The organism is Kitasatospora sp. NPDC088742 (assembly GCF_055584905.1).
This window is the reverse complement of sequence record NZ_JBVJLD010000009.1, coordinates 59,715-117,385: the sequence shown is the minus strand read 5'-3', so window position 1 is coordinate 117,385 and position 57,671 is coordinate 59,715. Positions and strand designations below refer to the sequence as shown.

The following is a 57,671-nucleotide window of genomic DNA, read 5'->3' as shown; positions in this document are numbered from 1 at the left end:
CAGCTTCGCCTCGGGCGCGGCCTCCGAGCCCTCCCTCCCGCCCTGGCCGCCGGGGGCGCCGCCGCCGGGCAGCGACCCGCCCAGCAGCTGGGTCGGCAGGCCGAGGTCGGCCTTGAGCTTGAAGGTGCCGGAGAGCGCCCGGGCGTCGGAGCCCAGTGCCTTGGCGACCACCTGCTCCGCCGTGAGCTCGGGCAGCTTGGGCCCGGACTCCCCGGCCATCGCGGGCACCAGGCCGATCCCGGCGGCGGTCAGCGCCACCACACCGGCGGGCACCAGCACCCGGGCGGCCTTGCGTCGCGTGGTCCGTTCCATTGACTTCCTACCCCTCGTCAGGCGTCAGAACTACCGTGCTACCCCTCCATTGGAACCCACGAGGCCCCGGAACGGCATCGCTCCACGGGGCCGGATCCTTCTACGCCCAGGGGTGCACGTGACCCTGAGCACGTCTCAGGGTCGGCTGCCGCCGAAGGGACGAACACCGCGTCCGGCTCTGGGTATCGTCGCCCCATGGACGACGCTACCGACCACCGCCCCACCAGCAGCTCGATGCGCCGCGCACTGCGCCGGGCACGGGACGGGGTGGCGCTGGACGTCACCGAGGCGGCCGTGCTGCTCCAAGCCCGCGGCGAGGACCTGCGCGACCTGTGCGGCAGCGCCGCCCGGGTCCGCGACCAGGGGCTGCTGGCGGCCGGCCGGCCCGGGGTGATCACCTACTCGAAGAAGGTCTTCATCCCGCTCACCCGGCTCTGCCGGGACCGCTGCCACTACTGCACCTTCGTCACCGTGCCCGGCAAGCTCCGCAAGGAGGGCCACGGCCTCTACCTCTCGCCCGACGAGGTGCTGGAGATCGCCCGTCAGGGCGCCGCGCTCGGCTGCAAGGAGGCGCTCTTCACCCTCGGGGACCGCCCCGAGGACCGCTGGCCCGAGGCCCGCGAGTGGCTGGACGCGCACGGCTACGACGACACCCTGGCCTACGTGCGGGCGATGGCGATCCGGGTGCTGGAGGAGACCGGCCTGCTGCCGCACCTCAACCCCGGGGTGCTGTCCTGGACCGACTTCCAGCGGCTCAAGCCCGTCGCCCCGTCCATGGGCATGATGCTGGAGACCACCGCCACCCGGCTCTGGTCCGAGCCCGGCGGCCCGCACCACGGCTCGCCGGACAAGGAACCGGCCGTCCGGCTGCGGGTGTTGGAGGACGCCGGCCGCAGCGCGGTGCCGTTCACCACCGGCGTGCTGATCGGCATCGGCGAGACGTACGAGGAGCGGGCCGACGCGCTGTTCGCGATCCGCCGCACCGCCCGGCGCTACCAGGGCCTCCAGGAAGTCATCGTGCAGAACTTCCGGGCCAAGCCCGACACCGCGATGCGGGCCATGCCCGACGCGGAGCTGGAGGAGCTGGCCGCCTGCATCGCGGTGGCCCGGCTGGTGCTCGGCCCCGGCGCCCGGATCCAGGCGCCGCCGAACCTGGTCGACGATGAGTACCCGCTGATCATCGGCGCGGGCATCGACGACTGGGGCGGCGTCTCGCCCCTGACGCCCGATCACGTCAACCCCGAGCGCCCCTGGCCGCACATCGAGGAGCTGGCCGCCCGGACCGGCGCGGAGGGCTTCGCGCTGCGCGAGCGGCTGACGGTGTATCCGGAGTACCTGCTGCGCGGCGAGCCGTGGATCGACCCGCGCGTCCTGCCGCACGTGCGGGCGCTGGCCGACCCGGAGACCGGCCTGGCCCGCGAGGACGCGCTGCCGGTGGGCCTGCCCTGGCAGGAGCCGGACGAGCCGCTCACCGCGCGCGGCCGCACCGAGCTGCACCGGGAGATCGACGAGGCCGGGCGGACCGGGGACCGGCGCGGGGACTTCGAGGAGGTCTACGGCGACTGGGCCGAACTGCGCGAGCAGGCAGCAGGGTTGGCCGCTCCCGAGCGGCTCCCGGGGGACGTCCGGGCGGCGCTGGCGCAGGCCGCCGACGACCCGGAGAAGCTGACGGACGCCCAGGCGCTGGCGCTCTTCCAGGCGGACGGGGCGGCCCTGGACGCGCTCTGCTCGATCGCCGACGCGGTCCGGCGGGACTCGGTGGGCGACGTGGTCACGTACTGCGTCACCCGGAACATCAACTTCACCAACGTCTGCTACACCGGCTGCCGGTTCTGCGCCTTCGCCCAGCGGCGCACCGACGCCGACGCCTACACGCTGTCCCTGGAGCAGGTCGCCGACCGGGCCGAGCAGGCCTGGGCGGTGGGCGCGACGGAGGTCTGCATGCAGGGCGGCATTCACCCGGACCTGCCCGGCACCGCCTACTTCGACATCGCGCGGGCCGTGAAGGCCCGGGTGCCCGGCATCCACGTGCACGCCTTCTCCCCGATGGAGGTGGTCAACGGCGCGACCAGGACGGGGCTCTCGATCCGGGAGTGGCTGACGGCCGCCAAGGAGGCCGGGCTCGACTCCATCCCGGGGACGGCGGCGGAGATCCTCGACGACGAGGTGCGGTGGGTCCTGACGAAGGGGAAGCTGCCCGCCGCGACCTGGGTCGACGTGGTCAGCACCGCGCACGAGGTGGGGCTCCCCTCCTCCTCCACGATGATGTACGGCCACGTGGACAACCCCACGCACTGGCTGGCCCACCTGCGGCTGCTCGCCGAGATCCAGCAACGGACGGGCGGCTTCACGGAGTTCGTCACCCTGCCGTTCGTCCACACCAACGCCCCGGTGTACCTGGCGGGCATCGCCCGGCCCGGGCCGACCGCGCGGGACAACCGGGCGGTGATGGCGATGGCGCGGCTGCTCCTGCACCCGCACATCCGCAACGTGCAGACCAGCTGGGTCAAGCTCGGGGCGGAGGGGGCGGCGGAGATGCTGCGCTCGGGGGCCAACGACCTGGGCGGCACGCTGATGGAGGAGACCATCTCCCGGATGGCCGGGTCCTCGTACGGGAGTTACATGTCGGTCCGGCAGCTGGAGGCGGTCGCCGAGGCAGCGGGGCGGCCGCACCGCCAGCGCACCACCACGTACGGCGAGGTCCCGGCCGAACGCCGCGCCGCGGCGCTGGCCTCGGACGGGCACCTCCCGGCGCTGCTCCCGGTGATTGGCTAAACCGGGGGCGCGAGGAACTGCGCGGGTTGGAAAGGCAGCACGTGCAACTGGCTGATGGTGGGTCAGTTGCAGCTGAGCCGCCTTCCGATTCGCGCAGCTCGTCGCGCCCCTGGGTCGCTGCCCTACCGAAGCGCTCAGCCCACCAGGAGCCTGTGCTGGAGCTCGCGGGTGTCGATGCCGAGGCCGTTCTTGAGGGAGCGGTCGAAGGGCTGTACGTGGCGGTGACCTCGTCGTAGCCGGAGTTCAGGTACTCGGGGGGCGTCCAGCAGGGGCTTGTGGACGGCCTGGTAGGGCGCGGGGAGCCGCGACAGGATGGCGGCGTTGGCGGCGGCGCGGTAGTCGTTGCCGGCCAAGTAGTCCGCTTGTTGACGAGCTGGTGTTCCGGACCGTGGCGCCTCGTGGTGAGGTATTCGAATACAGTGCGAGGGCGCGCTCCGGGGGGCGGTGCGCGGCGTGTCGAGAAGAGGTGCCGTACCCGTGATGGCCTTGTGGTCCCGTGCCCAGCAGCAGGACTTCCGCAGCCGGGTGCGCGGCTGTCTGCTCGGCGGCGCGATCGGAGACGCGCTGGGGTCGGGGATCGAGGGCGATTCGCTGGAGAAGATCCGGGCCGCCCACGGAGCTGACGGGGTGACGGGTTACGTGGCCGCGTACGGCCGCCCGGGCACCGTCACCGACGACACCCAGCTGACCCTGTTCACGGTGGACGGCCTGATCCGGGCGCACGCCCAGCGGGACGGCGGCAGTTGGCACCCGCCGACCGACGTGCACCGGGCCTACCTGCGCTGGGCCGCGACCCAGCACGACTGGGGCCCGGACGAGCGCAGGGCGGACCTCGGCTGGCTGGGGCGCCAGGAGTGGCTGTACGCGCAGCGTTCGCCGGAGCCGGCCGCGCTGTCCGCGCTCTCGGGCCCGGAGGCCGCCGTGCCGGGCAGCCCGGGCGAGCCGCGCAACCCCGACGCCCGGGGGAGCGGGGCGGTGGTCCGGTCGGCGCCGTTCGGGCTGCTGACGGCCTGGGACCCGACCTTGGTGTTCCAGCTGGCGGTGGAGTGCTCGGTGTTGACGCACGGTCACCCGGCGGCCTACCTGTCGGCGGGCGCCTTCGCGGTGATCGTGCACGCGGCCGCCCGGGGCGGGACGCTGGAGGAGGGGGTGCACCAGGCGCTGGCCACGCTCTCCGACCACCCGGGGCACGAGGAGACGACGGCCGCGCTGCGCCGGGCCCTGGACGCCGTCCGGGCCGGGGAGCCGGGGGCGGAGCGGGTGGAGCAGCTGGGGGAGGGCTGGGCCGCCGAGGAGGCGTTGGCGATCGGGGTGTACTGCGCCCTGGTGGCGCACGACGTGAAGTCCGGCCTGCTGCTCGCGGTCAACCACTCGGGGGACAGCGACTCGACCGGGGCGCTCTGCGGCAGCCTGCTGGGCGTGGTGCACGGGGAGACGGCGCTGCCGCCGGAGCTGGTGGCCGAGGTGGAGGGCCGGGGGACGCTGCTCGAGCTGGCCGACGACTTCGTGCTGGAGCTGCTGCACGGCGGCGAACTGCGCGGCCGGGCCTGGACGGAGCGGTACCCGGTCTGACCGGGCACCGCGTCCGCCAGGGGTGCTGCTGGGGGGGCCTCAGATCCGGCCGAAGACGCCGTCCGCGGTGGCGGTGGCGAAGGCCGCCCAGGCCGCGTTCGAGAAGTGCAGCTGCGGGCCCTCGGGGTCCTTGGAGTCACGGACGGCGATGGTGGAGCCGTTCGGCACGGCGATCTCGACGCAGGCCCCGTTGCCACCGCTGTGGGTGCTCTTGCGCCAGGTGAGACTGCCTTGCGTGGACGTGGTGCTCATCTCTTGAACCCCTCTGCATAGGATCTGATCAGTGTGCGGCTCTCCGCCACGCTGAGCGCTGCGGCCCGCAGGTGGTCGTACAGATTGGTATAGCGGCGGACGTCGGCGTCCTTCTCCAGGTAGAGGTCGGCCGTCACTCCTTCGAAGTAGACGACCGTCGAATCCGCCGACTCCGGGAACTCCATCAGGGAGAATGTCCCGGTCATGCCGGGATGGGCGCCGTGGCGGAACGGGATCACCTGAAGGTTGATGTTCGGGCGCTCGCTCAGTTCGATCAGCTGGTGCAGCTGATCGGCCATCACCATCGGGCTGCCGACCTCGCGGGCCAGCACCGCCTCGTCCACCACGACCCAGAGGCTGCCCAGCGGGTTCTCACCGTTTATCCGGCTCTGCCGCTTCATCCGCACCTCGACCCTGCGCTGCACGGCCCCGGCGTCGGTGTCGGGCTGGGTGCCCTCGACGACGGCCGCGGCGTACTCCCGGGTCTGCAACAGCCCAGGCACGAAGGAGGATTCGTAGGCGCGGATGGAACTCGCCTCGGCCTCGAGGCCGATGTAGACCGAGTACGGGATGTCCCCGAACTCGTGCCACCAACCGCGCTGGCGCGACTCCCTGGCCATCTCCATCAGACCCGCCCGGATCCGCTCGTCGTTGACCTCGTAGACGTCGCAGAGGTCCCGGACGTCGCGCTGGCTGATCGACCGGCGGCCGTTCTCCAGCCGGCTGATCTTCGACTGGGAGACCATCAGGCGGCCGGCCACCTCCTCGGCCGTCATGCCCTTCAGCTCGCGCAGGCGCCGCAGTTCGGCGCCCAGTCGGCGGCGCCGGACCGTCGGATTGATGTTGGCGGACACGTCGACCTCCGGCCGTACCTCTGGTGCGCCTGGATGTGGCGCACCTCGGAAGAGTGTGGAAATTGGTACCAACCCCCCTGACGTGGAGCAGCATGTCATCTCGGCCCGCCCTGGCGTGGGGGAATGACCTCTGTCCACAAGTACAGATCATCGTAAAAACACTCAAACGGGATCACGGCCCTTGCGCCGGGCGCCCGCGTTACGGTAGTGGGAAATCGGGCCCGGAGACGCCAACGGGGCGGGGGGGGGGGGGGGGGGGGGGGGGGGGGGGGCGCCGCCCCCGCGGCGCGGGGGGGGGGGGGGGGGGGGGGCGGGGCGCCCGCCCCGGCGCCCCCCCCCCCCCCGCCGCCCCCCCCCCCCCCCCGCCGGCCGCCCCCCCCCCCCCGCCCCGAGAGCTCGTGCGAGGTGCGCCGCACCCGGCCGGCCGCGCGCTGCGATCAGCGCGCCACCGCCCGGCCCGCCAGGCCCCGGCCGGTGCCGCCCGAGGTCGGGCGGGCCGGAACGGGGTGTCCGGTGACCGCGGGGCGCGACGGTGCCGCACCCCGGGCCTGCCCGGGCAGGCCGTTCTGAACGTCCATCACCGCGTGGGCGACCATGCCGCCCAGCGGGTCGTACCGGATCAGGTCGCGCAGCCGGGACCGCGACGACCTGCCCTCGTTGCCCGGGTAGAGGTGCTTTCCCAGGCCGACGGCGTGTGCCAGCGCGGCCAGCGCGGCCGTCCTGGGGTCCGGTGGGACCCCGGTCCGGATCGCGGTGTCCAGCCGCTGCTTGATGGCGGCGTTGGTGCAGTCGTCCGACGCCTGGTACCGCGTCGTCGGCAGCACGCCGCACACCTGGCCCGGCACGGCGGTCACCATGCCGCACCGCTCCAGGTGCGCCAGGTAGGTCTGCCGGAGCCCCAGCCGGGGCCCGCCGATCCAGTGTGCTGCCCGCACCGGACTGCCACGACGGCGCAGCAGTTCCAGTGCGTGGTCCAAGGTCGGATCACCGGTCGGCCGTGCCATCACCACGGCAATCCGGTCCCCGTCAGGGACGATCCTTCCGGCCAAGGACAGCTCGACGAGCTGTGCCCCGGCGAGTCCGAGGTCGAGGGTCTGCGGCTGCGCCGTGGTGCCCGTGGTCGGGTCCAGGGCGAGCAACAGGAGTTCCTCGGGAATAGTTCGACGGCTCTTGCCCATCCAAGCCTCCCCGCGTGGATGAATGAAGAGTGACGCCTCTCACAGCGGCTTGTCGAGTACGCCTCCGAATTGTGACCTGGCGGTGGGGGCGGGAACCGGGCCCACCGGGCCCCGCGTCTGAGGCTGGGAAAGCCCCCCGACGGGCCGGCCCGAGCGAATAACGGCCGGTCGGGCGGGGTGTGACGGTCGTTACGGTCCCGGTAGCGGAGACTGGAGAGCTAACCGGCGGGCGGAAATCTGCTCCGGCCGGTCCGGCGGACGAGGAGGATGGGTTACGTGGGCGAGTCCCCCGACAAGGTGAGGCGCGACGGGGAAACGGTGGAGGAGGCGGCGGCGGACGCGGCGCCGAACGGCTCCACCGTTCAGCTGAGGGTCCGGGATGTGGACAGCCGGACCACCATGCTGAGACTGCCGGTGGACAACGCGACCACGCACCTCCGGGTGCCGGACGAGTCCGCCGAGCCCGCAGAGCCCGCGGAGCCTGCCGAGCCCGCCGAGCCTGCCGAGGAGACCGCTGCGGCGGAGGAGCCGGAGGCCGTCGCCGAGGTCGTGGCGGAGGAGCCCGAGCCCGCCGCCGCGGCGGAGCCGGAGGAGCCTGCGGAAGAGGCGACGGCAGAGGTGACGGAGGCGGAGACGGAGGCCGAGGCGGAGACGCCCGAGGCCGCTGACGTGCCGGAACCCGCCGCGTCCGTCGAGCCCGCCGCGCCCGTCGCGGAGCCCGAGGCGCCCGTCGTGCCGCCCGTGCGGGCCGAGAAGTTCGAGAAGCCCGCCCCGGCCAAGCCGCCGGTCCAGGCCTGGACCGTCCCCGAGCCGAGCGCTCCTCCGGTCGTCGAGCCGGAGCCCGCGCCGATGCCGGAGACCACCTCCGAGGCGATGGAGGTGCTGGCCGCCCTCTCCGCCCGTCCGGTCTCCCCGTTCCGAAGGGCGGTCAAGCGGATCACCATCTGGACGGTCTTCCTGGCCGTGGTGATCGGCGCCGTGGTGGTGGCCCAGCTGCTGCGCCCGCTGCCGGACCCGAAGACCAAGCTCTCGCTGGCGGGTTCGTACACCTTCTCCGGTGACCAGCTGACGGTGCCGTGGCCGGCCAAGGGCCAGGCCGCCGCCGAGGTGGTCGGGGTCGGAACCCTGGGCAGCTCCGGCCCGGAGACCCCGGCGCCGATCGCCAGCGTCACCAAGGTGATGAACGCCCACCTGATCCTCAAGGCCCACCCGTTGAAGAAGGGCGAGCCGGGCCCGGTCATCACGGTGGACAAGCAGGCCGCGGCCGAGTCCGCCAACACCGACGAGTCCCGCGCCCAGCTGACCGAGGGTCAGAAGCTGACCGAGTACGAGGCGCTCGAGCTCCTGATGCTGCCCTCGGCCAACAACGTGGCCCGCCTGCTGGCCCGCTGGGACTCCGGCTCCGAGGCCGCGTTCGTGGAGAAGATGAACGCCGAGGCCAAGGCGCTCGGCATGACCAACACCACCTACGCCGACCCGGCCGGCTACGACAACAACACCAAGAGCACCGCGAAGGACCAGCTCAAGCTGGCCCGCGAGGTGATGGACGACGACGTGTTCCGCCAGGTGGTCGCCACCCCGGACATGACCTTCAACAACCAGCGGATCTACAACACCAACGGGCTGCTCTCCGCCCGCAACGGTGTGATCGGCGTCAAGACCGGCTCCAGCACCCCGGCCGGCTCCTGCCTGATGTGGGCCGCCACCAAGGAGATCGGCGGCACCAAGCGGCTGATCCTCGGCGTCACCCTGGGCCAGCCCGCGACCGCCACCGACAACCTGCTGAAGGCCGCCCAGACGGCCAGTCAGAAGATCATCACCACCGCGCAGAACGGCCTCACCGGACAGACCCTGGCCAAGCAGGGCGAGGTGGTCGGCAAGGTGGACGACGGCCTCGGCGGCACCGTTCCGGTGGTCGTGGCCAAGGACCTGACGGTGGCCGGCTGGTCGGGTGTGAAGGCCGAGCTGACCATGAAGACCGAGGGCCTCGGCCACACCGCCAAGGCCGGCACCCAGGTCGGCACCATCGCGGCCGGCGAGGGCGAGGACCGGGTCGAGGTACCCGTCACGCTCCAGTCGGACCTGGCCCCGCCGTCCATCATGTCGCGGCTGCTGCGGCTGCTCTGACGGACCGTCCGTTCACCGACGAGCCCGGCCGCCCCAGCGGCCGGGCTCGTCCGGTGTTCCGAGCAGGCGCGCCGCCACCGGCTCCTCGGCGACCACCCGGCCGAGCGAGATGGCCAGGGTGACGGCGGTGAACAGCACGATCAGCCAGCTCAGCGAGGTGAAGACCACGCCGTACGGGCCGAACCGGTCCACGCTCTGCGAGACGGCCCGGGGCAGGTACACCTGGGCGGTCAGGCCCAGACCGAGGACGGCCACCCCGCAGAGCAGCGCCCCGGGCAGCAACGGGTACCAGCGCACCCGGTTGCCCAGCAGCAGGTGCTGGGTCCACCACCAGAGCGCGGTGGCCAGCACCAGGTAGAGCGGCAGCCCCAGCCAGGCCCCCACCCCGAAGCCCTTGCGGACCGGCGACTGGAAGACCAGGAAGGCCAGCCAGACCACCAGCCAGGCCAGCCAGCGCCAGGCGGCCAGCCGAACCCCCGACTTGGGCAGCTCCCAGCAGCGTTCGCAGACCCGCTGCATGGCCCGGCTCAGCGCGGTGGCCGAGAGCAGGGTGACCAGCGCGCCGATCACCCCGAAGCTCTGCGTCACGTCGTCGCTGCCGGCCGACAGCAGCTGCCGCACCTGCTGCTGGGCCTCGCCCTGGATGCCCAGCTGGTCCCTGAGCGAGCCGACCACGCTGTCGCGGACCGAGGCGGGGGCGAAGACCGCCACCACGAAGAGCGCGGGCAGGGCACTGAGGAAGGCTTGGGCGGCCAGCCGGGTGGCGTTGTCCAGCAGGTTGACCCGGATCAGCTGGCCGACCGCCCGCCCGACCATCGGCACCCGGTCCGGCACGCCCTTGGCGGTGGCCGTCAGGGCCGTCAGACGGGCCCGGAGACGGGCCGTCCGGCCCGGCTGCCGCGGGGAGGGCCCCTCGGGGTCGGGGGAGGGCCCCTGGCCCATGGTGGGCGGCGAACCGGTCACCCGTACCTCCCACACTGGCTCGGCCGTCCCCCACCGGCCATCCTCACCCGTGATCGCCCGTGCCGCACCCGGGGCCTGACGTGCCGTCATCCGTGGGTGGCGTGCCCGGGGCGGGCCGGGCGCCCGGGGCGGGCCGGTCGGGCCCGGTGGGGTCAGCCGGTGCCGCCGAGGCGCCGGTGCCGGGCGGCGCGGGCCGCCAGCCGTTCGGCGTCCGGACGGGCCGTCAGTTCGGCGAGCTCCGTGCCGAGGGCGTGGGCGACCCGGTCGGCGAAGCCGGGGGTGTCGGCGCCGTGCTCCGGGAGGATGCGGTCCACCAGGCCCGCCGCGACCAGGTCGGCCGCCCCGATGCCCTGGGCGCGGGCCAGCTCCGGCGCGTGCGCGCCGTCCCGGTGCACGATCGCCGAGGCGCCCTCCGGCGGCAGCGGGGCCAGCCAGCCGTTGGCCGCCGCCAGCACGGTGTCGGCCGGCAGCAGGGCCAGCGCCCCGCCGCCGGCGCCCTGGCCGAGCAGCACCGCCAGCACCGGGGTGCGCAGCGCCACCAGGGTCTCCAGGGTCCGGGCGATCTCCAGGGCCAGGCCGTCCAGTTCGGCCTGGACCGAGAGTTCGGCCCCCGAGGTGTCCACCATCGTCACCAGCGGCAGCCCGAGCTGTTCGGCGAGCCGGGCCGTCCGGCGCACGCTGCGCAGGTCGGCGGCGGTGAACGGCCGCTCGGCGCCAGCCCGTTGCCCCACCACCACGGCCGGCTGCCCGCCGAACCGGGCCAGCGCCCGGACCAGCGCGGAGTCCGGCGCGGCCAGCTCCAGCAGGCCGAGGTCGGCGGCCGCGAGCACGGCCTCGGTGCCCGGGCGGTCCGGGGCCCGGCTGCGGAGCACGGCCTCCCAGGCGTCCACCGCCTCCTCCGGCCGCTCCAGGCCGGGCAGCCCGGCGGGGCCGGGCGGATCGGCGAGCACCGCGAGGGCCCGGGCCACCGTCCGCGCCAGCCGTTCCGGCGGGACCACCACGTCGATCAGGCCGCGCGCCACCAGGGTCTCGGCGCGCTGCACCTGCCCCGGGAGCTCCACCCCGCGCAGCTCCTGGTACACCCGGGGCCCGAGGAAGCCCAGCCGGGCCTCCGGCTCGGCCAGCACCAGGTGGCCCAGGGTGCCCCAGGAGGCGAACACCCCGCCCATGGTGGGATTGCGCAGGTACGTCAGGTAGGGCAGCCCGGCGGCCCGGTGGGCCTGCACGGCGGCGGTGATCCGCACCATGCAGAGGAACGCGGCGGTCCCCTCCTGCATCCGGGTGCCGCCGGAGACCGGCAGCGCCAGCAGCGGCAGCCGCTCCGCCGTGGCCCGCTCCACCGCCCGGGTGATCCGTTCGGCGGTGGCCACCCCGATCGAGCCGCCCAGGAAGCCGAAATCCGACACCACCAGCGCCACCCGGCGCCCCGCCAGCAGGGCCCGGCCGGTCGTCACGGCCTCGTCCAGCCCGGTCCGCTCCCGGGCCGTCAGCAGCGCCGCCCGGTACCCGGGATCCCCCTCCGGCAGCCGCACGGGCTCGTCCCAGCACTCGAAGCTCCCGGCATCCGCCAGCAGCCCGATCATCCGCTCCGCCGTCACACTCTTCCTCCCGGTCCACCGCTGCCCCCTACGCCACCATTCCCGGCGGGGGCGGCGGCATCCTGTGGCGGTGATCACGTACGGTGCGCCCCCGGTGGAGGCGGGCCGGCGGACGGCGGCCGTGGTGACCGCAGTGACTGTGGCGACCGCAGCGGCCGACGGTCCGTCAGCCGGCCTGCGGCGCCGGGCCGAAGGAGCCCGTGCCGGCCAGGCGGACCGCCGTGGCAGCCGCCACCCCCAGTAGCGAGCCGGCCACTACGTCGCCCGGGTAGTGGACCCCGGTGTGGACCCGCGAGTACGCCACGGTGGCCGCCAGCAGGGCCAGCGGGACCGCCGCCGACGGGAGCTCGGCGCCGACCGCCACCGCGAAGGCGAAGGCCGAGGCGGAGTGCCCGGAGGGGAAGGAGGCCGAGCTCGGCATCGGGACGTGCCGGGCCTCGGGCACCAGCGCCCCGGCCCGGTCCGGGCGTTCGCGCCGCACCAGGTTCTTGCCCAGCAGGTTCGCGGTGGCCGAGGCCAGCCCGATCGCCGCCACCCCGAGGACCGCCGCCCGCCGCGCCGAACCGCCGCGCAGCGCCAGCAGCCCGGCCACCGCGAACGACAGCTTCGAATGGTCGGCCGCCGCCGACAGCCGCCGCATCACCCCGTCCAGCGCGGGCGTCGGCGTCGCCGCCACCGCGCCGTACACCGAGCGGTCCAGCGCCGCCAGGTCCAGCACCACCGGTGCCGACAGCGGCCACCACCTACCGGTCGTCGGGCTCCGCATCGACCGTCACCTCCCTTGTCTGCCTGCCATCCTCACGCACCATCAGCTCCGTCCCGCGCACCGGCACCCGTTCGGTCCCGCGCCGGGTCTCCTGCCGGGGCCTGCGTCCCGGTCTCAGGACGCCTTGCCCGACGCGAGCTGCCAGACCCGCCGCCAGTTCCGCAGCGGCGCCACCGGCTCCGCGCCCGGCCGGTCGCGCGGCACCCGCACCCGCAGCGCCCCGGGGCGGACCGTGCACCGCACCGGCGTCGGCAGCGTCAGCGCCTCGCCGTCCACCGCCACCGGGATGGTGTCCGTCCCGGCCTCCGCCCGGACCATCACCTCACGGGACGTCAGCACCGTGAGCCCCTGCGCCTGTTCCCCGCGCAGCGCCAGCTCGACGGCCTGGGCCGCTCCCTCCACCTTCAGGCAGAGCACCCCGAGCCGGCCGGTGTCGAGGCGGGGACGGCTGCCCGCGCCGAGCAGGTCGCCGGTCTCGTACGGGTTGTTGCTCACCAGCAGGGCCTGGGGGTCGGTGAGCCGGGTGCCGTCGGCCTCGGCGGTGAGCCGGGCGCCGATCTTGTTGGCCAGCAGGTCGGGCAGCGCGCCGAGGGCGGTGGCGGTCTTGTTGTCCCGGTAGTCCGGGCTCTGCACGATCTCGGCGTAGGCGCCGAAGGAGACCGTGTTGACGAACGGGCGGTCCGCGACCGTGCCCAGATCGACCGTCAGCTCCACGCCGTCGGTCAGGGCGTCCAGACAGGTGGAGGGGTCGTTGCGGTCAAGGCCGAGGTCCATCGCGAAGTGGTTTCGGGTGCCGGCCGAGATGACCAGGAACGGCAGGTCGTGCTCGGCAGCCACCTCCGCCACCAGCGCCTGCGTCCCGTCCCCGCCCGCGACCCCGAGCAGGTCCGCGCCCTCGGCCACCGCCCGGCGGGCCAGCGCCGACACGTCCTGTCCGTCCAGCAGCAGCACCCGGGCCCCGAGCGACTCCGCCCTCCGCACCAGGTCGAACTTCTCGACCTTCCCGCCGCCGGACTTCGGGTTCATGATCAGGACCGGCTTCAGCGCCCTGGGGGCCGACGGCACCTGCCGCGCCCGGCGGGCCCGCTTGTCCAGCCGCAGCGCCTCCGCCGCGGCCGCCATCCCGCCCGCCCAGAGCGAGACGGTCAGCACCGCCTCCAGCCCCAGCCCGCTCTCCACCAGGAACCCGAGCACCCAGACCGGCGCGGCCACCGCCAGCACCGCTCCGACCACCCGGGTCGCCCCCCGGTGCGCCACCGCCCACCAGGCCCCGGCCGCCGCGACCCCCAGCCCGATCGCCCCGGCCAGCACCACCCCCAGCCCGCGCCAGCCCACCATCAGCACCAGCACCACCACCGCGGCCCCGGCACACCCCACCGCGACCTGGGCCAACCGCCGCACCCGCACCGCACCCTCCACGCCCGTCACCCTCGCCCCCTACACACCGTCAATCCCCGCATCCTGCCCCACCGGACGCCCCCGCGCCGCTCAAGCTCCCACCTCGCCGTGCCGTGCCGTGGCACCCCCGACCCCCGACCCCCGGTCGCTCGCTCCTCAGGAGCCGTGCAGGTTCACCAGGAGACCGTTCCGCCAGAACACCATGGGTTCCTCACCCACCGCCCAGACGGGGAGTCTGTGGGCCACGAAGGCGACGAAGTAGTCCGCGTCCTGCCGGACACGGTGGTCCGCCGGTCCCGAGAGTTCTTCGAGGACGCCTCCTTCGACGGGGTAGCCGCCCTCGTAGACGTCCTCCTCGGCCGGTCGGCCCAGGAGGACCCTCACGTCCTCGCCGCGGACGGTTCGGAGCGGGATCGATTCGATGAGCTCCTCGGTCCGCTTCGAGAAGACCTCCAGCTCCCACATCCACTTCTCCACTTCGCGGGTCGGGCCGCAGCCCCGGACGGCGCTGCTCGCGCTCGGGCGGCCTGCCAGTTCGACGGTGCCTGCGGGAACAGGGGGGATCTGCCAGAGCTCGATCCGCTAGTCTGTCATCGGTCAGACGGTCATCCCATCGTGGGGACGGTCGGGGGTCGCCTCGCAGCGGCCGGCCCGGACGTTCGCACACCGCCTGGCCCGGTGCTTGTCCCGCCACAAGCCCCCGCCTCATTAGCTCAGGGGATAGAGCACGGCTCTCCTAAAGCCGGTGTCGCAGGTTCGAATCCTGCATGGGGCACAGCAGCACACACGACGAAGGTCGGCACCCACGGGTGTCGGCCTTCGTCGTGCTGTATCTGCAGGGGGAGTGTCAGCTCTTCTTCTTGGCTCTGTCCCGTATCCGGTGGTAACGAAGGGTGACCGGCCTCGTTGGTATGGCATGCGTGACGTCAACGAGCTTGTGAGTGTGGTGTTTTCGGGGCTGTCGGCCCTTGTCGTCGAGGGCGTGATGGACGAGGGCGAGGTCATCCGGGTGTCGGCGCGGACCCGGGACGATCCGGTGCCGTGCCCGGTGTGCGGGCAGCCGACGGGGCGGGTACACGGCTTCCATCGGCGGGTGATCGCGGACGTGCCGGTGGACGGACGCCGGGTTGTGGCGGCGGTGCGGGTCCGGCGCCTGGTCTGCCCGGTGCTGGGCTGCCCGCGGCAGACGTTCCGCGAGCAGGTCCCCGGCCTGATCGAACGCTACCAACGGCGCACGCGCCGACTCGCCGACCAACTGGGCTCGGTGGTCAAAGAGTTAGCGGGCCGGGCGGGCGCCCGCCTCTCCCGCGCGCCGGCCTGCGCGATCTCCCGCTCGACCGCCCTGCGCCTGCTCATGCGCCAGGCGGTACCGCCGGTGCGCGTCCCGCGCGTGCTCGGCATCGACGACTTCGCCCTCAAGCGCCGGCACCGCTACGCCACCGTGATCATCGACGCCGAGACCGGCGAGCGGATCGATGTTCTGCCCGACCGCACCGCCCAGACCTTGGTCGTGTGGCTGCGCGAGCACCCCGGCGCGGAGTACGTCTGCCGCGACGGCTCCGGCTCCTACGGTGAGGCGATTCGCCAGACCCTGCCCGAAGCGGTGCAGGTCAGCGACAGATGGCAATTAGTCAAATGCTTGTTGAGATGGCAAATAATCCTGCCTATCAGGCCCTTAGAAGAGTTCCGACTCTGGGTTCGTAGGCAAATAGAGAGTGCGCGTGGGTCAGGGGTTCCCTGGCCTACGCGCCAGCGGAGGGAAATATGATCCTGCGGCTGGTGCTCCCGGCTCAGTTCGGCCCCCTTAGGCTTGGGATGACCATGGAAGAGGCGGAGGAGGCGCAACGTTCCATTGAAGGATTTCAGGGGCCCGCCGAGTCTCTAGTTCCAACTCGCGGTCAGGCTAATTACTCAAGTGGTTTGAGCATCCATGCCCATCCGGGCTTTGATCGCAAAGTAAATGCAATTGAGGTATTCCGCCCATTCCATAGTGACGTTGTGATGTTCGATGGCATTAGCCTATTTGATACTCCAGCGCAATCTGTGATCTCTCATATTCGCAGCTTTGTTGATGTCGTAGAGGAAGAGCGCGGGACTCAGATTATCGCTCCAGAGTTGCTTGTTGCTCTATGGCGTCCTACGGTTTCCGATAGTGAGTCGACTCCGGAAGGGTACTATTTCCAGTCGGTTCTGCTTGCCCGGCCGGGCTATTATGACTAGTTGGGGATCGGCCATGATGATCTCATCGGCTTAGTGCGATTTCAATCCAAGTATTCGGCCAAGTTGGCGTCGCGCTGAATCTGTCATGAGTGCCAGGTTGGCGTGCATTTCCAGGGCTATGCCGCATACAGATGCAGTACACATGAGGGTGAGAAAATGCGAGTGGCGGCGAGAGCTACGAAGAGTGATGTTCGCAGGTCAGATGGCCCATCAGGTGCATCTGTGCAGGTCAGGGGCTTGGCTGGAAAGCTCTCCTAAAGCGACAGTCTGGTCCCGTACGAGCTGAGAATGGAGGCAGTCGGCAACAAGGGCTTCTCTTTGAGCGCTTGGCTGTCGAACCCGGCTGCCGCCGCCCCAGCTGTGCCGTAGGCGGATAGTCGGCAGTGAGAGACGTTGAGGGCGGGATCCACGATCCAGCCCTCACGCGTTCACCCGCAGCAGTGGCCCTGTCCGTGGGAGCCCGGCCACCGGCCCGGAGGCGCCGCGGTTACTGAAAACTGAGCCGATGGGGGTGGCTGGGATCCCGAGGGCACACGAAGACGTACAGGATCCCGTCACGGCTCACGAGGACGGATGCCGCCCCGATCGCCCCCTCCAGCGTCGCCCGGTCCTCCAGCGGGATCCAGCTGCCGCTGTCGCTGTCGCACTCGTAGCTGGCGATGGTCAGGAGGGGCTCCATGGGCTGTCCGCAGTCGCAGTCCATGGGCGCCGGATCCGTCACGTGCCAGGAGGCGAATCCGCCGACTTTCCAGCCCGGGGCGATCGAGAGGTCGCTCCGGTAACCGACCTTCTCCTCGTCGCGCTCGTTCTCGGGCCCCTCCCACTTCTCTATGCGTCGGCGCAGACGGTCGGGAAGCAGATCGATGTACTGGTGCTCCACCACCTGCTCCGGGTGCAGGACACACGGATCGGGCACGTACCCCGGAGCACCGACCACCACCGGCTCCGGCTGGTCGGCCAAGACCGCACTGACATCGGCGGAACGACGCCAGCGCAGGTGCAGCGACACCTGGTAGCCGGTCCCGTGGGCGTCGAAGGGGCACCAGAACACCTGGAGCAGGTCACAGTCGGCGGGACCGCCGAAGAGGTCGGGCACGTCTCTCCGGTACAGCTGTGCGACCGCGAGCAGGGGGATCGGGTCGGTGTTCGCCAGCCACGGGGCGTGCCGCCCGCGCTTCAACGAGGCCAGGACCTCCCGCTCGGCGTCCGCCGGCCCGGGCCTGAGACCCGGCTCCGGGGCACGTCTCCAGGCCTCCGCCCGAATCCGACGCTTGAGCCGGACGTCGCCCACCCGCTCGCCCCAACTTTTCTTGTGCGGGTGCGTGCAGATCGGCCACGGTTCGTCGGCCGGCCAGAGCATCGGCCCACCCACGGAACTGTCCTGCACGCCGGGGGCCCCCGGTCTGGGGTGCAGGCGGGTGGCGGTCCGCCGGTACCGCGCCAGTTCCGGGAAGAGACGCTCCACGTCCACTGGCCGCTCGGGTGTCGTACGGGCCACATCTGTCCTCTCGTCATGCTTTCACGGCCCCAGGGCGTTAGCCCAGGCCTCCTGGCACCGCCCAGCAACTCAGCGGCTGTTGAGACTCCCGACCCGATGGTCCCAGTGATCGTCTAGGGCCCGACTACGTGACGACTAAGGGCTTGCAGATCAACAAGCCGTGGCTTCCCGCACTGCCAGTCGTTGGCGTGGTACGGGGATACGCGACGATCAACTAGCTAGAGCCGGTGTCACAGGTTCGAATCCTGCATGGGGCACAGCAGCAGTTCGGAAGGCCGGTACCCCTGGGGTACCGGCCTTCCGGCATCTGAGGGGGCGTCAGCCCCGTCCGGGGGTCAGCGGCGGTGCTTGCCGTTGCCGGGGCCGGGGTCGGCGGCCGGGGTGGGGTAGGGGATGCGGAGCTTGCGGGCCAGGGGGCCGACCGCCGCGCCGGCGCCGAGGGGGCGGGCAAGGAGGAGGACGGAGGCGAGGATGAGGAGGGAGCCGGTGCCGAGGGAGAGCAGGGCGGCGATGACCTCGTTGGGGATGAGGTCGGAGACCAGGCCGGTCAGCCAGTAGGCGGCGAGGGCGCCGGGGGCGCAGGCGGCAGCCAGGGCGAGGTGGAGGACGACCACCTGGGCGCCGTCCAGGCCGCTGCGGACGGGGGTGCGGCGGCCGGTACCGAGACCGAGACCCGTGCCGAGGACCAGGGTGGCGTCCGGCGGGAGGTCGGCCGCGTAGGCCGGGGCCGCGGGGGCGGCCGGAGCGGCGGCGGTGCCCTCGCGACGGAGGCGGCGGCCGAGGGCGCGGCCGGTGAGGGCCACGCCGAGCAGGACGGCCAGGGTGTGGGCACCGGCCATGCCGACGATGATCCAGCGGCCGGGCAGTGCCAGGTAGGCGAGGCCGGAGAGGGCGACGTTGCCGCCGGAGATCGCTGTGGTGAGCCAGAACGGGGTGCGGGCGTCGCTCATCGCGTAGAAGCCGCGGGCCAGCGCGTACTGGGCGCAGAAGGCCGGGAGACCGATCGCGAAAGCCATCAGCACCTGGGCGATCACCTCGACGTCCTCGGCCTGGACGTTGCCGTTGCCGTAGGCGAGGCGGGCGATCGGGGTGGCCAGCGCGAGGAAGACCGCGGCGGCCGGCACGATCATCCCGGCGGAGCTGCGCAGGGTCTGGGACAGCTCGCGGCCGACCTCGGCGAAGCGCCCGGCCGTCACCGAACGGGACATGTTCGGCAGGATCGCGGTGACCAGGGAGACCGTGATGATGCCCTGCGGGACCACGAAGAGCAGGTAGGCGTTGTTGTAGGCGGTGTAACCGAGGCCGATGCCTTCGAAGCCGTCGCCTTCGGCCTTGGAGAGGGCGCTGGTGGCCAGGTTGGTGATGCCCAGGAAGCAGAGCTGGGTGACCACGACGAGCATCAGGGCCCAGCCGGCAGCTTTCAGTGGACCGGTGAGGCCCGAGCCGCGCCAGTCGAAGCGGGGTCGGTAGCGGAAGCCGGAGGCACGCAGCGAAGGCCACAGGGCCAGAGCCTGTACCAGGATGCCGAAGGCGCTGCCGAGTCCGAGCAGCATGGCCGCTCCGCTCGAGACCTGGTTGGCGGTCTTCGCGTAGTCGAACAGCACCATGTAGAGGCTGAAGACGGCGATCACCACGACGTTGTTCAGTACCGGCGCCCACATCATCGCGCCGAACCGGTCGCGGGAGTTGAGCACCTGGCCGAGCAGTCCGAACAGGCCGTAGAACAGGATCGCCGGGAGGCAGTACCGGGCCAGCGCCAGGGTCAGCTCGCGCTGGGCTGTCTCCTGGGGGCCGTAGTTGGTGTAGGCATCGACGATCATCGGTGCGCAGAAGAAGGCCACAGCGGTGATCCCGAGCAGTGCGACCCCACAGACCGTCAGCAGCCGGTTGGTGTACGCCACACCCTTGTCGGCGTGCTGCTGAGCGGCCCGGACAAGCTCGGGAACGAAGACCGAGTTGAGCACGCCGCCGATCAGCATGATGAAGATGGTGTTCGGCAGCATCGTGGCCACCGCGTAGCCGTCACCGACCTTGGCGACACCGATCGCGGCGGCGATCACGGCCGCGCGGACGAAGCCGAGCGCGCGGGAGCTGAGCGAGCCGAGCGCCATGATCATGCCGTTGCGGGCGGTCCGGCCGGCCTTGGCGGCCTCCGACTCGGGCTGCGACTCGGGTGCCGGCTCGGCGCCGACGGGGGCCTGGGACTGCGGCGGCGCGGCGGCATCGGTGGCCGGGACGACGGTCAGCTGCATGGTGGCGTCCGGCAGGCCGCCCCCGGCGAGCGGGACCACCGGGGCGACGGCCGGGACGGTCGGCGGCATCGGCGGGACGGGCGGCATCTGCTGCGCCTGCTGCCCGCCCTGGTACGGCGGGCGCGGCGAAGGCACCTGGGGGCCGAGCTGCATCGTCGGGTGGCTGGGGGCCGGCTGGCTCAGCTGCATGGTGGGGTGGCTGGGGGCGGGCTGGCCGAGCTGCACGGTCGGGTGGGGGGCCGGCCGGCCGGTGAAGTCAGGGGTGCCCGGGAGGCCCGGCTGCACGGGGGCGCCGTAGGCGTCGGGAGCACCGTAAACGTCGGGAGCACCGTGCGCGGCCGTGGGCGCGGCGGCGGGCTCGTCGCGGAAGAAGCCTTCGGGGAACCGGTCGTCGGGCGCCGGGACGATGGGGACGTGGCTGCCGGGGACGTGGCCGCCGGAGTGGTGGGCGTCCGGGACGTGGTGCGGCGGCGTCGCGGGCGGTTCTCCGTACGGGTTGGCCGGTTCGTCCGTCCTGTGCCTGGTCATCCGACCCCCGTCACTCGGTGCCTGGGCAGCGGAAGTGCGGCGACTGCCCGGCCCGGCCGGGGGTAGGTACACCCGGCCGGAGAAGTCTGCCGCACCGTGGCACCGACTGGGGAGCCCCGTGCCGTGTGCTGGAAATCTCTCCCGCCGGAGCCGTCGGCATGCCGACGAGGTGTGACCTGTCGTGAAAATGGCGGTTCAGGGCGATTTTTCCGCTGCCGATAGGGAGTGAATCGGTTGATCCTGCCCTGACCGATCCCTCCCCATGTGGTTCCTGTGCGCTCGTGTGATCCTTCTCACGGTCCGTCAGGAGCGGTGCCGGGGGCGGCGTCCGGGGAGTTGTCGAGGGTGTCGTCGAGGTCGTCCTCGGGCGCGGAGGTGCCGGCCGGCCCCGTGCTCGCGAGCACCCGCTGCACCCGGGGCCGTGTCCGCCAGCCGACCTGGCGGACGTCGCGGGAGAGGGCGCCGGGGCGCCAGAGCTCGACGGCCAGGGTGACGGCACCGACCACCAGGACTCCGGCCAGCCAGCCGCCGAGGACGTCGCTGGGCCAGTGCAGGCCGAGCGCGATCCTGGTCCAGCCGATGGCCAGCACGGCCGTGGCCGCGACGGCGCAGGCGGCGATCCGGCCGGTGCGGTTGGCCCGTGGCCAGACCAGGATCACCAGGGCGCCGCAGGTGACGGCGGAGGCCAGTGCGTGCCCCGAGGGGAAGGCGAAGTCGGGGGCGGCGGCCACCGGGTCGTGGAAGAGCGGGCGCTCCCGGCCCAGCAGTTCCTGGCCGGCCGTGCTCGCCAGCCAGCCGGTCAGTATCAGGGCGGCCGCCCAGCCGCCGAGGGTGCGGGCTCCGATCGCCCAGAGCCAGACCGCCGCGAGGGCGAGCAGCACCCGCATGGTGACGGTGCTGCCGATGTCGGCCAGGGTCTGCATGGACGCCGTCCACACGGTGTGGTCGAGGGCGTACTCGTGCAGCGAGGCGATCCAGCCCTCGTCCAGGTGTCGCAGCGGACCCCAGCCGCCGAGCACCAGCAGGACCAGGGCGGTCAGCAGCGCGGCGGAGCCCAGGCTCACGGCGCCGCAGGTGAGCAGCTGCCGCCGGCGGCGGAGCCCGGCTCTGCCGCCGGGAGCCCTGTCGTCGGGAGCCCTGTCGTCGGGAGCCCTGCCGTCGTCCGGCCGGGCGGGTGGGTCGCCGGGGGGTGCGGCCTCGGCGCGGGAGCCGGAAATGGACGGGTACATGACTGACACCTTCCCAGCGGCCGGGGTGGTTCGGAGGCAGTACGGATCGCGATTCGGCATCTTTTGTGGGGAGAAGCTGCGGATGGCCGGTGTCCGCCCGTTCTGCGGGAGGAGGAGTGGATCGGGGAGCCCCGAATTCACGCCGGGTCGTCACGGCGTCACGCGCTGTCTACCGTCGCGCGGGAAAAGTCGCAGGATACTGCATGCCGGGAAGAAACTGGGTGAGTTGGGAATGTTGTCCCATTTCTGTGCGTTGGATCGTTACGTGTGGGCCTCCTGGGGCGCGCACCTTTGCCCCGGCTCACCCCCGGCGGGGCGGGATCCAAGGCAGATCGGCACCAGCAGCAAGGGAGCAAGCATGGCGACTCGTGCCGTCGTTCGCGACAAGGCCGACCGGACTCGCACGGCCCGGCCGAACAACCTTGAGGCCGACCGAGACCTCGTGGGCATGTATCTCGACGAGATCGCCCGGACGCCTCTGCTCGACGCCGCCGAGGAGGTGGAGCTTTCGCTGCGAATAGAGGCCGGCGTCTACGCCCAGCACCTGCTGGAGGAGGAGACGCTGCCGAAGGGCGCCAAGCGTGAGGAGCTGGAGGCGATAGCCGAGGACGCCGAGCGCGCCAAGGACGTCTTCATCCGGTCGAACCTCCGGCTGGTGGTGGCGGTGGCACGGCGTTACCCGCGCAGTGGTCTCCCGCTGCTCGACCTGATCCAGGAGGGGAACGCGGGCCTGGTCCGGGCGGTCGAGAAGTTCGACTACTCGAAGGGCTTCAAGTTCTCCACCTACGCGACGTGGTGGATCCGGCAGGCGATCACCCGGTCGATCGCCGACCAGTCCCGCACCATCCGGCTGCCCGTGCACCTCGTCGAGGAGCTCGGCCGCATCCGCCGGGTGCAGCGGGAGAAGTCGAAGGAGCTGGGCCGCGAGGCCGACCCGGCCGAGGTGGCGGCCGAGCTGGACACCACCGAGCAGCGCGTCAAGGACGTGCTGGACTGGGCGCGTGACCCGGTCAGTCTGAACATGGCGGTCGACGACGAGGGCGAGACCCAGTTCGGAGACCTGGTGGAGGACACCGGCGCGGTCTCGCCGGAGGACGCCGTGATGGTGATGCTCCGTCGGGAGGAGCTGGACGGTCTGATCGGCCGGCTGGACGACCGCACCGCCTCGATCATCCGGTCCCGCTACGGGATGGAGGACGGCCGGGAGCGGACGCTGACCGAGGTCGGCAAGCAGCACGGGCTGACCAGGGAGCGCATCCGGCAGATCGAGAAGCACGCGCTCGCCGAGTTGAAGAAGATCGCGGACCACGCGGGCTTCGAAGCGGCCTGACCGGTGTGCCCGCCGGCTCGGGCGGTGACCAGACGGACCCTGACGGGGCTTCGGCCCCGGCGGGGTCCGTCGCCGTTCGCGGCCTAGGCTGGGGCGGTGGAGAGGCCGGGGGAGCAGAGCGGGACGAAGGAGTGACTGTGGTGGCGGGACAGAACGAGGAGCAGGGGCGGCCCGAGGGTCAGCCGGAGGCCGAGGCCGAGGCCGAGCCGCAGGCCAAGCCCAAGCCCAAGCTGGTCTTCGACGACCCCTTCGACCGGCAGACCAGTGACGACACCGACCAGGGCTGGGGCGGCTCCGAGGGCGGTGGCGGTGGAGGCCGGGGGCTGGACTGGTACCTGAGTCAGCGGCCGCCGCACCACGGGGGGTGACGGCGCGGCAGCCGCGGGGGAGTGGTGCCAGGGGCGGGACGGTCAGCGCTGGCGGACCAGTGCGTCCCGGATCTCGGTGAGCAGGGCGACCTCCTTGGCCTCCGCCTCGGCGGCCTCCTCGGCCGGGGTCTTGTAGCGGGCCATCACGCGCTTCATCGGGACGATGAGCACGAAGTAGACCACCGCGGCGGTGATCAGGAAGGTGATCACCGCGCTGATCACCGAGCCCCAGAGGATGAGGATGCCGGACGTGACCTTCCCGTCGGCGTCCACCACGCAGGGGCCCTTCAGGCAGGACGAGTAGGCCGAGAGGTCCTTGGCACCGAACGCCCCGACGAGCGGATTGATGACGCCGTCGACGAAGGCGTTGATGACTTTGGTGAAGGCCGCGCCGATCACGACGGCTACGGCGAGGTCGATGACATTGCCGCGAAGCAGAAATTCCTTGAAGCCCTTCATGCCGCGCTGAACGACGGTCAGCGCGGATGGTCACGGGTGAATTCCACGGCCCCGGATTGACGGATCGTCACTGGTCAGGAGGGTGGGGCGGAACCGGTGCAGCGGGGCATGGCGACCGCCTCCGCCGCCGGGACGGGCCCGGCCGGGGGACGCAGCGGGCCGGCCGCCAGTGCGGTGGCGGCGGCCAGCAGCCCGGTGGCGAGCAGCCCCGGCCGGTGCCGGACTGCCTGCTGGAGGCGGTGCCGCCCGCCGGAGCCCCGGCGGATGGGTGGGAAGGGCGGCACCACCCGGCGCGGCGGCACGGAGGGGACGGCGGCCGGGGTGGCCGCGCGGGCGCTGACCGAACCACCGACGGACGCGGAAGCGGTGGTGCTGCGGAGGTACGGGGTGGTCATGGGGCGCCGCCTCTGATCGGGCCCCCGCGTGGTGCGGGAGCGTCGCGGGATCAGAGTGCGGCGGCCCGGGCCCGAGCGGCGGAGAGTGTCCACCGCCTGTGGAAAACCCCGGCCTGTGGACAACGCGCTTCACCCGTACGGAGGACAGGGCGGCCGGGAACGCCGACGGCCCGGCACCTCGCGGTGCCGGGCCGTGCGGAAGGATCGATTCAGCTGGCCGAGCTGGAGCCGGTGCTGCCGGAGCCGCCGCCCGAGGACGCCGGGGCGGCCGCCGGGGTCGAGGTCGAGGTCGACGGAGCGGACGACGTGGACGAGGACGTCGAGGAGCTCACCGAGCTGCTCGACGAGGAGCGGCTGTCGGTGCGGTAGAAACCGGAGCCCTTGAACACCACGCCCACCGCGGAGAACACCTTGCGGAGCTTGCCCTGGCAGTCCGGGCACGTGGTCAGCGCCTCGTCGGTGAACTTCTGGACCGCCTCCAGGCCGTGGCCGCACTGGGTGCACTGGTACTGGTACGTGGGCACGTGTTCTTCCTCCTGGCCTTCCCCCTGGCACTCTCACCTGATGAGTGCTAACGATGGTCAATGATGCGGCATTCCGCAGGATCAGTCCAGCGCCGCCGGTGTGAGAACCGCCGCCTGCCCGCCGCCGCGCTGCCCGCCCCGGGCGTCGGAGCGCGCCACGGTGCGGCTCGCGGAGCCCGGCGCGACCAGCAGGTGACGCAGGCTCAGCAGGGCGGCCAGGCCCAGGCCGACCCCGGCCAGCGGGACGGTGAAGCCGGCCGAGGCGCCGTGCCGGTCGATCAGCATCCCGGCCACGGTGGAGCCCGCGGCCAGGCCGAGGCCGATCGCGCCGGTGAGCCAGGTGAAGGCCTCGGTCTTGGCGTTGGCGGCGACCAGGGTCTCGATCAGCGTGTAGCCGGTGATCAGGGTGGGGGCGATGGCCAGGCCGCAGAAGAGCGCGGCGATGGTCAGGGTGGTCAGGTTGGGCATGGCCCAGAGGGTGGAGCAGCCGGCCAGCAGCAGGGCGTAGCAGGCGAGCATCCGCTGCCGGGCCGAGCGCCGCCAGGTGATCAGCCCGTAGACCACGCCGGCCACCATGGAGCCGCCGGCGAAGATCCCGTAGACGATGCCGTTCATGTCGGCCCGGCCGGCGCTCTCGGCGAAGGCGGTGATGGAGACCTGGAGGGCGCCGAAGACGGTGCCGACGCCCAGGAAGGAGGCCGCCAGCAGCCGGACGCCCGGGGAGGCGAGGGCGGAGACGTGCGCGGCGCCCTCGACCTGCGGGTGGCGGGCCGGGGCGGTGGAGCGCTGGGCGGCGAAGGCCAGGCCGCCGGCCACGGTGAGCGCGGCCTCGGCGATCAGGGTGGCGGTCGGGGAGACCCCGGCGGCGACGGCGGTGGCCAGCACCGGGCCGATCACGAAGGTGAACTCGTCGGTGACGGACTCGAAGGCGAAGGCGGTGTTCAGCTTGGCCGGGGAGTCCGAGAGCTTGGCCACCCAGCGGGAGCGGACCATCGCGCCGATCTGCGGCACGCTGGCGCCGGCCGGGGCGGCGGCGAGGAAGAGCGCCCAGACCGGGGCGTGGCCGAGGGCCAGGCCGATCAGGGCGGCCACCGAGACCGCGTGCACCGCGATGCTGGGCAGCAGGACCGCGGCCTGCCCGTGGCGGTCGGCGAGCCGTCCGGTCTGCGGGCCGATCAGGGCCTGCGCGACGGCGGAGACGGCGGCGACGGCACCGGCGGTGCCGTACGAGCCGTGGGTCTCCAGGACCAGCAGCACGATGCCCAGGCTGAGCATCGCGTAGGGCAGGCGGGCCACGAAGGCGGGAGCCAGGAACGTCCAGGCACCGGGGGTGCGGAGCAGGGCTCCGTATCCGACGCGGGTGGGGTCTTCGACCGTTCGGCGGGCCGTCACGGTCGGTCCTTCCTGCTGCCTGGTAGCGCAGTGGGGGTGTGGGTGGCCCCGACGGCGCCGAGAGCTGTCCTCTCGCGCGTCGACCGGGGTTGATACCGGGCCCGGACGGCCGAGGGTGGGGCGTCCGGACGCGGCCGCCGAGCGGTCGCGCCAACTCTGCTTCAGGCAGATGTAGCGGGTTTTCGGTTCGATTCTCAGAAGATCTACGGACCCCATTCTACGCGGGTAGCGTCACTCCGCCACCCCTCCGCGCCGGTGAATTCACGGTGAACTGCGGCGCGGAGGGAGGAAAGCCAGGTCAGGGCCGGGGGCGCCCGCGCAGCCAGCCGGCCAGTTTGCCGCCCTCGTCGACCGCGCGCAGCCGCTTCTCGGCCGCCTCGCTGACCTCCTCGGTGGTGACCACCAGCAGCTCGTCCCCGGCCCGCAGCACGGTGGCGCGGTCGGGCACGAAGCTGGAGCCGTCGCGGACCACCAGGGTGACGGCGGCCCCGGGCGGCAGCCGCAGCTCGCCCACCTCGACGCCGGACATCCGGGAGTAGGCGGAGAGGGCGACCGAGAGCAGCTGCCCGTGCAGCCGCTCCAGCGGGGCGGACTCGATGCCCAGGTCCTGGCCCATCGAGCCGTCGCCGATCCGCAGCCACCGGGCGACCAGCGGCAGGGTGGGGCCCTGGAGCAGGGTGAAGACCACGACCAGGATGAAGACGATGTTGAAGACCTCGTTGGCCAGCGCCGAGTCCTGCTGGAGCACCAGCGGGATGGTGGCCAGCACGATGGGCACCGCGCCGCGCAGCCCGGCCCAGCTGAGCAGCGCCTGCTCCTGCCAGGGCAGCTTGAACGGGGTCATGGTGGCGAAGACCGATGCGGGCCGGGCGACGAAGACCAGCACCGCGCCGATCACCAGGGCCGGGACGATGGCCGAGCCCATCGTCTGGGGGGTGCAGAGCAGGCCGAGCAGGACGAACATCCCGATCTGCCCGATCCAGGCCAGCCCGTCGGCGAAGCCGCGCACCGCCGGGCCGTGCGGGAGCTTGGAGTTCCCGAGCACCACGGCGGCGATGTAGACGGCCAGGAAGCCGGAGCCGTGCAGCAGCGCGCCGCCCGCGTAGGCGCCGACCGCGAGCGACATCACGGCGATCGGGTAGAGGCCGGAGGAGGGCAGCGCCATGTGCCGCACCGCCCAGGCGCCGAGCTTGCCGACCGCCAGGCCGACGGCGGCGCCGATGGCCAGCTCGGCGATGATCGTGCCGAGCAGCACGTACCAGGAGTCCAGCGGCCCGGTGGTGGCGAAGGCGACCACCAGGATCACCACGGGGGCGTCGTTGAAGCCGGACTCGGCCTCCAGCAGGCCGTTCAGCCGGGACGGCAGCGGGACGGTGCGCAGCACCGAGAAGACCGCCGCGGCGTCGGTGGAGGAGACGATCGCGCCGAGCAGCAGCGAGGTGCGCCAGTCGAAGCCGGCCAGCAGGTGCGCGCCGACGGCGGTGACCACGACGCTGATCGCGACCCCGAAGGTGGCCAGCACGGTGGCGGCGGGCATCACGGGTTTGATGGACCGCCAGCTGGTCTTCAGCCCGCCCTCGGTGAGGATCACCACCAGGGCCGCGTAGCCCAGCACCTGGGTGAGCTCGGCGTTGTCGAACTCGATGCCGAGCCCGTTCTGGCCGAGTGCGACGCCGATGCCGAGGTAGATCAGCAGGCTGGGGAGGCCGGTGCGGGTGGAGAAGCGCACCGCGACGACCGCGAAGAGAAGCACCACGGCGACTTCGAGCAGGAAGCGGTTCAGGTCGTCGACAGTCACGCAGTGGCACCTCGGCGCAGTCAGTGGTTCGGGCTGATGGAGCGTCTGAAGGCAGGCCCGGGAAGGGTGCCTGACGGCCCGTCATCCAAGGATCGTTACCCAGTCTAACATTTTACCTGCTCTTGTACGTGTGGTCGGCCGGGTTCCGCTCACGGGCGGCCGGTAGGGTCCACCTGATCCGACCACGGGCGCCCCGAGTGCAGCTCCGCAAGCGCGTGCGCCCTAATGTGGTGGTCTGTCACGGCCGCCCGTCTCCCAGCCAAGGACTCAACCAGATGCCCCGCTCGAAGAGGTTCCGGCGCGCTCGTCTGCTCGTGATCGTGCTGGTGGTCCTGTTGGTCGCCGGCTCGGTCGGTGGTGGCTGGTTCGCCGTGCACACCGTGCAGGCCTCGTTCCCGCAGCTCGACGGCAACGTCAAGGTGGCCGGGATGACCGCGCCGGTGGACGTGAAGCGCGACGCCAAGGGCGTGCCGCAGCTGTACGCGGACACCTCCGAGGACCTGTTCCGGGCCCAGGGCTACGTGCAGGCGCAGGACCGCTTCTGGGAGATGGACGTCCGACGGCACGTCACCGCCGGGCGGCTGTCCGAGATGTTCGGCGACGGCCAGGTCGAGACCGACTCCTTCCTGCGCACCATGGGCTGGCGCCGGGTGGCCCAGCAGGAGTTCGACACCCAGCTCTCGGCCGACACCAAGAAGTACCTCCAGGCCTACAGCGACGGTGTGAACGCCTGGCTCAAGGAGCACCCCGGCGGCAGCTCCGCCTCGCTGGAGTACGCCCTGCTCGGCGCCGTGAACGGCGACTACGAGCCCGAGCCGTGGAGCCCGGTCGACTCGGTGGCCTGGCTCAAGGCGATGGCCTGGAACCTCTCCGGCAACATGCAGGACGAGATCGACCGCTCGCTGCTGGCCCAGGACTTCAGCGCCGAGAAGATCGAGCAGCTCTACCCGCCGTACCCGTACGACCGCAACGGCACCATCGTGAAGACCGGCAAGGTCGGCGCCGACGGCACCTACCGCCCCGCCGACGGCCAGACCGGCGCCGCCGCGCCGCCGGCCGCCGGCCAGTCCCGCGCCGTCACCGCCTCGCTGCTCGGCGACGTGGCCGGGAAGATGGCCGCCATGCCGCAGCTGCTGGGCCGTCAGGGCCAGGGCATCGGCTCCAACTCCTGGGTGGTGGACGGCAAGCACACCACCACCGGCAAGCCGCTGCTGGCCAACGACCCGCACCTCGGCCCGGCCAGCCCGTCCATCTGGTACCAGATGGGCCTGCACTGCCGCACCACCGGACCGAACTGCGGCTTCGACACCGCCGGCTTCACCTTCGCCGGCATGCCCGGCGTGGTGATCGGCCACAACAAGGACGTGGCCTGGGGCTTCACCAACCTCGGCGCCGACGTGACCGACCTCTACCTGGAGAAGGTCACCGGCCCGGACACCTACCTGGTGGACGGTCAGGAGCGGAAGTTCGAGACCCGCAAGGAGACCATCAAGGTGGCCGGCGGCGAGGACCGCACCATCGTGGTGCGCACCACCGACCGCGGCCCGCTGATCTCCGACAAGTCCACCGAGCAGCAGAACGTCGGCAAGTACGCTCCCGCCGACTCCGCGCCCGACCGGGCCGGCGGCTACGGCGTCGCGCTGCAGTGGACCGCGCTGGTGCCCGGCCGGACCATGGACGCCGTCTTCAAGATCAACCAGGCCGCCAACTGGGACCAGTTCCGGGCCGCCGCCGCCGACTTCGCGGTCCCCGCGCAGAACCTGCTCTACGCCGACACCAAGGGCAACATCGGCTACCAGGCCCCCGGCATGATCCCCCAGCGCACCAAGGGCGACGGCCGCTACCCGGCCCCGGGCTGGGACTCCTCCTACGGCTGGAAGACCGCGGGCGCCGGCTACGACTTCGTCCCCTTCAAGTCGCTGCCGTGGGTGCTCAACCCCTCCGAGGGCTACATCGTCACCGCGAACCAGGCCGTGGTGGACCCGGGCTACAAGCCGCTGCTCACCACCGACTGGGAGTACGGCACCCGCGCCAAGGAGATCACCGACCAGATCGCCGACCGCCTCAAGAACGGCGGCAAGATCTCGCCGGAGGACATGAAGGCGATCCAGCTCGACAACACCAGCGTGATGGCCAAGACCCTGGTGCCGCTGCTGCTCAAGGTCCGGATCGACGACCCCTACGTCCGCGAGGCCCAGGACCTGCTCAAGGACTGGAACTACAACCAGGACGCCGACTCGGCCGCCGCCGCCTACTACAACGGCGTCTGGCGCCAGCTGCTCACCCTGGCCTTCGGCCAGAAGTTCCCGGCCGGGCTGCGCGCCGAGGGCGACTGCCTGCTGGTCCGTCAGAAGTCCACCGACACCCTCCCGCAGGACGACCTGAACAAGAACCCCGTGGTCACCGTCTGCGGCACCCGCGACCCGGGCCAGGCCCAGCCGGACGGCGGCGACCGCTGGACCGAGGTGGTCCGCCGGCTGCTCACCCAGCCCGACTCCAGCTGGTGGGAGTACAAGGACTCCGACCGGCGGACCCAGAAGGGCCTGGGCGACCTGCTCGCCGAGGCACTCAAGAACGCCCGCCAGGACCTGACCTCCCGCCTCGGCAAGGACATCTCCACCTGGAGCTGGGGCCGCCTGCACACCCTGGAGCTCAAGGAGCAGACGCTCGGCTCGGACGACTCCTCGATCGCCTCCGGCCTGGTGCACCGCCTGCTCAACCGCGGCCCGTACCGCCTCTCCGGCGGCACCGCGGCGGTCAACGCGGCGGGCTGGAACGCGGCGGCGGGCTACCAGGTGGACTGGATCCCGTCGATGCGGATGGTCGTCGACCTCAGCAACTTCGACGACTCCCGCTGGATCAACGTCGGCGGCGCCTCCGGCCACGCGTACCACGACAACTACGACGACCAGACCGCGCTGTGGCAGAAGGGCGAGCTACTCGCCTGGCCGTACTCCCCGGACCAGGTCGAGCAGGCCACCAAGCACCGCTTGGTCCTGACGAACGGTTAGTCCCAGGAGGAGCTCGGTGGTTGGCGGGGACGGTGCGCCCGAGCGGCTCGCACTACTGATCGGCGTGGGGGAGACTCCGGCGGCGGGAGACTGGTTCCCACCGCTGGAGGAGGCGGTCACCGTCGACCAGCGGCTGTTGGCCGCTGCCCTGGGCGGGTCGGGCTACCGGGTCGAGATCCTGCGCGACCCGACCCGCAACGAGATCACCGCCGCCCTGGCGGGCCTCTCGCGGGACGCCCCGGCCGGCTCCACCGTGCTGCTGCACTACACGGGCCACGGCATCCGGGTGGGCGACACCGACTACCTGGTCCCGGTCGACGCCCGGGCACCGGAGGACGGCGAACCGTCCGGCTGGGAGCAGCCGCACGTCCTGGAGTCCCTGCTGGACGCCGACCTGAGCCGCTACCTGACGAGCTGCCGGGCGGGGACCGTGCTCTGGCTGATCGACGCCTGTCGGTCGGCCGAGGAGAAGGACGGCACCACGGAGTTCGGCAGCCGGATCACCAAGGGGCCGCCGCATGGCGGCTTCGCGGTGATGACCGGCTGCGCGCCCGGCCAGCGGGCCGGGTACTCGGCGGCCGGGAGCTTCTTCACCAGGGCGCTGGCCGACGCCTTCGACCCGCTCACCGAGGCGAGCACGGTGGAGGCGGTGCACGAGACCACCGCCCGGCTCACCCGGCAGTACGCCCAGCGTGAGAGGGCTGAGCAGCAGGACGTCCGGATCCACTACGGGACGGCCCTGGAGCAGGAGACCCGGAAGACACCCGTGGCGCAGGGCCGTCGGCTGCTGGAGAGCTGGCAGGAGGCGGTGGCGGCGCCTGGGCTCTGGGCGCGGGTGCCGGAGGACGACGCCGCGCTGGTGACGCACCTTCAGGGGTGCTTGGCCGAGCTGGCGACGGAGGTCGCCCGGCAGGTCCACCTCGCGCAGAAGGATTTGCCGGATCCGTGGGCGGACGACGACTTCCCGGTGCGGGTGCTCGGTGGCCGGCTTCCCCAACTGCTCCCCGAGGGTGTCGAGCTGTCCGCACTGGAGGCCGCCGCACTGGTGGCCGGGGTGTTCCTGCGGGAGGCGGCCTGGGCGGAGCGGCTGAGCCAGGCCGCGCTGTTCGAGCCGCGCTGGACGTTCGACGACGACGACGCGGGTGAGCAGCGGCGCCAGTACGAGCAGGTGCTGGCCCGTCACCCCGAGGTGTCGGAACGGCTCGGAGAGATGCTTCTGCGGGAGCTCGGCGAGGTGACGGATCACCAGTTCGACGCCGCCGTGCTCTGGCTGGTGCACCGGTGGATCGCGGAGCGCTTCGAGACGGACGAGCTGCCGGTGCCCCCGCACCGCGCGGACCGCACGGCGCTCCGGATGATGTCGGCGAGCGCCGCCGCCCAGCCGTCCGGCCGGGTGGCCGAGTTGTCGGCCGCGCTGCGGATGATCGCCGCAGCTCCGGTGCTGGGCGAGCCGCCGGAGGCCGAGGCCCTGGAGCTGCCGGAGCGCTACCCACTGGCGGGCGGGTCCGGCACGCTGCGGGTCCGTGCGCTCGCGGCCCTCCTACGGCTGGCCGTCCTGTTCGCGGTGGACGCCCGGATGCTCCCGGAGACCGTGGTCGAGCACCTCGTGGTCTCGGATCCGGTGCTTCCCGGGGAGCTGCTCACCGCGGTGCGGGCCGCCGACTGGCACGCGGAGGCCGGCGAGGTCCACCTCGACGCGGTCTGTCTGCACCCGGCGATCCACGAGACCCTCGCCGCGATCGTGGAGGAAGCCGACGGCCTGGTCCGTCGCGTCCGCGAAGCGGCCCGGCGGTGGTCGGCAGCCGAGACGGCGCTGCTGGCCGGTCTGCCGTCCGGCGTGACCGACCGCCGGCTGCGCGCGGACGAGCGGCAGGGCCGCCGGGCCTACGACGTGCCGCTGCTGCGCTTCACCTTGGCGCAGACGGAGGTGCGCCGGCTGCTGATGGGGGAGCAGCTGTACGACGGCCAGCGGCACCTGGCCGTCCGGGAGCTCTACCAGAACGCGATGGACGCCTGTCGGTACCGGGAGATGCGGCTGCGCTACCTGCAGGGTGCCGGCGGCTCCCCGGCGCCGTGGGAGGGCGGCATCCGGATCACGGCGGGGGAGGACGAGCGGGGTCGCTACGTGGAGTGCCTCGACAACGGCGTCGGCATGACGGTCGATCAGCTCAAGGAGACGTTCACCCGGGCCGGGCGCCGGTTCGGCCAGTCCCGGGAGTTCCGGCGGGAGCAGGCCGCCTGGCTCAGGCAGGACAGCGCGCTCCGGCTGTACCCGAACAGCCGCTTCGGCATCGGGGTGTTCAGCTACTTCATGCTGGCCGACGAGATGGAGATCGTGACCCGCCCGGTAGGCCCGGACGGGTATCCGGCGGCGAAAGCACTACGGGTCTTCATCCCGGGGAGCGCGAGTCTGTTCCGGGTGCAGGAGCTGGCGGGGGCGGAGCTGCCGGAGGGAGGCACCCGGGTCCGGCTGTACCTCCGGGACGGCTGGCGGCTCTCGGGGGCCGTGTGCGAGGAACTGCTCCGCTCGTGGGTGATGGTCAGCGAGTTCCAGTTGGAGGTCTGGAACGGTTCGGAGCGGACCCGGTCCTGGCCGCCCGGGGTGCTCCAGGCCGCGCTGCTTCCGCGCACCGTGCTGTCGGGAGACCAGGGCCCGCGCACGGTGGAGGCCGGGACGGCCGTCGAGGCGGTACCGGGCACGCTCTGGTGGGTCGAGGGGACCGGAGCGGTGCTGTGCGACGGGATCGCCACCGACAAACGTCCGTTCGGCTACGTCCTCAATCTCACGGGTCCGCAAGCCGGGAAGTTGAGCGTCAACCGGAAGAAGCTGGAGCAGTACGACGCGGAGTGGGAACGGGAGCAGTGGGGGCTCGGCGCGGAAGCACTGGCGGCCTGGCCGTCGCTGACGCTCGGTTGGCTGCACGAACTGGAGGAGCAGCACCGGGGGGCGGCCAGTCGGCTGTGGAACCGCTGGAAGGGACGGGGCCTCCAGGTCAGGGACCAGTACGGCCGGTCGGTGAACCTGGATGAGACCGGGTGGTTCCGCTTGGACCGCCACCTCTCCGGGCGCCCTGACCGGTCGAGCGGGGAGCACGTGGTGCGCGAGTCGGTGAGGCCATGGCGCACCGCCGTGTTCGGTCGGGGCCGATATGACCGGGATACGGCGTTCCCGGCCACACTGACCGGGTACCCGGTGCCCGAACCGGGATGGGCCGACATCGCCGCTTCGGTGAACTCCGACTGGCGTTCGGTCGTGCGTGCGGCCAAGGACCAGGGGACCACCGTGGCCGAAGTGATCCGTCGGGCACGTGCTCTGAGGATCGTCCACCCGGCGCTGGCAGGGCCGTCAGTCCAGGCCGGAGACCTTGACTGGGTTCCAGGTTGGTACGACGAGCAGATCGTCGAAGGCCTGGTGGGGGCCGCCCGCCGACGGTTCCAGGTGTCGAAGGAGAACGACTACCGCCACGCCCCCGGTGACCTGAGCGGGATCGTGCGGGCGTCGCAGCGCGCCGCGATCTCCTTGGGCAAGCTGGCCGAAAGCTGCGTCAGGTACGCCCCCTTCCTCGCGGAGCCGCTGGCGGACGTACCCGAGTGGCACCGGGACCACGTCTGCGGTACCGACGATCTGGATCTCCTGTACCAGAGGGACGGAAAGACCTGGTCGACCGTCACCGAGCCGTGGGACCTGGTGGCGAACGCCGCCCGACGGGGCGTCAGTCCCTTTGCGGCCCTGGCCGGGATGAGTCGGTTCTCGTGGCTGGGAGTGCGGGTTCCCGGCCCGGAGGAGGTCCTCCGGTGGGCCGAGGTGCCCGAGGACCTCTTCGAGTACCTGCGTCGGTATGCCGCCCGGGACAGTCACGGCAGGTCGGTCCTCGCTTGGGGAGCGACCGTCGAGCTCGCTGCGGACTGGGACATCTCGCTGCGGAAGGCGGAGAAGTACTTGGCGAAGGCCGCCAAGTCCGTGGGGATGGAGCACCAGCGGCGGTACACCGCCGGCGACGCCGGCCGTGGGGTGGTGCCGTCGGAGGAGTGCGGGAACGTCGTCCGCTGGCTCCACGGTGCGCAGCTCCCTCTGGAGCGGGGGATCTCCCTGCGTGACCTGGGCTTCGTCACCTCCTCCGCCACGGACTCGGCCCTGGTCCTCGACGACCTGCGCGAGGCCGGTGTCGACGTGCCGCCGGCCGCCGGTCTGTTGGCGGCCTGGAGGGACCTTCCGGTCCTCGGCCGCTACGTCTTCTCCGGACAGGAGTCGACCTTCGACGGTGCCGACTACCCGGTGCTGCCGACCCCACCCGTGCTGTTCATGGCCGGACTCCGGCTCGGCCAGTCCCTCACCGAGGTCTGGCGGAACGCCCAGGTGGAGTGCACCCGCCTCGGGCTGCCGCTGGAGCTCGCGCCGCCGACCTTCCCGGAGGGTCTGGCGGACCGTCAGCCGACCTGGGACATGGCCGGAGCCCTGGTGGCGAGCGGGCACGACGACTCGGACGACAGTGAGTGGTTCGAGAGCCCCCGCTGGATCCCGCTCACCACAGAGGCCCTGTTGAGGCACGCCGCGAAGAAGGGTCTGGGCGTTCGCACGGCGTACCGGTCCCTCGCCGAGCTGCGCGCCATCGGCGCCCTCGTCCCGCCCCTGACCGACGATCAGGTCGCCGGTCTGCCGGACACCGTCCCCACCGCCGCCGACGTGGTCGCGCTGTCCGCCGAGTACCGGGTGTCCGAGCGTGGCGAACCGCTGACGCCGCTGGACCTGGTGAGCATCGCGGGCCGGCTCGGCGAGCCGGTGTCCACCACCTGGGGGCGGTTGCTGCCGTACCTGGAGCTGGAGTCGGCCGGCGAGCCGTTCCGGAACGTGCCGGACGTGCTGCCGCTCTGGCAGGACCTCGCGGTGCTCTCCGAGGGCTTGGACGGCCGGCTGCCCGCGCTGTCCGGCCGGGTGACCCCGGAGTGGTTGGCGCGGGCGGCGGCCGGGGTCGGGGAGAGCACCGAGTGGGTGCTGGAGCGGCTCGGGCACTACGCGGAGCTGTTCGGTCTGGAGCTCCCGCTCCGAGAAGGGTGACGGTCCGTCAGGCTCCGGCCGCGCCGAACCAGTGGACCCCGGACGGGGTGACGGCGGCGTGGACCGGGAGGTCGTGCGTTTCGGCGGGGACTTCGGGGAGCAGCTCGGCCTCGTGCAGGAGGGTGGCCAGGACCGGGGTGGCGGCGAGGCGGGCGAGGCGGGCCAGGACGCGGTCGTAGGAACCGCCGCCGCGGCCGAGCCTGACGCCCCGTCGGTCGACGGCCAGGCCGGGGAGGAGGACCAGGGCGGCGCCGGCCACCGCGTCCGGGCCGAGCCGGGGGCCGGTGGGTTCGAGCAGGCCGCGGTCGGCCGGGGCGAGGGCGTCGGGGCCGGTGTACTCGGCCCAGTCCAGGTCGTTGTCGGGCAGCAGGACGGGCAGCAGCACCCGGGCTCCGGCCGCGCGCAGCGCGTCCAGCAGGGGGCGGGTGCCGGGCTCGCCGCCGACCGAGACGTAGGCCGCGACGGTGTCGCCGGGCCGGGCGAGCGCCCCGGCGTGCGCGGCGAGTGCGGTGGCGGCGTGCGCCCGCTGCTCGGGGGTGAGCGCCCGACGTGCGTCGAGCAGCCGTGTCCTCAGTGCGGCTTTGTCGTTGTGCACGGGATACTCCCTGGTCCGCTCCGGCCCGGTCGGCGCGATCCCCGCCGGGTGCCGAGAGCCTGTCATGTGGAAGGCCCCGGATGTCCACCCCGTTGCTCCTCCAGGCGCTGGCCGGGCTCAGCCTGCCCGCGCTGGGCGCCGCCGTGCTGACGGGCGGCCGGCTGCGCCGGTCGGCGACGGCCGCCGAGACGAGGGAGGCGGAGCTGCGGCGGCAGCTGGCCGAGCTGACGGCCGAGCGGGACGCGCTCCAGCGCACCGCCTCGTGCGACCCGCTGACCGGTGTGTGGAACTACCGGCACCTCCAACTCACCCTGGACCGCGAGGTGGAGCGGGCCCGCCGGGTCGACCCGGGGGCGCCGCCCCGCCCGCTGGCGCTGCTGATGCTGGAGATCGCCGGGTTCGACGCGGTGGTGGCCGAGCACGGCCGCGGCCGGGGGAACGCGGTGCTGCGCGACCTGGCGCAGCGGCTCAGCGTGGAGATCCGCCGCTCCGACACCCTCGGCCGGTACGGCGGCGAGGAGTTCCTGGTGGTGCTGCCGGACACCGGCCCGGAGGGCGCGGCGCACGTGGCCGAACGGCTCTGCTGGACGGTGCGCCGGCACCAGCTGCTGGACTGGTCCCCGGCCGGCCCGGCCCCCCGGCGCCCGGTCAGCGGGAACGGTCTGACGGCGGCGGTCGGCATCGCGGTGCTGCCCGAGGACGGCGGGCACGCGGCGCTGCTGCTGCGCGCGGCCGACCGCGCGCTGGCGGCGGCCCGGGCGGGCGGCGGCGACGGCTGGCGGCGCCTGGCCGACCCGGCCCCGGCGGAACGCGCGGTCGTGAAGGCGGAACACGAGGCGGAACACGAGGCGGAAGGGGCAGAGGAAGGCGGGTCGGAAGGGCAGCCGGAGCGTCGCCGGAATCCCCGGCCGGAGCGCGTGGGAACGGTCCGGGTCGAGGCCGCCGATACTCCCCGCACGGAGTCGCAACAAATCCCCGGTACTCTGTCGCCCTGTACCGGCAAGGCCACCCTCACCCCGGCCGGTGCTGCCCACACTCCGGTCGTCGCAGCCGAGCCGGGTTCCTGACGGTTCGGCAGTTCACGATCGGTTCACCCAGCTCTCAGTGTGGCGGAATTCCGCCCCGATAAGGTCTGACACATGACGACGAACGCCCGCATCCCCGTGACCAAGGCCGTGGTGCCTGCCGCCGGACTGGGGACCCGCTTCCTCCCCGCGACCAAGGCCACCCCGAAGGAGATGCTGCCGGTCGTCGACAAGCCCGCGATCCAGTACGTGGTGGAGGAGGCGGCGGCCGCCGGCCTCTCCGACATACTGATGGTCACCGGCCGGAACAAGCGCGCCCTCGAGGACCACTTCGACCGCGCCTACGAGCTGGAGGAGCTGCTCGCCCGCAAGGGCGACAAGGACAAGCTGCGCCGCGTGCAGGAGTCCGTCCAGCTGGCCAACATGCACTACGTCCGCCAGGGCGACCCGAAGGGCCTCGGCCACGCCGTCTCGGTGGCCGAGCAGCACGTGGCCGGCCAGCCGTTCGCGGTCCTGCTCGGCGACGACCTGATCGACCCGCGCGACCCGCTGCTGGCCCGCATGATCGAGGTCCAGCAGGAGCTGGGCGGCTCGGTGGTGGCCCTGATGGAGGTCGAGCCGGAGCAGATCCACCTCTACGGCTGCGCCGCCGTCAAGGCCAACGGCTTCGGCGAGGACGTCTTCCGGATCACCGACCTGGTGGAGAAGCCGGACACCGCCGACGCCCCGTCGAACTACGCCGTGATCGGCCGTTACATCCTCGACCCGGCCGTCTTCGACGTGCTGCGCGAGACCGAGCCCGGCCGCGGCGGCGAGATCCAGCTGACCGACGCGCTGCGCACCCTGGCCGCCCGGGACGAGAACGAGGGCGGTCCGGTGCACGGCGTGCTGTTCAAGGGCCGCCGTTACGACACCGGCGACCGCGCCGACTACCTTCGCGCTATCGTCCGTCTCGCGTGCGAACGTGAGGACCTCGGCCCGGAGTTCCGCGGCTGGCTGAAGGACTTCGTCGCCGCCGAGATGCAGGACTGACCAGAAGGCGAGTGAGGCGATGACCGGGACCACTGCTGATTCCTGCTGCGAAGAGGTCCCGGCACCGCCGCGCATGTGGAGCGTGGCCGAGCACCTGAGTGACGTGCTGTCAGGTGTCGGCCCGCTCCCGGCGATCGAGCTCCAGCTGCTCGACGCCCAGGGCTGCCGGCTGGCCGAGGACGTGGTGTCCGGGGTCGACCTGCCGCCCTTCGACAACAGCTCGATGGACGGCTACGCCGTCCGCACCGCCGACACCCAGGGCGCCACCGAGCAGTACCCGTCGGTGCTCCCGGTGGTCGGCGAGATCGCCGCCGGGGCCGGTGAGCTCCCCAAGGTGGGCCCGGGCCAGGCGGCCAGGATCATGACCGGCGCCCCGGTGCCGCCCGGCGCCGAGGCGGTCGCCCCGGTCGAGTGGACCGACGGCGGCTCCGGCACCGGGATCGCCGCCGAGGCGATGACCGCGGCGCCCGAGGGCCCCGAGGAGGTCCGGGTGCTCCGCCCGGTCGAGGCCGGGCAGCACATCCGCCGCCGGGGCAGCGACCTGCCGGCCGGGGAGAAGGTGCTGGACGCGGGCGCCCTGCTCGGCCCCACCCAGCTCGGCCTGCTGGCCGCCATCGGCCGGGCCACCGTGAAGGCGGTGCCCCGCCCCCGGGTGGTGGTGCTCTCCACCGGCAGCGAGCTGGTGCAGCCCGGCGAACCGGTCGGCCCCGGGCAGATCTCCGACTCCAACAGCTTCACCCTGACCGCCGCCGCCCAGGCCGCCGGCGCCATCGCCTACCGGGTGGGCGGGGTTCCTGACGACGCGTCGGTGCTCCGCTCGGTGCTGGAGGACCAGCTCGGCCGGGCCGACCTGATCGTCACCTCCGGCGGGGTCAGCGTCGGCGCGTACGACGTGGTCAAGGAGGTCTTCGCCGAGTACGGCGACATGGACTTCCGCAAGCTCCGCATGCAGCCCGGCAAGCCGCAGGGCTTCGGACGGCTCCAGGGCACCCCGCTGCTCGCCCTGCCGGGCAACCCGGTCTCCGCGTACATCTCCTTCGAGCTCTTCGTCCGCCCGGTGATCCGCACCATGCTGGGCGCCGCCGACGTGCACCGCCCGGTGGTCCGGGCCCGGACCACGGCCGACCTGCGCTCGCCCGCCGGGCGGCGGCAGTTCCTGCGCGGCTGGCACTCCCCGGACGGCACGGTGGCCCCGGTCGGCGGCGAGGGCTCGCACCTGGTCGGCGCGCTGGCCCGGGCGAACTGCCTGATCACCGTCCCGGAGGATGAGACGCGGCTCGCGGCGGGAACCGACGTCGACGTGGTCCTGCTCACGGACTGAGCCTCCGCTGGCTGTACGGTAGCGCGGTATTCGCCTGCGCCACCGTGGAGTTCCCGTGTCCGAAGCACCCCGTACACCCCGCCTCACCCACGTCGACGAGACCGGCGCCGCGCGCATGGTGGACGTCTCCGAGAAGGCCACCACCGTCCGCACGGCCGTCGCGGCCGGGCGGGTGCTGGTCTCCGCCGAGGTGGTCGCGCTGCTGCGCGGCGCCGGCGTGCCCAAGGGCGACGCCCTCGCGGTGGCCCGGATTGCCGGGATCATGGGGGCCAAGAAGACCCCCGACCTGATCCCGCTCTGCCACCCGATCGCCATCTCCGGCGTCACCGTCGACCTCACCGTCGCCGACGACGCGGTCGAGATCACCGCCACCGTGCGGACGGCCGACCGGACGGGCGTGGAGATGGAGGCGCTGACCGCCGTCGCGGTGGCCGGGCTGACCGTGATCGACATGGTCAAGGCGGTGGACAAGGGCGCCACCATCGAGGCCGTCCGGGTGCTCTCCAAGACCGGTGGCAAGAGCGGCGACTGGGCGGTGCAGCAGTGAAGGCGCTGGCCCTGACGGTCTCCAACCGGGCCTCCGCCGGGGTGTACCAGGACAAGGGCGGCCCGCTGGTCGCCGAGGGCCTGCGGGCGATGGGCTTCGCGGTGGACGGCCCGCAGGTGGTGCCGGACGGCGAGCCGGTGGAGGCCGCGCTGCGGGCCGCCGTGGCGGCCGGGTACGACGTGGTGGTGACCACCGGCGGCACCGGCATCTCGCCGATGGACCTCACCCCGGAGATGACCGCCCGGGTGATCGACCGTCAGATCCCCGGCATCGCGGAGGCCATCCGGGCGTACGGGCGCGAGAAGGTGCCCACCTCGGCACTGTCCCGGGGGCTGGCCGGGCTGGCCGGACGTACCCTGATCGTCAACCTGCCGGGCTCCACCGGAGGCGTCAAGGACGGCATCGCCGTGCTGACGCCGCTGCTCCCGCACGCGGTGGACCAGCTCGGCGGCGGGGACCACCCCCGCCCGGCCGCCGCCGGCGGCCCGGCTGCCGTTGATGAGGGGAGTACCTCCTGAACGCCTCCTGGCAGGTCGAACTCCTGGAGGGCGACGTCGCGTTGCGCCCGATCCGGGTCCGCGACCAGCGGGCCTGGCAGGAGCTCAGCCAGCGCAACCGGGACTGGCTGCGCCGCTGGGAGGCGACCGTGCCCCCGGCCGGCAGCGCCCGCCCCGTCTCCGCCCGGCCGACCTTCCGGCAGATGGCCCGTTACCTGCGGCACGAGGCCGCGGCCGGGCGGATGCTGCCCTTCGTGGTGCTCCACCGGGGCCGCCTGGTCGGGCAGCTGACGGTGGGTGGGATCACCTGGGGCTCGATGTGCTCGGCCAACGTCGGCTACTGGGTGGACGAGTCGGTGGCCGGGCGGGGCATCATGCCGACCGCCGTGGCGCTGGCCGTGGACCACTGCTTCACCGGGCTCGGGCTGCACCGGATCGAGGTCTGCATCCGGCCGGAGAACCGGCCGAGCCGGCGGGTGGCCGAGAAGCTCGGCTTCCGCGAGGAGGGAATGCGCCCGCGCTACCTCCACATCGACGGCGACTGGCGCGACCACCTGGTGTACGCACTCACCGCGGAAGAGGTCCCGGAGGGCATGCTGAACCGCTGGCGGTGGGTCAGGGGCCGTACCACGCCCGGTAATTGAATAAGTGTTCGAAATACATATCGATATGGCATCGCGGCCGGGGCGAGTGGTCACAAATACCGGCAAAATAGTCGGAGAATCAGCTTGATCACACGACACGCCGCGCCAAATTGCTGCCGGGCCTTCCCCCGCGCCCGTACCGTGTGAAACGTGAGCAGTAGCGGCCTTATCTACGCGGTCATCGTAGGAGCCTGGGCCGCCTATCTGGTGCCGATGTGGCTCCGCAGGCAGGACGAGCTCAACGAGGCCCGTCCTACGGAACGCTTCAGTACCGCGATCCGCCTGCTGGCCGGACGGTCGGCCATGGAGCGGCGGGCATCCAGGGCACTCGGCGAGGAGACCTCCCAGTCCGACACCGGCGACGAACCCGTCCCCGGTGCCCCAGGCGACCCCGCGGGAGTGCCTACCGAGGCCCTCGCGGTCGACGACCTGCCCGACGCGAACGCGGCCCCGGCCCCGGCCGGCGCCCCCGCCCCCGTGGCCCCGTCCACCCCCGCTCGCGAGCCTGCGCACGGCTCGGTCGAGCGCCGGGCCCGGCTGCTGGCGCGCCGCCGACGGATGGTCACCACCCTCTTCCTGGCCTTCGCGGCCGGAGCGGTCGCCGCCGCGGTGCTCGGCGTGTCCTTCCTCTGGATCCCCGCCGTACCCGCGCTGCTGCTGACCCTCTACATCGCCCACCTGCGCCGCCTGGAGCGCCAGCGCTTCGAGGTGAAGCTCGACCGCACCCGGGCGGCCCACGCCGCCGAGCGGCTGCGCGAGCGCGAGCAGACCCGCGCGGCCGCCGCCGCCCCTGCCCCCGCTCCCGCCGCCCCCGCCCCGATGCCCCGTCAGGACGCCGCCCCGGCCCGGGAGGCGGCCACCGGCCGCTCCGCCCGCCCGCACCCGCACCTGCGCCTGGCCACCACCGACTCCGCCCTGGTCGAGGCCACCGACCACGAGGAGTGGGTGGACGGCATGCGCGACTGCGCCCCGGCCGGCCCCGACTCCTGGGAGCCCGTCCCCGTCCCGCTCCCCACCTACGTCACCGCCCCGGTCGCCCCGCGCACCACCCCCGGCCTCGACGCCCGCGCCACCGCCTGGGACTCCGGCCGCGCCAACACCCCGCTCTTCGACCAGTACGCCGACCCGCGCCCCGACCCGGCCGCCGAGGCCGACTACCCGTCCCGCCCCCGCGCCGCGAACGAGTAGCCAGGTGAGGGGTGGTCACGGGCCCCGTCCGGAAGGTGCTAGAGTTTCTTCTCGTTGGGGCTGTGGCGCAGTCCGGTAGCGCACCTCGTTCGCATCGAGGGGGTCAGGGGTTCGAATCCCCTCAGCTCCACCCAACAGGAAGTCCCGCTCGGTCCTCGTGACCGGGCGGGACTTCTGCGTTGTGCGGCAGCTGACGGCGCGTCGGGCGGGCCCGGGCCGGTGGCGGCGAGGTCCTTGCCGGACCCCCGGTCGGGATCGGCGAAACGGGCGCGGAGGAGTTGGTGGCACCCGTCATCGATCCGGTCACCGGTCCCGTCGCCCGGGCGATCATGGCCGTGGTGCTGGGGCACTGGCCATCTCACGATCGGTTGGTGCTTCCCAGCAGGAGACCTCCGGAATTGTGAGCGATAACAGAAACTGCCGGCGAACCTTTCCGCAGGCGGTGCCGGAGCCGCCTGACCCGCCGTCAGGAGTGCGCCCAGGTGGTGCGGGCGTACCGTGGAGACAGGAGTCCGCCCGCGTGGCGGTCAGGCCTGGCGGGCGGCCGATCGAGGGAGGCCGTGATGGCTGCTCTGATCAGGAAGAGATTCGACGAGGCCGACGAGACCCGTCCGTTCGAGGCGGACAAGGGGCGGCTGGACCTGGTGGACCTGGGTGGGGCCCAGGTGGGGCAGGGGACCTTCGAGCCGGGGTGGCGGTGGTCGGAGCACGTGAAGCCGATCGCCGGGACGGACAGCTGCATGGCATCGCACGTGGGGTACTGCGTCTCGGGCCGGATGCGGATCCGGATGGACGACGGTGCGGAGCAGGACCTCGGCCCGGGGGACGTCGCGGTGATCGAGCCGGGGCACGACGCCTGGGTGCTGGGCGACGAGCCCTGCGTGTTCCTGGACTGGCAGGGCTACGCGGACTACGCGAAGCGGTAGCCGTCGCGGGCCCGTCACACTTCCCGCTCCCGGTACGTCGGTGCTGTGAGGACACGGCATCGACCGAGGGAGCGGGCAGCATGAGGATCACGGTTTTCGCCGCCACGGGCGGCATCGGACGGCTGGTGCTGGAGCAGGCCGTCGCGGCGGGGCACGAGGTGACGGCGGCGGTGCGCCGCCCGGGGGAGCTGGCCGGCAGTGGGGCCCGGGTGGTGGGGGTGGACCTGGCGGCGCCGGGGGCGGAGCTGCTGGAGGCGGTGGCCGGGGCGGACGCGGTGCTGTCGGCGCTCGGGGCCCGGGGCAAGGGGGACATCGGGGTGGCGGAGCGCGGCACCCGGGCGATCGCCGGGGCGATGCGGGGGGAGGGGGTGCGGCGGCTGCTGGTGGTGAGCGCGGGGCCGGTCGGCACGGTGGCTTCCCCGGACCGGCCGCACCCACCGCGGCACGACCCGGGGGACGACCTGCTCACCCGCCGGCTGCTGGCGCCGATCGTGAAGGCGGCGCTGCGGGAGCGGTATGCGGACCTGGCGCGGATGGAGGACGCGGTGCGGGCCAGCGGGCTGGACTGGACGGTGGTCCGGCCGCCGAGGCTGACGGACCGTCCGCTGACGGGCCGTTACCGGACCGCCCTGGACCGGAACGTACGCGGCGGCACCTCGGTGTCGCGGGCCGACGTGGCGCACTGCATGCTCGACCTGGTGGGCAGCGGAGAGGGCGTGGGACGGACGGTGGCGGTGGCCTCCTGAGGAGACGGGAGTACCGGAGGGCCGGAGACCGCTTCTGTGCGTCCGGTGTTCACCGGGAGGCGAGGTCGCTACGGTCACCAGCACCGCTGTTCCCAGGTGCAACTGACGATCCGTCGGAGGACTCGCCCGTGAACGTTCGAACCCGTCGCGCCGCCCTGGCCGCCCTCGCGGTGGCCGCCCTGACCACCCCCGTCCTGCTGGTCGGGGCCACCGGAGCGGCCGCCCACGGCGGCGGCCACGGCCCCGACCCGGCCAGGAAGGCGGCCCAGCTGGCCGCCAAGCTGGTCGAGCGGAGCAGTGGGAAGGACGCCTTCCGGACCCTGGAGCAGCTCCAGCGGATCGCCGACCGCAACGGCGGAACCCGGGTGGCCGGTTCGGCCGGGCACGCGGCCTCGGCCGAGTACGTGGCCCGGAAGGCGGCGGAGGCCGGGCTGAAGGTCTCCCGGAACGAGTTCGAGTACACCTTCAACCAGGCGCTCACCCAGAAGCTGCGGGTGGTCGCCCCGACGGCCGAGGACGTGCCGCTGAAGGCGATGACCTACTCGCCGAGCGGCCCGGCGGGCGGGCTGACGGCCCAGCTGGCGGTGGTGGCGGTGGACGCCACCACCGGCTGCGAGGCGGCGGACTACCCGGCCGGGGCGTTCACCGGGAGGATCGCGCTGATCAGGCGCGGCGGCTGCACCTTCGCGGTCAAGCAGGCCACCGCGGCGGAGGCCGGGGCGGTCGGCGCGGTGGTCTACAACAACGTCCCGGGCGAGCTGGGCGGCACCCTGGGCGACCCGGCGGCCGGCAGGGTGCCGGTCGGCGGCGTCACCCAGGCGGCGGGCGAGGCGCTGGCGGCCGCGGCGGCGGCCGGGCCGGTCACCGTCAGCCTGGACATCAAGACCCTGGTGGAGAAGCGGAAGACCTGGAACGTGATCGCCGAGACCAGGGGCGGCGACGAGGCGAACACCGTGATGGTCGGCGCCCACCTGGACTCGGTCACCGAGGGCCCGGGCATCAACGACAACGGCTCCGGCTCGGCGGGCGTCCTGGAGGTGGCCCGCAGCCTGGCGGACCGTCAGGTGAAGAACAAGGTGCGGTTCGCCTGGTGGTCGGCCGAGGAGTTCGGCCTGGTCGGCTCCGAGACGTACGTGGCCTCGCTCTCCGAGGCGCAGCGGGCGAAGATCAAGCTCTACCTCAACTTCGACATGATCGCCTCGCCCAACGCGGCCCAGTTCGTCTACGACGGCGACGACTCCGACCACGTCGGCTCGGGCCCCGGCCCGGCCGGTTCGGCCCAGATCGAGCGGCTGCTCAACGGCTCACTGGACAGGCGTCACCTGCCGCACGAGGGCACCGACTTCACCGGCCGCTCCGACTACGGCCCGTTCATCGAGGCGGGCATCCCGGCCGGCGGCACCTTCACCGGGGCCGAGGGCGTCAAGAGCGCGGCGCAGGCGGCGACGTACGGCGGCACCGCCGGGACGGCCTTCGACAAGTGCTACCACCAGGCCTGCGACGACCTGTCCAACCTGGACCTCAAGGCCTTCGACCGCAACATCGACGTGATCGCCAACGCGGTCGGCACCTACGCCTGGGACCTCTCCTCGCTCTCGGTTCCGGTCGCCCCGGAGAACACCTCCGGCGGGCAGGGCGGCGGTGGCGGCCTGCACGCGGGGCACGGCAGCGAGGCCGCCGAATAACTGATTGCGGGTCAGGGCCGGTGCCGGGTAGCGTCCACCGCGATGGCGCACCCGGCGCCAGGTCCGCCTCGCGCGGAGGAAGGAGGTACCGCGATGTACACCCACATCCTGTCGGCGCTTCCTTCCCGTACGGCTCGCTAGCCGCTCCGGAAGCGCCTCCTGACTGCCCGGAGGCAGCGTGCCCTTCCGTGTTACTGCCCGAGTGACCTTCCGTCCCACCACCCCGGCCGACCTCGGCCGGGTGCTCTCCTGCACCGTCGACGAGCCCGTCTCCTGGGCCGACCCCGAGCGCTACCGCTCGATGCTCGACAGCGGTGCCTACCGCCCCGAGCACACCTGGATCGCCGAGGACGGCGAGGGCCGGATGCTGGCCCGCGCCGTCTGGTGGACCTTCCCCGAGGGCGACCGTCCGCTCGCCCTGGACTGCGTCTGGGTCGCGCCCGAGGTGACCGACCGGGTCGCGTTGGCGGTCGCGCTGCTGGCCGCCGCGCACGACTCCTTCCGCGCCGCCGGCTGGGGGCTGCCCGAGTGGCACCTCTTCCTCGCCCCGGACTGGCGGGACGACCCGGCCGTGTCCGCGGCCCTCGACTGGCGGCTGGCCGCCGCCGGGCGGAGCGGCCTGGGCGGGAAGCTGGAGCGCTACCGGTACGAGTGGAAGCCCGGCGCGCCGGTGCCGGCGGCGGGCGGGGGGCTGGTCTTCACCGCCGAACCCGACGACGAGGTCTTCGTGGAGCTGTTCCGGCGGACGGCGGAGGGCTCGATCGACGACGACACCGTGCGCGGCCTGGCCCGGCTGGGCGGGGAGGGACAGGCCAGGGAGACCCTGGAGTGCTACCTCCAGATGCCCGGCGACCGTTCCTGGTGGCTGACGGCGCACACCCCCGAGGGCGAACCGGTCGGCTTCGCGCTGCCCTCCGCCAACCAGGGCGGTCCGGTGGTCGGCTACCTCGGAGTGCTCCCCGCTCTGCGCGGGCGCGGGTACGTGGACGAGCTGCTCGGCGAGATCACCCGCTTCCACGCCGCCCGGGGCGCCGAGCGCATCGGCGCCGACACCGACGCCGACAACGCCCCGATGGCCGCCGCCTTCGACCGGGCCGGCTACCACCGCTTCGGCGTCCGCCTGGTCCTGACGGAGGGTTAGCCGCGCCTCCGGGCCGCCCGTAGGGCGGTCAGGGGCGCGGGGAACTGCGCGAGACGGAAGAACGAGACCCGTGTGCCGGGTACGGACGCTCACTTGCAAGTGAAACTCCGTACCCGGCACACGGGTCATCGCCTACCGCAGCGCGCAGTTCCCCGCGCCCCTGGGTCGCTGCCCTTCCGAACCGCCCAGCCTGGGTCAGTAGCCGCTCGGTGCCTGCGGCGGCGGTCCGGCCGGGCGGTGGCCGCGGGGGTGGCGGGTGAGGCGGTAGCCCGCGACGCCGGCCAGGGCGGCCAGGATGCCGCCGGCCACCGTCCAGTACCAGCGGGTGTTGGCCCCGGTGACGGCGGCGGAGTACCAGGCCTCGTCCTCCTCGCCCGGGGCGACGGCGCGCTCCGAGGCGGAGGCGGACGGGGCGGCGGTGGGCGCGGTGCCGGTGACGCCGGAGTTCACCGGCGGGACCAGCGGGGCCTTGAGCTCCCCGCCCTCGGGCTGGGCGTCGCCCGCCCCGCCGCGCTCGGTGAGCTTGAGCTTCACCTGGGCGGCCAGACCGAGGTCCTGCTGCGGCACCTGACCGGCCGTCAGCCGGACGTAGTAGGTGCCGGGGAGCGGGTCGCCGGACCAGGGCTCGGCCCAGGAGCGGACCTGCCGCAGGGTGCAGCGCAGCGTCAGGGCCGGGTCGGCCTGCTGGGCGGTGGCGTCCTGCGGCCCGGAGGTGCAGGACTGGCGGCGGCGCAGGCCGTCGAAGAACTCCACCGACCAGCTCTGCGGGCCGTGCCGCTCGGCGGACGGCGGCAGGGTGACGTTGACGTCCACCGTCACCGTCCGCCCCTCGGCGGCGGCGAAGGCCCAGTACAGGTAGTCACCGGTGGAGGCCGGGACGTCCGCGCCCTGCCCGGAGGCCAGCGTGGTGGCGGTCAGGAAGGAGGTGCCCGCGTCGGTCACCGGCTTGGGCGATCCAGAGGAGGACGGGGACGGGGAGGCGGCCAGCAGCAGCGGTGCCGCGAGCAGCACCGCGGAGCAGCGCTTCAGGAGGGTCGTCGTACGCATCGTCAGTTCTCCCGCCAGACCGCGATCCGCCAGCGTGCCAGCCAGCCGAAGACCAGGCCGGCCAGCAGGCCGGCCAGGGTGAGCACCAGCAGCAGCACCCAGCCGCGCCCGAGGCCGGCGGACCAGCCGTCGGGGGCGGGGGAGGCGGCGGCCAGGTCGACGGTCAGCTCCAGCGGCAGGCCGGGCTCGGCGGCGACGCCGGGGGCCGGGGCGAAGGAGTTGCTGACCACCAGGCAGACGGTGTCGGCCTGCTGACCGGTCGTCGGGGTGGCGGTGGCCTTCTTGCCGGAGGACCAGCGCACGCCCGTGGAGGCCACGTCGGTGCGGCCGCTGCCCGCGTCGTTGCCGCGGACCAGCTCCTGGCCGCCGGTGTCGGTGGCCTTCAGCAGGACGCCGTAGTCCCGGGCCAGCGCCCGGTCCAGCGAGAGCGAGACCGAGGCCCGCAGCTCCTGGCCGGGGCGGACCGCGACCCGGTAGACCCGGAGCTCGGAGAACTTCTCCCGGTCGCTGTAGACGCCGGGGGCCAGCACCGGGGCGGTATCGCACTGCTCGGTGCCGGTGGCCTTGGCCGGGGCTGTCCGGTTGGTGGTGCCCGCGCGCTTGACCAGCTGCTTGACCTTGTCGGTCAGCTGCTGCTGGCTCTGCACGTCGGTGAAGGTGCCGCCGGTGGCGTTGGCGATGCAGAGCAGCTGCTGACGGGTCTTCTCGTCGTGGGCCAGGCCCAGGGTGTCGACCACCAGGTGGGTGCCGGCGGCCGCCAGTTCGCGGGCCACCTCGCACGGGTCCGGCGGGGCGCAGGAGTCCTCGCCGTCGGTGATCAGCACGATCCGGCGGGTGGTGCTGCCGGTGCCGACGTCCTGGGCGGCGCCGCGCAGGGCCAGGCCGATCGGGGTCCAGCCGGTCGGCCGCAGGGTGGCGACGGCGGTCTTGGCCTCGGTCTTGTCGGTCTTGCCGACCGGGAAGAGCTGCCGGGTGTCCTTGCAGCCCTCGTTCTTGTCGTTGCCCGGGTAGGTGGCGCCGAGGGTGCGGATGCCGAAATGGGTCTCGTCCGGCAGCGCGTCGATCACCTCCCTGATCGACTGCTGGGCCACCTCCATCCGGCTCTTGCCCTGGATGTCGGTCGCGCGCATCGAGCCGCTCACGTCGAGCACCAGGTCGACCCGGGGCGGCTCGACCCCCAACTCGTCGGCCTGGGCCGGGAATCCGTGCAGCAGGGCCCCGGCGGATATCGCCAGGGCGGCCAGCAACCCGAGCGGGCGGGCCGGCGTTCGTCGTCGTCTGGTGGTCACCGCCGCATCCTATGGATCATCAGTTCCCCGCTCCAAAGGCCCCCGTGGGGTTCCGGCCACCCCTCCGGCGGCGGTCAGCGGCCGTCGATGAGCACCGCGAGCCCGTCCAGGAGGCGGTCGAGCCCGAAGTCCAGTGCCGCGTCCCGCTGCTCCGGCCGGACGGAGGCCATCGCGGCGGCGGTGGCCGGGAAGCGCTCCCGGTGACTGTCGATCAGGGAGCCGACGGCCGCGGCCAGTCGGGCCTCGGGGGAGTCGCCGTCGACGGCCCGGGTCTGCTGCGCCAGCGAACGGACGTGCCCGGCCAGCACCGCGACGGTGTCCAGCCGCTCGGCGCCGGTCAGCGGGGTGCCGTCCAGGGCGGCCACCGCCTGCTCCATCCAGGCGAGTTCGGCCGGGCCGAGCAGGCGCGGGCCGAGGGTGGCCTCCAGCAGCCAGGGGTGCGCGCCGAACACCTCGGCCAGCCCGTGCGCCCAGGCGGTGAGCGCCGCCCGCCAGCCGGGGGCGGCCGCCTCGGGGGGCGCGCCGATCGCCTGCTCGGCCATCAGCGCGACCAGCTCGGCCTTGCCCGGCACGTACCGGTAGAGCGCCATCTTGGTGTAGTCGAGCGCGCCGGCCACCCGCTGCATGGAGACCGCCGCCAGCCCCTCGGCGTCGGCGACGGCGATGCCCGCACGGGCGATCCCCTCCAGGGTCAGCGCCGCCTTGGGGCCCCGGGTGGCGGTGGGCGGCGGGCCCCACAGCAGCCGTGCGGCCGGGTCGAGTTCCTCGCTCATTCCAAGCTCCCCTTGCGTCCGCACCGAAACTGCGTCTACCGTACACGGTATCGACAGTGTCCGCCGGACACAGTTTCACGGAGGGGGTTCACCATGGGCGGGAGCGTGCTGGTCTCGGGGGCCGGGATCGCGGGTACGGCGCTGGCGTACTGGCTCGGCCGGTACGGCTACGAGGTCACGGTGGTCGAATCCGCCCCCGCCCTGCGGGAGGGCGGCCAGGCCGTCGACTTCCGCGGCGAGGCCCACCTGACGGTGCTGGAGCGCACCGGCGTGCTGGAGCGGCTGCGCGGGCTGGACACCGGCGGCCGGGCCGGCCGCTACCTCGACCGGACGGGGCGTCAGCGGCTGGCGCTGCCCGCCGAGTTCACCGGTGGGGAGGTCGAGGTGTACCGCGGTGACCTGGTCCGGGTGCTGTACGAGGCCGGACTCCCGCACACCGAGTACCTCTTCGGGGACTCGGTGACCGGGCTGACCGAGACGGGCGAAGGAGTGGAAGTGACCTTCCGGCGGGGTGCGCCGCGGCGCTTCGACCTGGTGGTCGGCGCGGACGGGCTGCACTCCACCGTCCGTCGGATCGCCTTCGGGCCGGAGGAGCGGTACGTCACCCACCTCGGCTACTACGCCGCCACCTGGAAGCTGCCCAACCACCTCGGCCTCGGCCGGGAGACCGTCGGCCTCAACGTCCCCGGCGTCCTCGCCCAGCTCGGCGGCGGCCACCCGGACCCGGCGGTGGCGGACGCCTTCGTGGTCTTCGCCGCCCCGCGGATCGGGTACGACCGGCACGACCTCGGGCAGCAGAAGGCGCTGATCGCCGAACGGCTGGCCGGGCTCGGGTGGGAGGTGCCCGCGATGCTCGCCTCGCTGCGCGGCGCGGAGGAGCTCTACCTCGACTCGATCAGCCGTGCCGACGTCTCGGGCTGGGCGGCCGGGCGGACGGTGCTGCTCGGCGACGCGGCCTGCGGCGCGACCATCGGCGGCATGGGCACCGGCACCGCGGTGGTCGCCGCCTACGTCCTGGCCGGCGAACTCGCCCGTCACGCCGACGACCACCGCGCGGCCTTCGCCGCGTACGAGCGGCTGGTCCGCCCCTACGCCGAACGCTGCCAGAAGGGCGGCGACCGCACCGGCAAGTTCCTCGCCCCGGGCCGGATCGGCGGGCGCCTCCGTGACGCGATGCTCAACCGCCCGAAGGTCCTGGCCTGGATGCTGGCGGAGGGTCAGAAGGCCGCCACCATGGACCTCCCCGACTACCGGGCGGTGCCCGCCCACCGTTGAGCCGCCTGCGGCGGGCTTGGTGGGGCGGGAGAGGGGCCGCCTGTGGCGAGCTGCGGGGGGTGATTGGAGAGGGTGGGGTGAGTCGCCTGCGGCGGGCTCGGCGGGGCGGTTGAAGCCTGTCTCTCGTGGGCCCCGCCGGGGGTGGGCGGCTAAATCAGGACACACCCCTACTAAGGCCAATAAATATGGCTAATCCCGGTTAGGGTGCGCGGAGAAGCCAGTCGAGTTGGAAGGACCTCCCCGTGAGCAACCTGTTCGCGATCGCCTACCCCGACCTCGCCACCGCCGAGCAGGTCCGTGCCGAGGCGGTCGGCCTGCAGAAGCAGAAGCTGATCGAACTGGAGGACGCCGTCGTCGTCGAGCGGCGCCAGGACGGGAAGATCAAGCTGCACCAGGCCGTCTCCACCACCGGTGCGGGAGCTGCCTCGGGTGCGCTCTGGGGCGGGGTGATCGGGCTGCTGTTCTTCATGCCGTTCCTCGGGGCGGCCGTCGGCGGTGCCACCGGTGCGGCGGTCGGTGCCTCCACCGACGTGGGGGTCGACGACAACTTCATGCGGCAGGTCGGCGAGCACCTCCAGCCGGGCAGCGCCGCCGTCTTCCTGCTGGTCCGCAAGGCCACCGCCGACAAGGTGGTGCCGGCGCTGGCCCGGTACGGCGGCCAGATCATCCAGACCTCGCTGAGCGCCGAGGCCGAGGCCGAGCTGCGCGCCACCGTGGAGGCGTCCCGCGGCGGGAGCCCGGCCGCCGTCTGACCGACCCTCAGGAGGCCGGGGCGCAGGCCCCGGCCCCGGCCTGACCCACCGACAGCGACAGGAGGTCCGTGGCCTCGCGAGTCACCGCCACCGCGCCGCCCGCGCGGCCGGCCACCCGCCGCAACACCGAACTCGCCCTCGTCCTGGGCGCCGTGCTGGTCGCCGTCTTCGGCTACGTCGAGGTCGGCGTCAACATCGACGGTTCGGTGCCCTCCGGCGCGGTCGGCTACGGGGCCGCGCTCGGCGTGCTGGCGCTGCTGGCGCACGGCGTGATCCGGTGGAAGGCCCCGTACGCGGACCCGCTGCTGCTGCCGATCGCGATCCTGCTGAACGGGATCGGACTGGTCGTCATCTACCGCCTGGACCGGGCGACCCCGAAGAGCGAGGCGGCCCCCACCCAGCTGCTCTGGTCCACCCTCGGGGTGGCGCTGTTCATCGCCGTGGTGGTGCTGCTGCGCGACCACCGGCTGCTGCGCCGCTACGCGTACGTGGGCGCGCTGGTGGCACTGGTGCTGCTGATCCTGCCGATCTTCTTCCCGCCGGTGTACGGCTCGCGGATCTGGATCACCGTCGGGCCGCTCTCCTTCCAGCCCGGTGAGTTCGCCAAGATCCTCCTCGCGATCTTCTTCGCCGCCTACCTGGCCGTGCACCGGGACGCCCTCGCGCTGACCGGGAAGAAGCTGTGGAGGTTCCAGTTCCCGCGCGGCCGGGACCTCGGCCCGGTGCTGCTGATCTGGGCCGCCTTCGTCGGGGTGCTGGTGCTGGAGACCGACCTCGGCACCTCGCTCCTCTTCTTCGGCCTGTTCGTGGTGATGCTCTACGTGGCCACCGCCCGCAGCGGCTGGATCGCCATCGGCCTCTTCCTGGCGGCGGTCGGAGCGGTCGCGGTGGGCTGGCTCTCCCCGCACGTGCACAGCCGGGTGACGGCCTGGCTGGACCCGCTGGGCTCGATCGCGGCGGGGGAGGGGGCCAACCAGATCGCCCAGTCGCTGTTCGCCTTCGCCTGGGGCGGGGTGCTCGGCACCGGCCTGGGCGAGGGCCACTCGATCCTGATCGGCTTCGCCGCCAAGTCCGATTTCATCCTGGCCACCATCGGCGAGGAGCTGGGCCTGGCCGGGCTGGTCGCGGTCTTCCTGCTGTACGCGCTGCTGATCTCGCGGGGCTTCCGGACCGGCATCGCGCTGCGCGACCCGTTCGGCCGGCTGCTGGCGATCGGCCTGGCCGCGATCGTCGGGCTGCAGCTCTTCGTGGTGGCCGGCGGGGTGCTCGGGCTGATCCCGCTGACCGGTATGACCCTGCCCTTCATCGCCCAGGGCGGTTCCTCGGTGGTGACCAACTGGATCATCGTGGCGCTGCTGGTCCGGACGAGCGACCAGGCCCGCCGCCCCGCCCCGGAGGTCTCGGAGGCCCAGGAGTGAAGCTGAGACGCCGTCAGGGCGCCACCTCCACCGGCGGCCCGCAGGGCCTGCCGGGCATCTCCACCACCGGCCGCCGGGCCGGCACCTTCTGCTTGCTGCTGATCCTGGCGCTGGTCGGCCAGGCCAGCTACGTGCAGGTGTTCCAGGCCCAGGAGCTGGACGACAACCCGGCCAACCAGCGCGAGACCATCCAGCGCTACGCCCAGCCGCGCGGCAACATCCTGGTCGGCGGCGACCCGCTCACCGGCTCCACGCAGACCGGCGGCCGGTACGCGTACAAGCGCACCTACACCGACGGCCCGGCGTACGCGGCCGTCACCGGGTACTCCTCGCAGACCTACGGCAACACCCAGATCGAGGGCGTGGAGGACGACCTGCTCTCCGGGACCGACACCCGGCTGGCGAGCTGGGCGCTCTGGGACGAGATCGCCCGCAAGCAGAACCCCGGCGGCGACGTCTACACCACCATCAGCAAGGCCGCCCAGCAGGCGGCGCTGAAGGGGCTCGGCGGGCAGACCGGGGCCGTCGCCGCGATCGAGCCGGCCACCGGGCGGATCCTCGCGCTGGCCTCCACCCCCTCCTACGACCCGGGCGGCTTCGCCGGCTCCTCCACCGCCGACCAGGAGGCCTGGAACAGGCTCCAGGCCGACAGGAACCAGCCGATGCTCAACCGGGCGCTCCGTCAGATCTACCCGCCCGGCTCGACGTTCAAGGTGGTCACCTCGGCGGCCGCGCTGGCAGGCGGCGTGGTCACCGACATCAACGCCCCGACCGGCGCCCCGTACCCCTTCGTGATGCCCGGCACCACCACGGAGCTGGTCAACGACACCACCGCCTGCGACTCGCCCGGCCAGTCGCTGGACCGGGCCATGGTGCTCTCCTGCAACTCCGTCATGGGCTGGCTCGGCACCCAGGTCGGTTTGGAGAAGATGACCGCCATGGCGGAGAACTTCGGCTTCAACGACGCCAAGCTGGACGTCCCGGTCCGCGCCGCCCGGTCCAACTTCGACACGAAGATGAACGCCTCGCAGGTCGCGCTCTCCTCCATCGGCCAGTACGACACCGCCGCCACCCCGCTGGTGATGGCGATGGTCGCGGCCGGGGTCGCCAACAACGGCGCGGTGATGCACCCTCAGCTGGTGGACCGGCTGGCCAAGTCCGACGGCACCTCGGTCCAGGTCATGAAGCCCGCCCTGTACCGGCAGGCGCTGACCCCGCAGGTGGCCGGCCAGGTGCAGCGACTGATGACCGACGTGGTGGAGAACGGCACCGGCCGCAACGCCCGGATCCCCGGCGCCACCGTCGGCGGCAAGACCGGCACCGCCCAGCAGGGCGTGGACAACTCCGGCGTCCCGTACGCCTGGTTCATCTCCTGGGCCAGGCCGAGCGGCTCCTCCGGGGTCCCCCCGGTGGCCGTCGCCGTGGTCATCGCCGACAGCGCCGCCACCGACGTCACCGGCGGCGGGCTGGCCGCGCCGATCGCACGCTCCGTCATGCAGGCGGTGCTGAACGGTGGCTGAGACCCTTTCCGGGCCCTTCTCATCAACCGGTGACAGAGCTGTGACAGCAGGTGTGGCGGGGGTCACCTCCGGCTCGGGAGGGCTCCGTTAGGGTGATTCGGTTCATTCCGCTCCCAGGGGGATATTCCATGCCGTCACGCGCCAGAACCCGTCGTGTCCCCCGCAGGGCTGCGGGGCGGCGTGGCTGACCGGGGCGCACGGGCGACGGTCGGCTCCGCGCTCTGCGCGGCTGTGGTGCTGCTCTCGGCCTTCGCCGTGGTGCGGCACCTGCACGGCTTCAACATGGTCGACATGCTGGTCTACCGGGCCGAGGGCGAGGCCGTCGCCGACGGGCGGGACCTGTACGCCATGCGGCTGCCGGGCTGGGACCTGGCGGCGACCTATCCGCCGTTCGCGGCGATGCTCTTCGTGCCGGCCGGCTGGTTCGACGTCGCGCTGCTGCGGGTGCTGGTCACCCTGGCCAACGTCGCCCTGCTGGCCCTGCTGGTGCACCTCTCCTTCAAGCTGGTCGGCTGGCCCCGCCGGGTGGACCGCCCGGCCGCGCTGCTGCTGGCCACCGGCGCCGGGGTCTTCCTGGAGCCCGTCTACACCACCTTCCAGTACGGGCAGATCAACCTGCTGCTGGCCTGCCTGGTCCTGTGGGACCTCACCCGGGCCGACGGCCACCGCCTCAAGGGCCTCGGCATCGGCCTGGCCATGGGCATCAAGCTCACCCCCGGGGTCTTCGCGGTCTACCTGCTGCTGACCGGCCGGATCAGGGCGGCGCTGGTCTCCGGCGGGGTCTTCGTCTCCACCGTGCTGCTCGGCGCGGTGGCGCTCCCCGGCGACTCCTTCGGCTTCTGGACCGAACACCTCTGGGACTCCCGCCGGGTGGGCGTCACCGAGCTGGTGGACAACCAGTCGGTGCGCGGCATGGTCGCCCGGCTGCTCTCCACCAACCAGCCCGGCCTCACCGGCCTGGCCGCCGGCGCGCTGGTCGCGCTGGCCGGGTTCGCCATCGCCACGCTGGCCGGGCGCTCCACCCGGGTGCTGCGCCGGGCCGAGGCCTGGGGCGTGGTCACCGTCGCGCTGACCGGGGTGCTGATCTCGCCGATCAGCTGGAGCCACCACTGGGTCTGGTGCGTGCCGCTGCTGGTGCTGCTCGGTGCCGAGGCGGCCCAGGAGTCGGCCCGCGCGCTGGCCTGGCGGGACCGCCGCTGGGGGTGGCTGCTCGGTGCCACCGCCCTGGTCTTCTTCTCGCATACCCTGTGGGTCGTGCCCAAACGCAGTGGGCTCGGCATCGAGCCCTGGTGGCAGCCGCCGGCCTCGCCGTACCCGCTGCTCGGCCTCGCCGTGCTCGGCGTCACGGCGGTGAGACTGCACCGCCGTCTGCGCCGGCCCGCCGCGCTGCCGACCGCCCCCGCCGTACCCGTGCTGACCGAGCAGAGCTGACGTGACCTCACCCGCCGTACGCCCCGCGCCGACCGCCGTCCGACCGACCGGGGCGCCGCCCGCCCCCGCGTGGTGGCGCGACGCCCGGTACCGGGGGCCGGCCACCACGCTCGGCGGCTTCCTGGTGCTGCTGGCGATCGGCCTCCAGCAGTGGAGCTCGGTCCAGCTCGGCGGCTTCGACCTCGGGATCTTCGACCAGGGGGTGCGCGGCTACGCCCACTTCGGGCTCCCGGTCTCCTCCCTGAAGACCTATCACCACGAGTTCCCGCCCGGCTTCTCGCTGCTGGGCGACCACTTCTCCCCGGTGCTGGCGCTGCTCGCCCCGCTCTACTGGATCTGGGACGACCCGCGCTCGCTGATCCTCGGTCAGGCCCTGCTGTTCGCCGCCGGGGTCCCGCTGGCCCGCCGGATCGCCACCCGCGCCTTCGCCGCCGCCGACCCGCGCACCGCCCGCCGCGCGGTGGACCTCACCGGGCTGGTGTACGTGCTGGGCTGGCCGCTGCTGGTCGCCGCCCGCGGCGGCTTCCACGAGGTGGCCTTCGCCGCCCCGCTCACCCTGCTGATGTTCGAGCGCGGCCAGGCCCGCCGCTACGGCGGGGTGCTGGTGGCGGCGGTGCTGCTCTGCTGCACCAAGGAGGACCTCGGTCTGGTGGTCGCCGCGTACGGGCTGGTGCTGGCGCTGCGCACCCGCCGGGACGGCGACCGGCGCGGGCTGCTCACCGGCCTCGGCCTGCTGGTGGCGGGGCCGGTGGCGGCCGCCGTCACGGTCGGCTGGCTGATCCCGGCGATGGGCGGCGAGCCCGGCTACTACTGGAACTACACCGCGCTCGGCACCGACGGCGGCGACGCCCTGCGCAACGTGCTGGGCGATCCGCTGCTGCTGGTGAAGGCCGCCTTCGACGCCCCGCTCAAGCCGCTGCTGCTGCTCTGGCTGCTCGTCACCACCCTGGCCCTGCCGCTGCGC

47 protein-coding genes, 2 tRNA genes and 1 pseudogene (1 of these 50 only partly in view) are annotated in these 57,671 nt (G+C 73.0%); 28 read left to right on the top strand and 22 right to left on the bottom strand.

Annotation, left to right across the window (positions count from 1 at the left end; genetic code table 11):
• Positions 1-312, bottom strand: partial view of a LolA family protein gene (locus ACZ6ZR_RS10710; RefSeq protein WP_465641485.1) — the start only. The gene continues 876 nt to the left of window position 1, outside the view; only the first 312 of its 1,188 coding nucleotides appear in the window; its start codon is at positions 310-312; its stop codon lies beyond the left edge, outside the window.
• Positions 313-507: 195 nt separating this feature from the next.
• Here ACZ6ZR_RS10710 and ACZ6ZR_RS10705 point away from each other — a divergent pair, with 195 nt between their 5' ends.
• The gene (locus tag ACZ6ZR_RS10705) at positions 508-3,087 is read left to right on the top strand and encodes a bifunctional FO biosynthesis protein CofGH (RefSeq protein ID WP_465641484.1); all 2,580 of its coding nucleotides are present in this window, start codon (positions 508-510) and stop codon (positions 3,085-3,087) included.
• Positions 3,088-3,221: 134 nt separating this feature from the next.
• Here ACZ6ZR_RS10705 and ACZ6ZR_RS10700 read toward each other — a convergent pair whose 3' ends face one another.
• Positions 3,222-3,440 (bottom strand): hypothetical protein, encoded by a 219-nt coding sequence (locus tag ACZ6ZR_RS10700; RefSeq protein ID WP_465641483.1) that lies wholly within the window; start codon positions 3,438-3,440, stop codon positions 3,222-3,224.
• A gap of 127 nt (positions 3,441-3,567) precedes the next feature.
• Between ACZ6ZR_RS10700 and ACZ6ZR_RS10695 the strand changes: the two genes are divergently transcribed.
• The gene (locus ACZ6ZR_RS10695; RefSeq protein ID WP_465641481.1) at positions 3,568-4,659 is read left to right on the top strand and encodes an ADP-ribosylglycohydrolase family protein; all 1,092 of its coding nucleotides are present in this window, start codon (positions 3,568-3,570) and stop codon (positions 4,657-4,659) included.
• Positions 4,660-4,698: 39 nt separating this feature from the next.
• On the opposite strand, the gene ACZ6ZR_RS10690 is transcribed toward ACZ6ZR_RS10695, so the two are convergent.
• The 3 genes from ACZ6ZR_RS10690 to ACZ6ZR_RS10680 form a co-directional block, all read right to left on the bottom strand.
• A complete protein-coding gene (locus ACZ6ZR_RS10690) occupies positions 4,699-4,911 on the bottom strand; it encodes a DUF397 domain-containing protein (RefSeq protein ID WP_465641480.1) in 213 nt (70 codons plus the stop codon).
• Entirely contained in the window at positions 4,908-5,765 is an 858-nt protein-coding gene (locus ACZ6ZR_RS10685; protein WP_465641478.1) for a helix-turn-helix domain-containing protein, read from the bottom strand. Before ACZ6ZR_RS10685 ends, ACZ6ZR_RS10690 begins: the two co-directional genes overlap by 4 nt.
• 437 nt (positions 5,766-6,202) lie before the next feature.
• The gene (locus tag ACZ6ZR_RS10680) at positions 6,203-6,943 is read right to left on the bottom strand and encodes a GOLPH3/VPS74 family protein (protein ID WP_465641476.1); all 741 of its coding nucleotides are present in this window, start codon (positions 6,941-6,943) and stop codon (positions 6,203-6,205) included.
• A gap of 276 nt (positions 6,944-7,219) precedes the next feature.
• Here ACZ6ZR_RS10680 and ACZ6ZR_RS10675 point away from each other — a divergent pair, with 276 nt between their 5' ends.
• Positions 7,220-9,070, top strand: a complete 1,851-nt coding sequence (locus tag ACZ6ZR_RS10675; RefSeq protein ID WP_465641475.1) for a D-alanyl-D-alanine carboxypeptidase — start codon at positions 7,220-7,222, stop codon at positions 9,068-9,070.
• A gap of 12 nt (positions 9,071-9,082) precedes the next feature.
• Here ACZ6ZR_RS10675 and ACZ6ZR_RS10670 read toward each other — a convergent pair whose 3' ends face one another.
• The 5 genes from ACZ6ZR_RS10670 to ACZ6ZR_RS10650 all read right to left on the bottom strand — a co-directional run bounded on the left by ACZ6ZR_RS10670 (position 9,083) and on the right by ACZ6ZR_RS10650 (position 14,260).
• Positions 9,083-10,033 (bottom strand): YhjD/YihY/BrkB family envelope integrity protein, encoded by a 951-nt coding sequence (locus ACZ6ZR_RS10670; protein WP_465641473.1) that lies wholly within the window; start codon positions 10,031-10,033, stop codon positions 9,083-9,085.
• A 152-nt stretch (positions 10,034-10,185) separates the two neighbouring features.
• Complete coding sequence (locus ACZ6ZR_RS10665; protein ID WP_465641471.1) at positions 10,186-11,631, bottom strand: carboxyl transferase domain-containing protein; 1,446 nt, start codon at positions 11,629-11,631, stop codon at positions 10,186-10,188.
• A 166-nt stretch (positions 11,632-11,797) separates the two neighbouring features.
• On the bottom strand, positions 11,798-12,397 hold the full coding sequence (locus ACZ6ZR_RS10660; RefSeq protein ID WP_465641469.1) for a phosphatase PAP2 family protein: 600 nt from the start codon (positions 12,395-12,397) through the stop codon (positions 11,798-11,800).
• Positions 12,398-12,511: 114 nt separating this feature from the next.
• The gene (locus ACZ6ZR_RS10655) at positions 12,512-13,825 is read right to left on the bottom strand and encodes a diacylglycerol/lipid kinase family protein (RefSeq protein WP_465641467.1); all 1,314 of its coding nucleotides are present in this window, start codon (positions 13,823-13,825) and stop codon (positions 12,512-12,514) included.
• A gap of 126 nt (positions 13,826-13,951) precedes the next feature.
• Positions 13,952-14,260 carry a DUF7683 domain-containing protein gene (locus ACZ6ZR_RS10650; protein ID WP_465641465.1) on the bottom strand — a complete coding sequence of 103 codons (309 nt, stop codon included), beginning with the start codon at positions 14,258-14,260 and terminating at the stop codon, positions 13,952-13,954.
• 237 nt (positions 14,261-14,497) lie between these two features.
• Here ACZ6ZR_RS10650 and ACZ6ZR_RS10645 point away from each other — a divergent pair.
• The 3 genes and pseudogenes from ACZ6ZR_RS10645 to ACZ6ZR_RS10635 all read left to right on the top strand — a co-directional run bounded on the left by ACZ6ZR_RS10645 (position 14,498) and on the right by ACZ6ZR_RS10635 (position 16,015).
• Positions 14,498-14,570: transfer RNA gene (locus tag ACZ6ZR_RS10645), tRNA-Arg, on the top strand.
• Positions 14,571-14,711: 141 nt separating this feature from the next.
• Positions 14,712-15,431, top strand: a pseudogene (locus tag ACZ6ZR_RS10640) (ISL3 family transposase); the annotation flags it as partial.
• Positions 15,432-15,559: 128 nt separating this feature from the next.
• Positions 15,560-16,015: a hypothetical protein gene (locus ACZ6ZR_RS10635; protein WP_465641596.1), complete on the top strand. Its 456-nt coding sequence runs from the start codon at positions 15,560-15,562 to the stop codon at positions 16,013-16,015.
• Between the two features lie 487 nt (positions 16,016-16,502).
• Here ACZ6ZR_RS10635 and ACZ6ZR_RS10630 read toward each other — a convergent pair whose 3' ends face one another.
• From ACZ6ZR_RS10630 to ACZ6ZR_RS10620, 3 genes are all read right to left on the bottom strand, one after another.
• Positions 16,503-17,387 carry a hypothetical protein gene (locus ACZ6ZR_RS10630; protein ID WP_465641464.1) on the bottom strand — a complete coding sequence of 295 codons (885 nt, stop codon included), beginning with the start codon at positions 17,385-17,387 and terminating at the stop codon, positions 16,503-16,505.
• Between the two features lie 461 nt (positions 17,388-17,848).
• A complete protein-coding gene (gene murJ / locus ACZ6ZR_RS10625; protein ID WP_465641463.1) occupies positions 17,849-20,293 on the bottom strand; it encodes a murein biosynthesis integral membrane protein MurJ in 2,445 nt (814 codons plus the stop codon).
• Between the two features lie 293 nt (positions 20,294-20,586).
• The gene (locus tag ACZ6ZR_RS10620) at positions 20,587-21,522 is read right to left on the bottom strand and encodes a phosphatase PAP2 family protein (protein WP_465641461.1); all 936 of its coding nucleotides are present in this window, start codon (positions 21,520-21,522) and stop codon (positions 20,587-20,589) included.
• Positions 21,523-21,880: 358 nt separating this feature from the next.
• On the opposite strand from ACZ6ZR_RS10620, the gene ACZ6ZR_RS10615 reads away from it, so the two are divergent.
• Positions 21,881-22,852: a sigma-70 family RNA polymerase sigma factor gene (locus ACZ6ZR_RS10615; protein WP_465641459.1), complete on the top strand. Its 972-nt coding sequence runs from the start codon at positions 21,881-21,883 to the stop codon at positions 22,850-22,852.
• A 140-nt stretch (positions 22,853-22,992) separates the two neighbouring features.
• Complete coding sequence (locus ACZ6ZR_RS10610) at positions 22,993-23,220, top strand: hypothetical protein (RefSeq protein WP_465641458.1); 228 nt, start codon at positions 22,993-22,995, stop codon at positions 23,218-23,220.
• A gap of 42 nt (positions 23,221-23,262) precedes the next feature.
• Here ACZ6ZR_RS10610 and mscL read toward each other — a convergent pair whose 3' ends face one another.
• From mscL to ACZ6ZR_RS10585, 5 genes are all read right to left on the bottom strand, one after another.
• Positions 23,263-23,679, bottom strand: coding sequence for a large conductance mechanosensitive channel protein MscL (mscL, locus tag ACZ6ZR_RS10605; protein ID WP_465641456.1), 417 nt, complete (start codon positions 23,677-23,679; stop codon positions 23,263-23,265).
• Positions 23,680-23,753: 74 nt separating this feature from the next.
• Positions 23,754-24,074, bottom strand: coding sequence for a hypothetical protein (locus tag ACZ6ZR_RS10600; RefSeq protein ID WP_465641454.1), 321 nt, complete (start codon positions 24,072-24,074; stop codon positions 23,754-23,756).
• Positions 24,075-24,283: 209 nt separating this feature from the next.
• Positions 24,284-24,598, bottom strand: coding sequence for an FmdB family zinc ribbon protein (locus tag ACZ6ZR_RS10595; RefSeq protein WP_465641452.1), 315 nt, complete (start codon positions 24,596-24,598; stop codon positions 24,284-24,286).
• An 81-nt stretch (positions 24,599-24,679) separates the two neighbouring features.
• Entirely contained in the window at positions 24,680-25,990 is a 1,311-nt protein-coding gene (locus ACZ6ZR_RS10590; RefSeq protein ID WP_465641450.1) for an MFS transporter, read from the bottom strand.
• A gap of 298 nt (positions 25,991-26,288) precedes the next feature.
• Positions 26,289-27,788, bottom strand: a complete 1,500-nt coding sequence (locus tag ACZ6ZR_RS10585) for a potassium/proton antiporter (RefSeq protein ID WP_465641448.1) — start codon at positions 27,786-27,788, stop codon at positions 26,289-26,291.
• A 275-nt stretch (positions 27,789-28,063) separates the two neighbouring features.
• Between ACZ6ZR_RS10585 and ACZ6ZR_RS10580 the strand changes: the two genes are divergently transcribed.
• Both ACZ6ZR_RS10580 and ACZ6ZR_RS10575 read left to right on the top strand, forming a co-directional pair.
• Positions 28,064-30,799, top strand: a complete 2,736-nt coding sequence (locus ACZ6ZR_RS10580; protein ID WP_465641446.1) for a penicillin acylase family protein — start codon at positions 28,064-28,066, stop codon at positions 30,797-30,799.
• A gap of 16 nt (positions 30,800-30,815) precedes the next feature.
• The gene (locus ACZ6ZR_RS10575) at positions 30,816-35,855 is read left to right on the top strand and encodes an HD domain-containing protein (RefSeq protein WP_465641445.1); all 5,040 of its coding nucleotides are present in this window, start codon (positions 30,816-30,818) and stop codon (positions 35,853-35,855) included.
• Between the two features lie 7 nt (positions 35,856-35,862).
• Here ACZ6ZR_RS10575 and ACZ6ZR_RS10570 read toward each other — a convergent pair whose 3' ends face one another.
• Positions 35,863-36,450 (bottom strand): 5-formyltetrahydrofolate cyclo-ligase, encoded by a 588-nt coding sequence (locus tag ACZ6ZR_RS10570; protein ID WP_465641444.1) that lies wholly within the window; start codon positions 36,448-36,450, stop codon positions 35,863-35,865.
• A gap of 80 nt (positions 36,451-36,530) precedes the next feature.
• On the opposite strand from ACZ6ZR_RS10570, the gene ACZ6ZR_RS10565 reads away from it, so the two are divergent.
• The 12 genes from ACZ6ZR_RS10565 to ACZ6ZR_RS10510 all read left to right on the top strand — a co-directional run bounded on the left by ACZ6ZR_RS10565 (position 36,531) and on the right by ACZ6ZR_RS10510 (position 47,202).
• Complete coding sequence (locus ACZ6ZR_RS10565; protein WP_465641442.1) at positions 36,531-37,517, top strand: GGDEF domain-containing protein; 987 nt, start codon at positions 36,531-36,533, stop codon at positions 37,515-37,517.
• Between the two features lie 72 nt (positions 37,518-37,589).
• A complete protein-coding gene (galU, locus tag ACZ6ZR_RS10560) occupies positions 37,590-38,507 on the top strand; it encodes a UTP--glucose-1-phosphate uridylyltransferase GalU (protein WP_465641440.1) in 918 nt (305 codons plus the stop codon).
• A gap of 19 nt (positions 38,508-38,526) precedes the next feature.
• On the top strand, positions 38,527-39,828 hold the full coding sequence (glp, locus tag ACZ6ZR_RS10555) for a molybdotransferase-like divisome protein Glp (RefSeq protein WP_465641439.1): 1,302 nt from the start codon (positions 38,527-38,529) through the stop codon (positions 39,826-39,828).
• Positions 39,829-39,943: 115 nt separating this feature from the next.
• Positions 39,944-40,375, top strand: a complete 432-nt coding sequence (gene moaC / locus ACZ6ZR_RS10550) for a cyclic pyranopterin monophosphate synthase MoaC (RefSeq protein ID WP_465641583.1) — start codon at positions 39,944-39,946, stop codon at positions 40,373-40,375.
• Positions 40,372-40,893 (top strand): MogA/MoaB family molybdenum cofactor biosynthesis protein, encoded by a 522-nt coding sequence (locus tag ACZ6ZR_RS10545; RefSeq protein WP_465641437.1) that lies wholly within the window; start codon positions 40,372-40,374, stop codon positions 40,891-40,893. Before moaC ends, ACZ6ZR_RS10545 begins: the two co-directional genes overlap by 4 nt.
• On the top strand, positions 40,890-41,516 hold the full coding sequence (locus tag ACZ6ZR_RS10540) for a GNAT family N-acetyltransferase (RefSeq protein ID WP_465641581.1): 627 nt from the start codon (positions 40,890-40,892) through the stop codon (positions 41,514-41,516). The genes ACZ6ZR_RS10545 and ACZ6ZR_RS10540 overlap by 4 nt, the downstream gene beginning before the upstream one ends.
• A gap of 150 nt (positions 41,517-41,666) precedes the next feature.
• Positions 41,667-42,704 carry a divisome protein SepX/GlpR gene (gene sepX, locus ACZ6ZR_RS10535; RefSeq protein WP_465641436.1) on the top strand — a complete coding sequence of 346 codons (1,038 nt, stop codon included), beginning with the start codon at positions 41,667-41,669 and terminating at the stop codon, positions 42,702-42,704.
• 56 nt (positions 42,705-42,760) lie between these two features.
• Positions 42,761-42,834: transfer RNA gene (locus ACZ6ZR_RS10530), tRNA-Ala, on the top strand.
• A 433-nt stretch (positions 42,835-43,267) separates the two neighbouring features.
• A complete protein-coding gene (locus ACZ6ZR_RS10525; protein ID WP_465641434.1) occupies positions 43,268-43,630 on the top strand; it encodes a cupin domain-containing protein in 363 nt (120 codons plus the stop codon).
• Between the two features lie 80 nt (positions 43,631-43,710).
• Positions 43,711-44,376, top strand: a complete 666-nt coding sequence (locus ACZ6ZR_RS10520) for an NAD(P)-dependent oxidoreductase (protein WP_465641432.1) — start codon at positions 43,711-43,713, stop codon at positions 44,374-44,376.
• Between the two features lie 128 nt (positions 44,377-44,504).
• Positions 44,505-46,061 (top strand): M28 family metallopeptidase, encoded by a 1,557-nt coding sequence (locus tag ACZ6ZR_RS10515; RefSeq protein ID WP_465641431.1) that lies wholly within the window; start codon positions 44,505-44,507, stop codon positions 46,059-46,061.
• A 202-nt stretch (positions 46,062-46,263) separates the two neighbouring features.
• Positions 46,264-47,202, top strand: coding sequence for a GNAT family N-acetyltransferase (locus tag ACZ6ZR_RS10510; protein WP_465641429.1), 939 nt, complete (start codon positions 46,264-46,266; stop codon positions 47,200-47,202).
• A 195-nt stretch (positions 47,203-47,397) separates the two neighbouring features.
• Here ACZ6ZR_RS10510 and ACZ6ZR_RS10505 read toward each other — a convergent pair whose 3' ends face one another.
• From ACZ6ZR_RS10505 to ACZ6ZR_RS10495, 3 genes are all read right to left on the bottom strand, one after another.
• Positions 47,398-48,249 (bottom strand): peptidase, encoded by an 852-nt coding sequence (locus ACZ6ZR_RS10505; protein WP_465641427.1) that lies wholly within the window; start codon positions 48,247-48,249, stop codon positions 47,398-47,400.
• Positions 48,250-48,251: 2 nt separating this feature from the next.
• The gene (locus ACZ6ZR_RS10500; protein WP_465641425.1) at positions 48,252-49,538 is read right to left on the bottom strand and encodes a VWA domain-containing protein; all 1,287 of its coding nucleotides are present in this window, start codon (positions 49,536-49,538) and stop codon (positions 48,252-48,254) included.
• 74 nt (positions 49,539-49,612) lie between these two features.
• Complete coding sequence (locus ACZ6ZR_RS10495; RefSeq protein WP_465641424.1) at positions 49,613-50,311, bottom strand: TetR/AcrR family transcriptional regulator; 699 nt, start codon at positions 50,309-50,311, stop codon at positions 49,613-49,615.
• 93 nt (positions 50,312-50,404) lie between these two features.
• On the opposite strand from ACZ6ZR_RS10495, the gene ACZ6ZR_RS10490 reads away from it, so the two are divergent.
• The 6 genes from ACZ6ZR_RS10490 to ACZ6ZR_RS10465 all read left to right on the top strand — a co-directional run.
• A complete protein-coding gene (locus tag ACZ6ZR_RS10490; RefSeq protein ID WP_465641422.1) occupies positions 50,405-51,586 on the top strand; it encodes an FAD-dependent monooxygenase in 1,182 nt (393 codons plus the stop codon).
• Between the two features lie 242 nt (positions 51,587-51,828).
• Complete coding sequence (locus tag ACZ6ZR_RS10485; protein ID WP_465641421.1) at positions 51,829-52,338, top strand: DUF1269 domain-containing protein; 510 nt, start codon at positions 51,829-51,831, stop codon at positions 52,336-52,338.
• A 68-nt stretch (positions 52,339-52,406) separates the two neighbouring features.
• Positions 52,407-53,756, top strand: a complete 1,350-nt coding sequence (locus ACZ6ZR_RS10480) for an FtsW/RodA/SpoVE family cell cycle protein (protein ID WP_465641419.1) — start codon at positions 52,407-52,409, stop codon at positions 53,754-53,756.
• A 56-nt stretch (positions 53,757-53,812) separates the two neighbouring features.
• Positions 53,813-55,276 (top strand): penicillin-binding transpeptidase domain-containing protein, encoded by a 1,464-nt coding sequence (locus tag ACZ6ZR_RS10475; RefSeq protein ID WP_465641579.1) that lies wholly within the window; start codon positions 53,813-53,815, stop codon positions 55,274-55,276.
• A 180-nt stretch (positions 55,277-55,456) separates the two neighbouring features.
• Positions 55,457-56,707 carry a glycosyltransferase 87 family protein gene (locus tag ACZ6ZR_RS10470; RefSeq protein ID WP_465641418.1) on the top strand — a complete coding sequence of 417 codons (1,251 nt, stop codon included), beginning with the start codon at positions 55,457-55,459 and terminating at the stop codon, positions 56,705-56,707.
• A gap of 1 nt (position 56,708) precedes the next feature.
• A partial coding sequence (locus ACZ6ZR_RS10465) for a DUF2079 domain-containing protein (RefSeq protein WP_465641416.1) occupies positions 56,709-57,671 on the top strand: 963 nt, incomplete at its 3' end.

Bases quoted from the DNA above. Each gene is read 5' to 3' on its own strand.
- ACZ6ZR_RS10705 (WP_465641484.1), top strand. From the start codon at position 508: ATGGACGACGCTACCGACCACCGCCCCACCAGCAGCTCGATGCGCCGC.
- ACZ6ZR_RS10695 (WP_465641481.1), top strand. From the start codon at position 3,568: ATGGCCTTGTGGTCCCGTGCCCAGCAGCAGGACTTCCGCAGCCGGGTG.
- ACZ6ZR_RS10690 (WP_465641480.1), bottom strand. From the start codon at position 4,911: ATGAGCACCACGTCCACGCAAGGCAGTCTCACCTGGCGCAAGAGCACC.
- ACZ6ZR_RS10680 (WP_465641476.1), bottom strand. From the start codon at position 6,943: ATGGGCAAGAGCCGTCGAACTATTCCCGAGGAACTCCTGTTGCTCGCC.
- ACZ6ZR_RS10660 (WP_465641469.1), bottom strand. From the start codon at position 12,397: ATGCGGAGCCCGACGACCGGTAGGTGGTGGCCGCTGTCGGCACCGGTG.
- ACZ6ZR_RS10650 (WP_465641465.1), bottom strand. From the start codon at position 14,260: ATGTGGGAGCTGGAGGTCTTCTCGAAGCGGACCGAGGAGCTCATCGAA.
- ACZ6ZR_RS10635 (WP_465641596.1), top strand. From the start codon at position 15,560: ATGATCCTGCGGCTGGTGCTCCCGGCTCAGTTCGGCCCCCTTAGGCTT.
- murJ (WP_465641463.1), bottom strand. From the start codon at position 20,293: ATGACCAGGCACAGGACGGACGAACCGGCCAACCCGTACGGAGAACCG.
- ACZ6ZR_RS10620 (WP_465641461.1), bottom strand. From the start codon at position 21,522: ATGTACCCGTCCATTTCCGGCTCCCGCGCCGAGGCCGCACCCCCCGGC.
- ACZ6ZR_RS10615 (WP_465641459.1), top strand. From the start codon at position 21,881: ATGGCGACTCGTGCCGTCGTTCGCGACAAGGCCGACCGGACTCGCACG.
- mscL (WP_465641456.1), bottom strand. From the start codon at position 23,679: ATGAAGGGCTTCAAGGAATTTCTGCTTCGCGGCAATGTCATCGACCTC.
- ACZ6ZR_RS10600 (WP_465641454.1), bottom strand. From the start codon at position 24,074: ATGACCACCCCGTACCTCCGCAGCACCACCGCTTCCGCGTCCGTCGGT.
- ACZ6ZR_RS10580 (WP_465641446.1), top strand. From the start codon at position 28,064: ATGCCCCGCTCGAAGAGGTTCCGGCGCGCTCGTCTGCTCGTGATCGTG.
- ACZ6ZR_RS10565 (WP_465641442.1), top strand. From the start codon at position 36,531: ATGTCCACCCCGTTGCTCCTCCAGGCGCTGGCCGGGCTCAGCCTGCCC.
- galU (WP_465641440.1), top strand. From the start codon at position 37,590: ATGACGACGAACGCCCGCATCCCCGTGACCAAGGCCGTGGTGCCTGCC.
- glp (WP_465641439.1), top strand. From the start codon at position 38,527: ATGACCGGGACCACTGCTGATTCCTGCTGCGAAGAGGTCCCGGCACCG.
- moaC (WP_465641583.1), top strand. From the start codon at position 39,944: ATGGTGGACGTCTCCGAGAAGGCCACCACCGTCCGCACGGCCGTCGCG.
- ACZ6ZR_RS10525 (WP_465641434.1), top strand. From the start codon at position 43,268: ATGGCTGCTCTGATCAGGAAGAGATTCGACGAGGCCGACGAGACCCGT.
- ACZ6ZR_RS10520 (WP_465641432.1), top strand. From the start codon at position 43,711: ATGAGGATCACGGTTTTCGCCGCCACGGGCGGCATCGGACGGCTGGTG.
- ACZ6ZR_RS10505 (WP_465641427.1), bottom strand. From the start codon at position 48,249: ATGCGTACGACGACCCTCCTGAAGCGCTGCTCCGCGGTGCTGCTCGCG.
- ACZ6ZR_RS10495 (WP_465641424.1), bottom strand. From the start codon at position 50,311: ATGAGCGAGGAACTCGACCCGGCCGCACGGCTGCTGTGGGGCCCGCCG.
- ACZ6ZR_RS10490 (WP_465641422.1), top strand. From the start codon at position 50,405: ATGGGCGGGAGCGTGCTGGTCTCGGGGGCCGGGATCGCGGGTACGGCG.